Origin of the sequence: Halopseudomonas sp. (genome assembly GCF_038130085.1) — a bacterium.
Lineage (GTDB): Bacteria > Pseudomonadota > Gammaproteobacteria > Pseudomonadales > Pseudomonadaceae > Halopseudomonas.
In genome coordinates, this window is sequence record NZ_JAYPMU010000011.1 from 1 (window position 1) to 57,671 (window position 57,671).

Below are 57,671 nucleotides of genomic sequence, written 5' to 3' on the forward strand. Positions count from 1 at the left end.
TATACTCGGGGCTGGGTACTCAGGCAGATGGCTGATTTGTGCAGCGTTTCCTTAGTGGGCCTCTGGCTAGCGGGCCAGACGAGACGCTGTCTGAGGTCGTTGATATGCCGAAAAGGCATGCGGCTGCACCGAGCGTGGGCAGCAGGCTTACCCAGTCGGGGTAGCGCGTGCCTTCTTCGATCCACAAGGCACTGGCAACGATCAACGTGGTACCAGTTAACAACTGTATCGCTTTGGCACGGGCGCTAATTTCTGAAAGCTGTCCGGCTAGATGCCAAACGAGTGCCCCTGCACCGAACTGCCAAATGCGCGATGGCATCAGGTAGAACGCTTGGGTTGGGTGGCGACTGGCAAGCCACATGCACAAGGCGAAACTGAACAGGGTGATTGCGCTTAGAAAGACAATTCGGTGTTTGCTGGCCAAGCTGCAAGCAAAAACGATCAATAGAGGCCAGATCAGATAAAACTGTTCTTCCACGCCGAGCGACCACGTGTGTAAAAACGCATTTACGAGAGACGTGCTCTCAAAATAGTTTTGCTCGGCAAAAATGAAGTAAAAATTGCTGACCCACGCTGCTGCGCTTGCTGCTGCTGACGCTTGAGCCGGGTGTTCGGTCGTCGGGGCGAAAATATAAATCGCTGCAGCAGTGGCGCCGAGCATGACCAGCAGGGCTGGGAGTAATCGCTTTAGCCTACGTGCATAAAATCGGGAGAAGTTCAGTTTCCCAGTGTTGTTTATCTCCGTGACGAGAAGGCCCGTAATTAAATAGCCTGATATCACAAAAAAGACGTCAACACCGATAAACCCTCCGTGCAGGAAGGGCAGGTTTGCATGGGCTGCTAGTACCAGCAATATCGCGATAGCCCTGAGGCCTTGGATGCTCGGGTTGTATGCGAGCTTTCCTGACGGGTATGTCACGGTGCAGTCCTTGCGCGGCATTGAGCTGCTATTTGGGAAATTGTAGGATTACGCGCTGACGACGTTTTTGCCATGCATTCGCCCCCGGGTATCCACAAGCAACTTCGCATGGGTTGTCAGCGCTTGGTAATCAAACGCATCGTGGTCGGTGGCGATGATCAGGCAATCGTAGCTCGAGATGTTATCTGGCGTCAGTTCGACCGAGTGTAGGTCGAAGTGGTAGTCGCGTTTACGAGGGAACGTCGGGACGTGCGGATCGGCGTAGGCCACGATGGCACCCTTGTCTTGCAGCAGAGACATGATCTCGACTGCAGGTGACTCGCGGGTGTCGTCGATGTTCTTTTTGTACGCGAGGCCCAGCACCAGAATTCTGCTGCCTTTGACGGCCTTGGCGCGCTCGTTGAGTGCGTCCGCGACCTTCTGGACTACCCAGTGCGGCATGTAGTGGTTGATCTCACCTGCCAGTTCGATAAAGCGGGTGTTGATACCGTATTCCTTGGCCTTCCAGGTCAGATAGAACGGGTCGATGGGAATGCAGTGGCCGCCGAGGCCTGGGCCCGGGGTGTAGGGCACGAAGCCAAAGGGTTTGGTGGCCGCGGCGCGTATGACTTCGTGAATGTCGATGTCCATGCGGTCGGCGACAATTTTCATTTCGTTTACCAGGCCGATATTGACCGCGCGGTGGATGTTCTCGAGCAGCTTGGTCATTTCCGCTGCGCGGGTATTGCTTACCGGTACCATCCGTTCGATGGCTTTCTCGTACAGTGCTGTACCAAGCTGTAGGCAGGTTTCGGTGACTCCACCAATCACTTTGGGGATCTGCGCGGTGGTGAAGTGGGCATTACCCGGGTCTTCTCGTTCGGGGGAGTAGACCAGCGCGCAGTTGGTGCCGGGAGTAAAACCACATTGTTTGAGTCGCGGGGCCAGCAGCTCGTCGGTGGTGCCGGGCCAGGTAGTACTTTCCAGGCTCATCAGTTGCCCGGCGCGAAAGTGCGGCAGGATGCTGTCTACCGTGTCGGTAACGTAGCTGAGGTCGGGCTGGTGGTGTTCATCAAGCGGAGTCGGGACGCAGATGATCTGGGCGTCGACTTCTGTTGTGCGAGAAAAGTCAGTCGTTGCACTAAAGCCAGCGGCGCGCGCTCGTTCGATGTCAGATGACGTGATGCGTTCGATGTAACTGCCGCCGCGGTTCAGGGTTTCAACCTTGAGCGGGTCAATGTCGAACCCTAATACGCGTATGCCGACTTCGGCGAAGCGCAGTGCGAGTGGCAGTCCTACGTAGCCCAGTCCGTATATGCCGATGACACACTGGCCCGAGGTGATGCGTTCGGACAGATCAGCCAGTGAGTTGGTGCTCGTTGACGGGGCGGGCATGAGGAGCTGTCCTTAAAGTCCTGTATTCAGAGCGCGATCATTGCAAATGCCGGGGGCAGGGGCAAGGTGGGTTTGCGCGGCTGTGCGCTGCATCACCCGGATTAGCTGAGCTGCCCGTGCAGCACGGTTTCACCCTTGCACCACAGCCGCCACTCTCCCTGCTGGTACGCCGCCCACTCTTCATTGCTGGTTAGCGGCTCTGTGGCTATCACTGTCACCACGTCATTGGCTGTCGTGTGTTGTTGAAAGTCCACCTCCAGTTCCAGGTCACTGAGCTGGGCCGGTCCGAACGGCGCGCGGCGGGTGATCCAATGCAGTTTGCTGGTACAGAGCGTAAACAGCCATTCGCCGTTGCTGATCATCAGGTTGCATACACCCAACTTGCTCAGTGGAGCGCAGCACTCGCTGAGGTTCTGAGCGAGTTCATTGAGGCTTGGTGGGGCGTCGTAGTGGCTAGCCAGTGTGTTGAGCAGGTGGCAGAAGATGCGTTCGCTGTCGGTGTCGCCTACGGCGGTGTAAGGGCCTGTAGAAGGGGTGAAGCCGGCCAGTTGACCGTTATGGGCAAATGCCCAGTATTGGCCCCAGAGTTCGCGGGTGAACGGATGGGTATTGGCCAAACTCACGCCACCTACATTGGCCTGGCGAATGTGGCAGATGACGTTTTCGGATTTGATCGGGTATTGCTCGATCAGTCTGGCGATGGCTGAGCTGTGGCAGGGGCTGGAGTCGTGGAAGCAGCGCAGGCCCTTGCCTTCGTAGAATGCGACGCCCCAGCCGTCTTTGTGTGGGCCGATCTCGCCGCCGCGGCGCATCAGGCCGGCGAAGCTGAAGCAGATATCAGTGGGGACGTTGGCGCTCATGCCAAGCAACTCGCACATGCTGGGTTCCTGAATTTCTCGGTATGCGGTGATGATAGCGTGCAGTGGGGGTGAAACGAAAACGACCAGCGCGAGGGCTGGTCGTTGTCAAAACGGCTTTGCCGTCAGCTGCAGGTACCGGTGGTGGTGCGGGTAACCGATGGTCTGCCGGTAGCGCTGATCGAAACCAGGCGCTCTTGCGAACCGACGCTGGGAGTAGCGCGGCAGATGACAAAGCTGGCTGCTGTTGAGCCTACACCGCTCGGTTCAAAGGTCAGGGTGGTGCTGGCGGTATTGACCTTGTAGCCGTCAGGCACGGAGCCCTCGGCGTGAACGACGGTGTTGTCGCTGCTGATGACAATCCAGCCATCCTCCCAAGCGCCGCTACAGCTGGTGCCATTGTCTGAGGCGCACAGGCGTGTTGCCGAGTTGCGTTTGATTGCCTCGGAGCGAGCAAGCATGGCTGCGGCCGAGAGATTGTTGGCTGTCGCGCGCAGTTTGCTGTTGAGGGTGGTGTTGACGAACGAGGGCAGGGCAATGGTGAGCAATACCGCCGCCACTGTGATCGTGACCATCAGCTCGATCAACGTGAACCCCCGGCTGCGGTTAGCAGCCGGGTTTGGGTGTGGGGAAGTGAGTACGCTCATTCTTCCAGGTTCCAGTAGATCCGGCTCTTAGGTACGGAGGTCGTGCCGGGTGTTACCGGTTCTCGGCCCGCCAACGGTGAGTCGGGGTCGCCACCGATGATGAACGGGACGGTGGTGCCGTCGTCCAGTACCACCATGCCTGCTACCGGTGAGGGCGGCAGGCCGCCGCCGGGGATTTCTTCGCCACGGGTATCGTTGGCTGCTTCTGCGTTCTCGTAGGCAACGTTGTACACCCGCGCTGTGCCCAGATTGTTGGAACATTCACCTGGTTCCGGCGGTGTTGGCTGGTTGGTACTGAAAGTGGTGATACCAAACACAGTGATTGCCGAGGTGACGACCTGCTCTCCCTCGTTCAGGGCCAGATACCAGCCTTTCTTGCTGGCCAGCGCCTCTGCGCTGGGGTCGGCGTCGGTATCGATGGTGGTCAGTGAGCTAAGGCAGAGCATGTTGGCACCGCAGGTTGCTGCTTCAGCGGTCAGCCAGTTCGCGTCGCTCGGGCGGTCTTGCAGCATGAAGAAGTAGTTGCTGACTTCCGAGGCATCGCCCAGTGGCTTCTCGCGGTCGCCAGAGCCGAGCAGCAGATAGTAGGTGTTGTTGTCGAACACCACGTCCGGGGCATAGAGGAACTTACGGTTCTTGCCGTCGCATGTACTGGTTGCTGTGTCGCAGCCCAGCGATGCGATCTTGGTGAGCGCCCAGTCGTCCGGGCTGGTGATGCCGATAGCGGCGCCACTGGGACCAGAGAGGCGATAGACGTTGCCGCCCATGTCGGCGGTGTAGGCGTACATCAGCATGCCATTGCTGTTGTTGACTGGGGTGATGTCCGCCACGATGCCGCGGGTCGTTTCGAAGGAGGTGATCACGGCGCCCGTGTCTGCGTCCATGACGTACAGCGCGTTGCCCTTATCTGCGGAGGTGCAGGTATGGGGGAAGCTGTCTTCGCAAGCGTCGTAGCCACCGCTGACCAGCAGCATTGGGCTGTCTCCGCCGTCATAGCCTGATGCCTTGACAACGGTGGGTGCCGCCCAAGTTTGGCCGAGATCTTCCAGGCCGCTGTCGCAACTGCCGTTCAGGCAGCCCTTGCGCCATTTCAGTATCGGATCTTCGGGGTCGATCACGTCAAAGGCGTAGATGGACTCGCCGCCACGACGCATCGAGGCGAAAATCCAGGCTTCGCTGAGCTGCGTGTCCGCAGGGTCATCCTTTGCCTGGTAGGCAACGATCGGGCCATCAAAGCCGTAGTTCTTGCGATTGCCTTCCTCTTCGATCTCCAGGCCGGGATAGTAGATCTGCTGCGTGTTGTCGCGCAGACGCTTGATGTGAGGGTAGAACTCTTGAGGCAAGAAGGCCCAGCGCTCGTCGCCGCCGTCCCGGTCACCGTTGACTGCGCGTAGCAGGCCATCGTTGGCGCCGTAGAACACGGTGACATCCGGGCTGGCGTCGGTGCCGAAGTTGATAGCAACCGGGCGCGAGTGAACGACGTCGGCGTGAACCGAAGGACGCATCGCCGTGAGGCTGGTGATGAAATTGTCCAGCTCGTTTTCATCATCGGCGTTGTTATTGAACCCCCTGATCCAATCAAGGAGCAGGCTGCGTTCGGCGTCGCTGCTTGCCTCAAGGTCGTCCGTGCTGACCGACGTGTTGGTCAGCGCAAGCATGTTGTTGTCGGTATCGGTCGCAGTTGTATTTTCAATGTAAAGTGTGCGGTCGGCTGGGTTGGTAGCGCGGGTCTTGTAGCCCTGGCCACCCTTTTCGACCATGTTACCGTCCGGAGTGTTGGATGAGCCGGTAACCCCGTTGGCGGCGGCGGTCAGGCACTGCTGATCGCTGATGTCTGCCCAGTAGGTGTCTGCTGTTGTTGGTGTCCAGTAGCTGCGGGCACACTCGGCAATGAAACCAGTAGAGCTGTTGATCGCGGATGCGCCTGCAGCGTCGAGGGTTTCAAGCACGTCACTGCCAGCCGGATAACCAAGACGGTACTGCTTCAGGTTACCGTCCCAGCGCGGCAGAGCATTTTGAGCAGGGCGGAACATACCGACAAATACCTGGTTGAGGTAGGTGCCCTGGGTGTTGACGCTGACGGGCAAACTCACTGACGCATATACGCTGTTGACCGATTGAATCTCGGACAAAATGGTATTCAATGCATCTGCGATCTCGCCGCCGCCGTCTGCGCTGCTGACGGCAAAGTACTTGCCGCCACCGACATTGGCCATGCTTTGCAGTACTGCGGTCCAGTTGGGGCCCTGGCCGTTGGTATCCGGGTTGATGTCGATGGTGTAGGTGTTGATGCCGAGCACGCTGTCTTTCATGAAGCGTGTCCACTCATCAATCGGGTTGTCCTGTAGGCCGGCCGGGGAAAGCGGGATGGTGGTGGTGTTGCCGCCGGCAGTCGCTAGTTGGCTGCGTGCTTCGGTCTTGACGCTATTATTGTCGGTTGACGGGCCGTTGCTCAGGTAGATGATAAAGTTGCGAGCGCAGGAGCCATCCACTAGAGGGCTGTTGTACTCGTCATCGCTGCTGAAGCTGTCGAGCGCGTTGTTTGGCAATGCCCACACCGCGCGTGACGGCCCAAACAGCCCAGGGCTTTTCTTCGGGTCAGCGAGATTGTTGCCGGTGTAATCAGTCTTTTCTTTGTGGTCGCCGGCGTAGGGCTCGTTACCCATGTAGTAGTGCCAGGCTTCGGCCATCACCAGACTGCCGATGGCACCGTTGCCCTTGTCTGCGCCCTCGTCCAGACCGTTGATCAGATCTGCGTAGAGTGGCTGGGTGGTGCTGTTCATCGTGCGGATAGCTGCCCGTACATATCCGCCGGTCACGTTGTTGTTCGGGTTGCCGGTTTCATTGAAGAGCATGATGCCGACCCGGAACTTGTTTTCCGGCATGCCGTTGAACGTGTTTGCCAGCGCCGCCTTCAGGTTGACGAAGGAGGTATTCCAGTTCGCGGTGTTGTCGACGACGAACAACACATTTGGCAAGTCGTCAGCCGAGTCTGGTGGGACACCCACGAACAAGTCGATGTCTTCTGCCTGAGTAGGTAGGCTGAGGCAGAGCAGGGCACTGACGAGCCACCCTTTAATTGCGCGCGTTTTCATGGCGATCTCCAGGCTCTTACTCAGGAGCAAAGGTTGATTTTTTGTGCGTCACTAAGGCGTACAAGAACCCCTTGGCGCATTGTCACGTTGGTACCGGTCGCTGCGTCGTTCACGGTTGCCTGAATATCCCAGAGCGTATCCCAGGTTTTGTCGGACATGACGCCGAGAGTGACGCTGCTGGCGGACGCCGATTCGGCCAAGGTGTAGCTGACGCATTGCGGTTCGGCGACATTCACTGTGTAGTCGGCCGTGCCGTTGTTATTCATGTCTACGTCGATTTCCTGAGCCGTTGGGCTAGTGGCGAAAGCGGAGCTGATGACCAGCTCGATGGCGCTGTTGGCAGCTGCCGTCGCTTCCTCACGCATCTGCATGTTGTTGACGGCCTTTAAGTTGGTTGTGCTGAGGGTGAACGCACTGCTGACCATGAGTGTCAGCAAAACGAGCATGACCAATGCCACAAGAAGGGTTGCGCCACGCTGGGATTCTGAACCAATGCGTTTCATGCGGAAGCTCCTCAAGGTGTGGTTTCGTCGACGGGAGTTTCAGGGTCTGTTTCGTCGCCGCCGCCGGAGCCGCTGCCCGGAGGGACTTCTCGGCGACCGGAAATGTTGTGGAAGCGCACGTTAGAGCTGAATACGTGACGCTTGAAGTTGTCGTTAGCGGCAGCTATCGAGAATGGCCCAAGCTGGTAGGCCTTGGTGTCGGTGTAGCCTGGGCTGCTTTGTGTGCTGCGAACCAGAACGTAAATGTTGGCATTTACGACGTTAACCAGATTGTCGATGTCGCAACCGCTGGCGCAGTCGTCGGTTGTATTCAGATAGTCGTCAGGTACACCGTCCCCGCGTTCGCCAGTGAGATAGTTGACGGTCTTGTCATTGAGCGCGTTATAGGTATCGATGCCGAGTTCGGCACGCATTGACTCAACGCCTGCGATGAGCGCTTGTGGGGTGGTGAACTGCACGGTACCGCCGCTGCTCTCCAGCGTGGAACGCATCAACGTCGGGACACCGCCCTCATTCTTTATGTAGTAGATATGCGATACAAAGCGGCGCTTGTTGGCCAGTACGCTGGCGTCGCAGTCCCGCTGGCGCAGGTTGAATGTATCAGTGCCTGTGCGGCCGAGGATATAGCGGTTGGCGTCTGAGCTGCAGCGCGATACCTGCAGATACAGCTCTCCGGCGGTATCGGCTTCGCAGCCTGTGCTGCCAGCCACGCATGTGTCTGCGTGCCGGGTAACAATGAGGTCGGTGTTAGCGACTTTGTCTGTGATCACGGTCTCGCAACCCGCAGGCACCCCCGAGTAGATTTGTACCGGAGTCGCAAACAGTGAGTCGATGTAGGCAGCATTCCAGGTGCCGTAGCTCTGGCACGGTGCGGGTGCGGCTGCGGGAGTGGCGCCGCCGGTTGCTGATGGGTCGTCGTAATCGGGTATGTAGCCATCCCAGAAGCCCGCGTGCATCAAATCAAGCTGCAGCAGTTGAATTGAAAATCGGCCGTTCTCAATCTGTTCGTTGGTTTTGGCGAGTTCGTCGTTAGTGCGGCCAATATCGAGAAACAGACGCAGCACCGCGGCAAAAATCAGCAGACTGATGGTGATCGCCACCATCAGCTCGATAAGGCTGAAACCCTGTTGTCTGGTCAGTTTTTTCATAATCAGGCTCATGGTTCCAGATTTCCGATTCGCACCACTGTTGTTACGGTGCGGCGACACAGGTCTCCGGCACAGGCTGCGGTGTCGTTGTAGGCGTTCAATCCGCAGCTAACGCTGGCTGGAGGTGCTTGCAGAGGAATGAGGCCCTGCCAGGCGACAGTCACCATATAAGTGTCCGATCCCAGATCTTCGACGCAGCCGCGGCCGCCGATCATGGCGCCGACTTCGCTGGTGCCGATGGTTTCTGCAGCCCCTCTCAGCGCCTGGCACCAGGCGTTAAGATCGATGCTGCTGCGGGTGGTGCTGGCAGCCGGACAGGCTGCACCAACACCTATGGCTGCGGTGACGTAGTCCGCTGCAGCATTGCGGTTGGCCATGATCCGGTTGGACATGTCATTCAGCAGGATCAGCGCTTGGGCGCGCTGGTAGGATTCGACTTCTGATTGCTGTAGGCGAGATTGCAGGCCGGCCAGACCGAGGAGGCCAACCAGCAGGATGACCACGGTGACCAGCAGCTCGATCATGGTCAGTCCGTTTTGACTCTGTCGATATTTACCGTCAGTCATGGGGCTCACCATTTGTCTGCTGGGGTTTTTACGCCCTGGTGATTCAGCGTCAGTGTCACGTCGCTGGCTTGTGAGCCCTTGGGCGTGAACGTAATGGTAAAGCTGGGGACCGTGCCTGTGCCGACGGTAATGTCCCAGTTGTATTTGTTGGCGAGGTCGCTATCGAGTGAGAAGCCGGAGGCTGTGACCGTGGCCTTGTTGGCGTAAGCCCGGTTGGCCATGAGAAATTGCTGTTCACGATTGGCGATATCCAACATCACCGACTGCGCTGCCGCGCGGTCTGAGCGAATGATGTACTGGCGATAGCTTGGATAAGCAATCGCAGCGAGGATCGCGACGATGACGACGGTAATCATCACCTCAATCAGTGTGAAGCCTTTTACTGCTTTCATGAGCCTGCATGCTCCAAACACGGGTACTGTTTGATTCCCGTCCTACATCCTTGCAGGAATGGTTACCACGCATTATTAACTTCGGGCTCATCCTGAGCCTCGATGCTGTGTCCTTCCATTGGCCCAAATTATGGTGTGCAGGGCTCATATATGCTAGCGAAGGGGTGCACATTTTCGCTCAAACGGATAATAAATGCAGCTGAGCGGCATGCTACTTGCTATGCGTTCTCATTATCATTCCCGTTTCTGGCTTGATTAGCCCGTTCAGGGTATCGAGGTAAGTTTGCAGCATCGCTTCGGTACCTTCTATGGTCTTGATCTCAATCCAGCTATTGACCGATTTGGCTAGTGGCGCCCACAGGTTAGCAAATCGCCCCATCAACTCTGCTGTTCCCAGCTCCTTATTGCGCTTGGCCCAGTAGCCGGGCGCGAAGAACACCTCCGGCTTGGCGCCGGGCAGGTTTTTTTCGCCTTTACGTTGGTCCCAGTGCGCTGCTCCTACCAGGGAGCTGTACTTCAGGTTCTTGTCCAGCTGCTGATGGAGTGCAGCAAGCACCGTGCCATTGCCCGCGAAGTCGATCAATACGCTTGGTACGTCCGAGTCGAGCTGATCCAACTGGTCATAGGCAATGGTATGATCGTAATAGCCGAGTCCGCTGACAAACTCGGCGTTGCCTTCGGAGGTCAGTGCGACGATGCGTTGCGGTGTGCTGTTTCGACTTTGGCGCTGATGGCTGAGCATGAAGGCGAGTCCCAAAGCCGTTTTGCTTGAGGCGCTGGTGAGAATGATTTGCTCGGCGTCAAAGTAATTATTGTCGTAGAGAAAATCGTCGAGCAGAAACGAGGTCAGCAGCAGGGGACGCAGCAGCATCTGCAGCGCTTCCAGCTCGGGCTTGTATGCGGGGTCGGCGGCGGTGAACTGATACTGGTTGTAGGCCAGCGCCAAGTGGCTGCGGTGTGGAGCCAAATCGGTGAAGCTGCTGGCGGTGATGTCGCCCGGTTGCACGCGCAGTTGTTCAGTCATCGGGAGATAGCCGTAGACGCGCGTGCCTTCCTTTATATCCGGGTGGCGACTGGCGCTCACATCAGCAAAGCCCCAGACCGGCACTTGGCCCCATGGCTCTTGCGCGGGGAAAAAGTCCCAATAGCCAAGCCGTTCTCCCAGCGTTGCGTAGGTGATGTTGTTGGCGGTGAAGGCGAAATGGTCGATCTCGAGCAATACCTCGCCGTCTTGCAGGTCTACGGCGGTTAGACGGGGTACGGGGCGCGCTGCGCATTTGTGGATATCGTTTTTGTTCACCATCAGGCTAATGCATTGGGCTGTCATGTCGTGCTCCTGGAGTTTCGCTGATGGAGCCTAGCTTGCCGTGAGTGGCGAGCAAGTTCGCCATTCAGTTATCCGATAAATGTTGCCTTATAACAGGGCACGAGATGGCGTCGGCGCTCATCGTGCTTTTGTGTGGTGCATTTTTCAGCTATGCCTCGTTTTCGTGTCCTTTGTTTTCTGCTTTTCTAGAAGGTGTCTGCCTTAAGGCTTTATTTATCGGTGGTCTGGTTTGTTTCGACTTGTTGGTTTCTCTGTGACCTATTGGTCACAAATTTGCATTATCATGTTGTGGATCAAATAAAACCTTTTTTTATTTGTATATAAAAACGGGGCGATTTTATTTTTTGATTCGCTTGTTGGTGCTCCGGTTCAAGACCTGACTTGTGCAGTACGTGGCGCATACACCCAATCGGTATGAGGACCTCTACCATGAAACAGCTGACCCCGATGGACTCCCACTTCTTTTACTTTGAGGCGCCAAACCAGCCAATGATGATTGGCAGCCTCTGGCTCTGTGATCAGAGCACTGCACCCGGTGGGTTGGTGCGGCACAAGGACATCCTGCAGTACGTATCGGACCGGTTGAACACGACGTCCTATTTCCGTCGTCGCCTGGAGAAGGCGCCCTTTCAGCTCGACGATCCGTACTGGTTGGACGACGAGAACTTCGACCTGGAGTACCACGTTCGCCATGTTGGCCTGCCGCAGCCTGGCGACTGGCGACAGCTGTGCATTTTCACTGCGCGCACCATGTCGCGCAGCGTCGATATGGAGCGGGCGCCCTGGGAGATCTACATCATCGAAGGGGTCAACAACGTCGAGGGCATTCCGCCGAACAGCTTTGCGGTATTGATTCGCTTCCACCATGCCTATGTTGACGGCAAGGCCAGTCTGGAATTGACAACAGCGATGATGGAAGAAACCGCTGACCACGAATATGGCCGGCGTGATCGGGTGGAAGTGGCCGAGCGAGCGCCGACGCGGTTGGAGATGTGGTCGCGTACCACGCCGCGGATGATGGGCCAGGCTTGGCGCAGCATGCGTGCGGGGCTGACTGCGGGGCGCAAGAGCATCGAATTGGTCAAGCGCCTGCGCGATGATGCCAAGCCGGAGCAGCGACGGGTTCCGCGGACCATCTTCAATGTGCATGTTTCTCCACACCGGGCCTATGGTGCGGTGACCTGGAATATTCCCGAACTGAAGCGCATGCGTCAGCTCTGCCCCGGCTCGACCCTCAATGATGTGGTGATCTCGATCATTGCCGGTGGCATGCGCCGTTATCTGTCGCACCATAACCAGCTGCCTAACGAGTCCCTGGTTTCGATGTGCCCGGTGTCGGTCCGACCAACCGAGGCAATGAAGGATTGCGGCAATCTGATTTCGGCCATGTTTATCGGCATCGGTACCGATATTGGTGACGCCCGCGATCGCCTTGCAGCGGTACGCCGTCGTACCGCTCGGGGTGTGCCGCTGGCCCGTGATGTTCTTTGTGATCTCAATAATGCGGTCGGCGACATGGTGCCGCCTTATGTTCGCGCGCTGGGTGCGTGGCTGCAGAATAAATCGAGGATGGCGGGCGCGGTGCCGCTGGTGAATACGCTAATCACCAATGTGCCGGGCATTCCTGGTCTGGTACCCCGTTATTTTGCTGGCGCTCGCATTGTCAACGTCTTTCCGCTGGCGCCGGTCAGCGATGGGATGGGCATCAGCCATTGCCTCACCGGCATCTACGACGACCTGAACGTGGGCGTGCTGGCAGATCGCAATATCGTCTCTGATATGGACTTCTATATCAGCTGCATTCAGGAATCCACCGAGGAGTACCGCACGCTGCTGGCCGAGCTGGAAAAGAGCACGGCAGCATCGACCCCTGCACGCATTGAGGCGCCGCAGCCGGCAACCAATGATGAGGCCACCGCGGAGAAAGCGTCACCGGCGCCCGCTGGAGCGCGCAAGAAGGCTGCAGCCAAGACCGCTGAGCCTGCCGAGGCCGAGGGCAAGCAGGCGAGATCGGTCGGGGCTGCCTGAGGTACTGGATCAACCATTTGTTAAGGCGCCTGCGGGCGCCATGGGAGCTGAATATGATGGTCAATCTCTTTCAGCGCGGCAGGGGCAAGGCGCTGCTGCAGTCGATGGAAAAGGCAGAAAACTACGAAGAGTGGAGTGAACTCGCTGCCGCTTGGGATCACGAGGAGGGGATGGACGAGTGGAAACAGGACGACGCCTGCGAAAGCTATGACTACCGTTCTATCCGTCAGCGCCTCGACGTGCTGCGAGATCTGCGTTTCCGTGAGGATTATCAGCAACTGCTGTTTGTACTCAACGAGGGGGTGCATGGCAATCTCGGCGGCATAGGCAAGCCATCGCTGTACAACAAGGCCCGGCTGGGGACCAAGAACCTTATCACCCGCTACATCGATGAGCTGTGCGGGGCGCTCAATGATCTGAACGAGGTCGACGACAAGATCATCCCGTTGGCAGAAAAGCAGGATTTCTTTCTGCGGGCCAGCCACTGCAATGGGCGTACGGCATTGATGCTCAGTGGCGGCGCGGTGCTCGGCTTCTTTCATACCGGCGTGCTCAAGGCGCTGTTCGACCAGGGTTTGCTGCCGGAAATCATCTCGGGCAGTAGTGCCGGTTCCATCTTGGCCGCGACCGCCTGTACCCATGTGGACGAGGAGCTGCGTGAGGGTCTCAGCCTCGACAACCTGCATCACGAGGTCGAAGAGACCTCGGCCATTCGACCGTCGCTTAATCTGTTTGGCGGCAGCCGGGCGATGGATGCAGACAATCTGCGCGACTACCTCGCCAAGATCATTCCCGACCTGACCTTTCAGGAAGCCTTTGAACTCACCGGGCGCAAGCTGAATATCACCGTCACCGGGCTGTCCACCCAGCAGGCGCCCCGGCTGCTCAATGCCATTACCTCGCCCAATGTGCTTATTCGCACTGCGGTCATGGCCTCTTGCGCCATCTATGGCATCTATCCGCCGGTAACACTGATGTGTCGCAACGCGGCAGGCGAGACTGTGCCCTATCTGCCTGGCATGAAGTGGATCGACGGCTCATTTGCTGATGACCTGCCAGCCAAGCGACTGGCGCGGTTGTATGGCGTCAACCATTTTATTTCCAGCATGACCAACCCGGCGGCGCTGGCGATTACCCCTGACCCTGACGCGCCGCGTAGCCGTTTGCGTAATCTGGCGAACTTTCAGGCGCGCTTCTTAAAGCTGGGTGCCGCCGAGGCGATGCGCTTCAGTCGTGACAACGTCCGCATCAAGTCGCCGGTGATTAGTTTGATGCAGCACCTGACCTATGGGGTTCTCGCGCAGGAATACACCGCGGACATCAATATCTTCCTGCGTAACCGCTGGGATCACCCGCTGCGTTTGCTGGCGCCGCCGAGCCGCGAGGCCATGCATCGACTGATTCACGAGGGTGAACGCTCGACCTGGGAAAAGATCGAGATGGTGCGTAACTGCACGGCGGTAAGCCGCACGCTGGACCATATCCTGCACACCCGTGGTTGGGAGAAGTAACGGAACGGCTTTCAGGTGCGTGGCCGGCGAGGCGGCGGGGGCGAGTCGTTCGCCGTTGCCCCGCGCAGGAGGCATGACTGGCCTTTGCGCTGTCTTTTCATTCGCGCGGACTATGCGCACAATGCCCGCATCACTCAGCTACGAATCTGAATCCCCATGACGACTGAAGACATGCCGCTGTCCGGCCGCCGTATTGCCCTGCCCGAAAGTCGAGAACTCGACCTGTTCGCCGACATGCTGATAAAGCGCGGCGCCGATGTCCTGCGTTGCCCGCTGGTTTCCATTCACGATGCGCCAGACCCGCAGCCGGTGCTGGCCTGGATGCGTGAACTGATTGCAACGCCTTTTGATCAGGTGATTCTGCTTACCGGTGAAGGCTTGCGGCGCATGCTGGCGCTAGCCGAGCGGCAGGGCGGCAGCCTGCATGACGAGTTTGTAACTGCGCTGGGTGCGACTCCCAAGCTGACTCGGGGGCCGAAGCCCGGCGCCGCGCTGCGCAAGGCCGGGCTGCGACCTGACCGGGTGGCGGTCGCACCCACAACGGAAGGTGTGATTGAAACGCTGAAAGGTGAGAACTTGCAGGGTCAGCGCATCGGTGTCCAGCTGTATGGCACAGATCCCAACCGCCGGCTCGTCGACTATCTCACCGAAGCGGGGGCCAGCGTCAGCACGGTAGCGCCCTATATCTACGCCGATGACGTTGAGGATGCGCAGGTCGATCAACTGATCGATGCGCTGCTGGCCATTGAGGTCGACGCCATCGCCTTCACCAGTGCCACTCAGGTGCGACGACTGCTGCAGATCGCCAAACGCCGCGAGCAGGGTGAGAGTGCGCTGCTGGCGGCTTTGACGCGCATCAAGGTAGCGGCGGTCGGCCCGGTTGTGGCTGATGAGCTGCGTGAGCGCGGCATTGCGGTCGACCTGATGCCGGAAAGCAGCTTCTTTATGAAGCCGCTGGTGCGAGAGCTGGTGAAGGTGCTGGGCTGAGGGCACCTGCTATTGCTGGCCAGCGGTCTTTCCAGGGCTGGGCCGCCTCCAGCTGAGTTGCCAGTTGCAGCAGCAGCGCTTCGTTGCCGCTTGGCGCACAGAACTGCACGCCAAGCGGCAAGCCGTCCTTGGTCCAGTGCAGCGGTACGCTCATCGCCGGTGTGCCGGTCAGGTTCGCCAGTTGTGTGAACGGCACGTAGGTCAGGTTTTCCAGCGCCATGTCTTCCACCATGGAGTCCAGCCAGCCGCGCCTGGCCATGAACGACAGCAGACCACTTTCCAGCAGCAGGCGGAGTATCTGCTGCTGCCCGCCGGGCAGCTCGGCCTGTTCGTGGCGAATCGGTGGATGGGCAAGGGTGGGTGTCAGATACAGGTCGTATTGTTGGTAGAAGCTGCCAAGTGCCTGACTGAACTGGTTCCAGTTGCGGTGCCGGCTGACGTATTCGCCGCTGCTCTGGGCGCGGCCCAGCGCGGCAAGTACGCGGGTCAGCAGCTCGAAGTCGCCTTCGCTGGCACCCAGGTCCTTGGCTTCCTGAAGGCTGGCGGCGACCTGTCCGAAGTAGAGGCTTATATAACAGCGGGCCAGCGCATGGCCGTCATAGTCAGGCGCAGCCTCTTCGACGTCATGGCCTAGCGAGCGCAGCAGGTTGGCGGTGCGCTCAACGGCTTCAATCGCTTCTGGGTGCACGGGGCGGTCGACTGGCGAGCGGGTGCTGAAGCCGATGCGCAGCTTGCCCGGGTCTCTGCTGGCAAGGGTACGGAAGTCCTGCGTTGGTGCCGCGATGATAAACGGATCGCCTGGATTACCGCCGGCCAACAAGTCCAGTGACAGCGCCGCGTCACGCACGCTGCGTGAGAGCACCAGATCGCTGGAGGCCCCTTCCCAGATTTCGGCATAGGCAGGCCCCGGAGAGACGCGTCCGCGGCTCGGGCGCAGGCCAAATAAGCCGCAGCACGCCGCGGGAATGCGGATCGAGCCGCCACCGTCGTTGCCGCCAGCCAGCGGCACCATGCCGGCTGCCACGGCCGCAGCAGAGCCGCCGCTGGAGCCACCGGGGGTGTGACCGGGATTCCATGGGTTGCGGGTCAGGCCGAAGGCTTTGGGGTCGGTCACGCCCTTGAGCGCGAGTTCGGGCGTGTTGGTCTTGCCGATGATCACCGCACCGGCGTCGAGCAGCCGACGAACAATATGAGAGTGCTGTGTGGCCGGCAGGCGGTTGAACGCCTGATTGCCGTTGCTGGTGGGCAGCCCTGCATAGTCCTGAACTGCGTCCTTGATCAAAATGGGGACGCCAGCCAAGGGGCCGTTGAGGGGCTGTTTGATGCGCTCGCGCGCGATGTCGTACATCGGTCGGCAGATCGCGTTGATCGACGGATTGAGTTGTTCACAGCGCCCGACCGCCATCTCCAGCAGCTCTGCTGCGGTGGTTTCTCCCCGGCTGACCATGTCGGCCAGACCGGTAGCGTCGTTATTGAGGTACTGCTGCAGATCAATCGGCATCGTACGTCCCTGTTCTTGTTGTTTTGAGCTTTTGCTCTATTTAAGCCTGAAGCCGGCGACGGGCGTCAAGTCGGGTTACTCCGGCACTTGTCAGCAGGTGTTGGCGGGGCAACAATGCAGGCTTGTCTGAACCCGCGAGCTCAAGGAAGCTGGATGACCAACGAATCCGCAGCGCTACGTCTTTCCCCGGACCAACTCACCGCCCCCATCGACCTGGCCAGCCTTGGCTTTACCACTACCGACGACCTTGAACCCTTCCGCGGCATTCTCGGCCAGGAGCGCGCTGTAGAGGCGCTGCAGTTCGGCGTCGCCATGCATCGCCCCGGGTACAACGTGTTTGTGATGGGCGACCCCGGAACCGGCCGTTTTTCGTATGTGCAGCGCTATCTGCGTACCGAGGCCAAACGCCAGGTCACGCCGCAGGACTGTGTGTACGTCAACAACTTCGATGAGCCGCGCGAGCCCTGGGTAATCAGTTTGGCGCCGGGCTCGGCTGGCGAGCTGATCGAAACCATCGACCGCTTTATCGACAACCTGCTGGCGACCTTTCCCGCGGTGTTCGAACACCCGGCCTACCAGCAGAAGAAGAGCGCTATCGACCGCGCCTTTAACCAGCGCTATGACCGCGCGCTGGACTCGGTCGAACGCCGGGCGCATGAGAAGAGCATCGCCCTGTACCGCGACTCGCAGAACATTGCCTTTACTCCGATGAAGGAGGGCAAGGCGCTCGACGAAGCTGACTTCGCCCAACTGCCGGAGGAGGAGCGCGAGCGTTTTCACAGTGACATCTCTGAGCTGGAAGAAGTGCTCAATGAGGAGCTGGCGAGCCTGCCGCAATGGAAGCGTGAGTCGAGTAACCAGCTGCGTGAGCTTAATGAAGAAACCATCACCGAGGCACTGCAGCCATTGCTGGAGCCGTTGTTCGAGCAATACAGCGGCAATCAGGCGATCTGTGATTACCTGCAGGCGATGCGCCAGAACCTGCTAAAGACGGTGATCGATCAGTTGGTGGAAGAGCGCCAGCTGGAAGCACGGCCAGACGCGTTCAAGAAGCAGTTGCTGACCGAGCAGTACAGTCCGAGCCTGATCGTAGGGCACCACACCAGCGGCGGCGCGCCGGTAGTGCACGAACCGCACCCGTCCTACGACAACCTGTTCGGCCGGATCGAATACTCGCCCGAGCAGGGCGCGCTGGTGACCAGTTACCGGCACATCCGCTCTGGTGCCTTGCATCGCGCCAACGGCGGTTTCCTGCTGCTCGAAGCTGAAAAATTGCTGGGTGAGCCCTTCGTCTGGGATGCGCTCAAGCGTGCCCTGCACTCACGTCAGCTGAAGATGGAGTCACCCTGGGCCGATATGGGCCGACTCGCGACGGTCAGCCTCACCCCGCAGGTTATTCCGCTGGATGTGAAGGTGGTGATCATTGGCTCGCGTCAGGTCTATTACGCGCTGCAGGATCTGGACCCGGACTTTCAGGAGATGTTTCGCGTGCTGGTCGACTTTGACGAAGACCTGGCGCGCACGCCCGACAGCATTGAAGGGATGGCGCAGTTGCTGAAGACCCGCACCTCGGAAGAGGGGCTGGCGCCATTGACTGCCGCCGCCGTTGCTCGCGTGCTCACCTACAGCACCCGACTGGCCGAGCACCAGAAGCGCTTGTCGGCGCGAATCAGTGACATTTTCCAGTTGGTGGCAGAAGCGGACTTCACTCGCCAGCTGGCCGGTGACCCGGTGACCGACACCGCGCACATCGAGCGCGCGTTGCGGGCCAAGGAAACCCGTACCGGCCGCGTCAGCGCACGTATTCACGAAGACATGCTGTCCGGCGTGATCCTGATCGACACCGACGGCGCTGCCGTGGGCAAGTGTAACGGTCTGACCGTGTTGGAGGTGGGGGACTCGGTATTTGGCTTGCCGGCTCGGATCAGCGCCACCGTCTACCCTGGCGGCAGCGGTATTGTCGACATCGAGCGGGAGGTGAACCTCGGCCAACCCATTCACTCCAAGGGCGTGATGATTCTGACTGGCTTCCTCGGCAGCCGTTATGCGCAAAAGTACCCGCTGGAGATTTCTGCCAGCATCGCGTTGGAGCAGTCGTACGGCTATGTCGATGGCGACAGCGCCTCGCTGGGTGAGGTATGCACTCTGATCTCTGCGCTGTCACGCACACCGCTCAAGCAATGCTTTGCCATTACCGGCTCGATCAACCAGTTCGGCGAGGTGCAGGCGGTTGGTGGCCTGAACGAGAAGATCGAAGGCTTCTTCCGCTTGTGTCAGGCCCGTGGTCTGACCGGCGAGCAGGGCGTTATCATTCCGCGCTCCAATGTGCCTAACCTGATGCTTGATGAAGAAGTACTGCAGGCGGTGCGCAATGGTCAGTTCTCGGTCTACGGTGTTTCCTGTGTCGACGAGGCGCTGGCATTGCTCGCCGGTGAGCCGGCTGGTGTTATGAACGACGAAGGTGACTTTGTTGAAGGCAGTATCAACGCCCGCGTCGTTGCGCGGCTTGCCGAGATCGCCGAGCGGGATCGAGAAGAGGAAGAGGCCGAGACGGAAGCGGAAGACGCTGAAAAATGATGTGCTGCGCCGGCTTGGTTGTCGGCGCCTTGAAACATCCGCGTCAAGGGCATCTGTCTACAGGGTTATCCACAGCTTGTTAGGCGTTTCATCGTTGTAATTGTAGATCGGGTACCTAAATAAGGTCTTGACGATGAGCTGACAATCTGTCCTTTCAGTAATTGCCGGCTCTTCTGAAAGGTGCATGGCGTCTGACTCTCAGGCCATTTTATGGTTGGCATGCCAAGCGCCGGAGAACTGAACAAAAAATGTGCGAGTCGCTCTATCGCCCGCACGGACGGGGTCGCAGTAAGTTATCAGTTCACTGCTCACAGAGTTATCCACAGATACTGTGAACAACCGCTGGGCCCCAAAACTGAACATAGTGAAATTGAGGTATGCGGTTCATGGAACGCTTGTTGGAAAACATGATGTATTCGGCGCGCTGGATTCTGGCGCCCATCTATTTTGGTCTGTCGTTGGCGCTGCTGGCGCTGGCCGTGAAGTTTTTTCAGGAGCTGATTCATCTGGCCCCCCACTTGCTTGAGACCAAGGAGGCCGACCTGATCTTGGTTGTGTTGTCATTGGTAGACATGGCTCTGGTGGGCGGCTTGCTGGTGATGGTGATGATTTCGGGCTACGAGAACTTCGTGTCGCAGCTTGATATTGACGAGGGCAAGGAGAAGCTCAGCTGGCTGGGCAAGATGGACTCCGGCTCTTTGAAGATGAAGGTGGCCGCTTCGATTGTCGCGATCTCCTCTATTCACCTGCTCAAGGTGTTCATGAACGCGACCAACATCGAAAACGACAAGTTGATGTGGTACGTGATCATCCACCTGACGTTTGTTGTGTCGGCCTTCGCCATGGGGTTGCTGGACAAGCTCGCCAAGGACAAAAGCTACGCCGACTAACGGTCTTGTACATTTTGGTCGGGCTTGAGGTTGTGCTGTATAGTCTCTGTACAAGTTTTTGGAGGCGTACGCATGACTCTGGATCAATTACAGCTGGCTGCCGAGCAGGGGCGGCTTGAGCGGTTGGCGCTGCTTTCACACGAAGGCAGCCTCTATCTGGTCGAGGCGCAGATTGATGGTCGGCGTGCGCTACTGCATGACGACGTTCGCCAGGGGCCCTGGCATTTCCGCTCTCTCGAGGACGTGCGCCGCGCGCTGCGGGAGTTGCCCTGGCCGACGATTGAGCTGGTTCATCTGAATGTGGCTGACGAGGCCGGTGCGACGGGGCCGGTGGCCGGGTCGGCCGACGAAGCGGCGATGCGCCTCACTGTGCCATTGCGGCCATGAGCTGTCGCAACCTGGTTCTGCTGCTGGGTGATCAGCTCGACGTCGCCATCAGCAGTCTGGTCGATGCGGATCCCGCCCGCGACCGAATCCTGCTGATCGAAGCGGATGAAGAGGGTCGCTATGTTCCCCATCATCCACAAAAGATTGTCTTCATCCTCTCTGCCATGCGGCACTTCGCCGAGACCCTGCGTGCAGAGGGATTCGCCGTTGATTACATCGCCCTCGATGATCCGAGCAATACGGGTTCGCTCGACGGCGAGCTCGCGCGAGCCCGAGCCCGATTGGCTCCCGAGCGCATCCTGCTGACCGAGCCGGGCGAGTGGCGTTTGCTGAAGCGCTTTCGTCGGTTGCAGGACGACTGGCCCGAGCTGCAGCTTTGCCCGGATACGCGTTTCTTCTGCAGCAATGAACGTTTTGCGCGCTGGGCCGATGGGCGCAAGCAACTGCGTATGGAGTATTTCTATCGGGAAATGCGGCGGGAAAGCGGACTGCTGATGACGGCCGAGGGGCAGCCGGAGGGGGGCAGCTGGAATTATGATGAAGACAACCGCAAGCCACTGCCCGCCGGGCATGCCGTACCGGAACAACCGCATTTCCCTGCTGATGCGATTACCCAGACCGTTTGCGAGTTGGTGGCCGCGCGCTTTGCCGATCATTACGGCGCACTCGACGGGTTTGACTATCCGGTAACTCATGCTGAGGCGGAGCAGCTATGGCGGCGCTTTCGCCGCCAGGCGCTGGCGCAGTTTGGTGACTTTCAGGACGCCATGGCGGTTGATCAGCGCTGGTTGTTCCACGCCCGTATTGCAGCTGCGCTTAACATTGGCCTGCTGGACCCGCGCCGCGTCTGCCTGGATGTGCAGGCAGACTGGCAGGCGGGGTTGATTCCGCTGAATGCCGCCGAGGGGCTTATCCGCCAGATCCTCGGTTGGCGTGAGTACGTTCGCGGCATCTATTGGCTGATGATGCCGGATTACGCCGAGCGCAATGCATTCGGTAACCAACGTTCGCTCCCCGAGTTCTACTGGACTGGCAAGACCCGCATGCGCTGCATGCAACAGGCGATCGGCCAGACCCTTGAGCACGCCTATGCACACCACATCCAGCGACTGATGGTCACTGGCAACTTCGCCCTGTTGGCTGGCATTGAGCCGAAGCAGATCTGCGACTGGTATCTGGCGGTCTACATGGATGCTTTTGACTGGGTCGAGCTGCCTAATACGCTGGGCATGGTGATGCATGCCGATGGCGGTTTTCTTGGCTCCAAGCCCTACTGCGCCAGCGGCCAGTACATCAAGCGGATGTCGAACTATTGCAGCGGTTGCAGCTACAAGGTGAGCGAGCAGACAGGCGCCAGGGCGTGTCCATTTAATGCGCTGTATTGGCACTTCATCATCCGCCATCGCGAGCAGCTCAGTAGCAATCCGCGAATGGGGTTGGTGTACCGCAACTTGCAGCGCATGCCGGAGGCCAAGCAGCAGGCGCTGTGGGAGTGGGGCGAGCATTTGTTGGCGCGGCTGGACGCTGGCGAGGCGTTATGAGGCGCAAGGGCGATCTGCCGCAGAAGGTTTGCGCGGTCTGCGGCCGGCCGTTCAGCTGGCGGCGCAAGTGGGCGGCCTGCTGGGATGAGGTGAGGTACTGTTCAGAGCGCTGTCGCCGCGCTCGTCGAGGCTAACGCTCAGCTAGCGGCCAGCACCACAAACTTGGGGGCGGCAGCGAGCTGCTCGACCTTGCCAAAGTCGCGTTTCAGGGTTTGGTGATAACCCAGATGGCGGTTGCCGACGACCAGCAGCCGGCCACCTGGCGCAAGCGCGTGGCGGCTCTGGCGAAACAATCGCCGGGCGATCTGGTCGCCGACTACCTGCTGCTGGTGGAACGGCGGGTTGCACAGGATCAGGTCGGCGCAGTTTGCCTCAGCTTCACTCAGACCATCGCTGACGACAAAGCGCGCGCTGCGACCGGGGAACGCGGCGCGAAAGTTGTCCTGCGCCGAGGCGACCGCCGCCCATGATTCGTCGACGAAGGTGAGTTGCGCATCCGGATTGCGCAGGGCCGCCATTAAGCCGAGTGCGCCATTGCCGCAGCCCAGATCAACCACACGGGCGTCGCCCAGATTGGTGTTGATGCACGGCAGCAGGACCCGGGTGCCGATATCCAGTTTCTCGCGTGAGAATACACCGGGACGGCTGCTCAGCTGCAGCGCGGTTTCCTCCAGCGGGTAACGGCTGGTCAGATCAGTGACACGTGGCTGCAAAGCCGGATCATGCCGGCATTGCAGCAGGCGTGCTTTCTTCCAGCCAAGTGAGGCCTGGTAGGCGCCGATGTGCTCTGCCAGCAAGTCGCCGGCGCTGGGCGGAAGATGTTTGATCATGCTGCCGGCAAGCACCAAGGCATGGTTGGAGAGCTGCGGACGCAAGCGCTGCAGCTGATCCTGCAGCAGGCTGAGGCTTTTCGGAATGCGCATCAGCACTTGTTGGTAGTGACCGTCAGGGGTTTGCGTGCTGTTGAAAAAATGCACCTTGGCTGGGTCTAGGCGGTTGGCAGCGAGGTTGTCTTGCAAGGCGCGCCAGCTCATCCATGAATCACCCCAGCTGTGCACCTCATTCCCTGCCGATGCCAGCGCTGCGGCGAGGGTGCCGAAACTGTCGTTGACGATCAGTACCGGCCCGTTGCTTGCGGGTTCTTCCTGGAGGCGTTGCAGCAGATAAAGGTCGGCGGTATCGAAGGCCTGCAGAGAGGCGTCGCGCGCAGCAGGGTAGCGCTGTAATTGCAGTGTGCCGTAGGGAGTGTCGCAGGAAAGCATGGTGGACCAGGGCGGTTGAGGATGCCGCGGAGTATAGCATTGCACGGTGCCGCGGCCGGAGCCGGGCACCGTGTGAGCGTTATCCCTGCTTCTGTTCTTTCAGCAGGTCGCGGATTTCACCCAGCAGTACTTCCTCTTTGGACGGGGCAGGTGGTGCCGCCGGCGCCGCCTCTTCCTTTTTCTTCATACTGTTCATGACTTTGACCGCGATAAATACGGCCGCGGCGATGATCACGAAGTCGACCAGACTCTGGATGAACAGACCGTAGCCGATGGCGACTTCGGCTACCTCGCCCTCGGCTTCCTTCAGCACGATCGACAGATCGGTAAAGTTCACGCCACCAATCATAACGCCCAGCGGGGGCATGACTACGTTGTTGACGAAGGAGGACACAACCTTGCCGAATGCGGCGCCAATGATAATACCGACCGCCATGTCGACAACGTTGCCGCGCATGGCAAAAGCCTTGAATTCATCCAGTAGTTTCATTCCGTATTTCCTTGAGTGGCGCCGACGTGGCGTGATTCGATCATAGCCAAGGCTGGACGTTTGACCAACTACTTGAGCTCCTCCTCTAGCGCTTCGCAAAGGATGCGCAGAGCTTGGATGCGAGCGTGGCGCTTATCTTCCGCGGGAATCAGATGCCAGGGAGCGGAGCGGGTCGAGGTGTGCTCTACCATGTCGTTCATCGCCTGAACGTAGTCGGGCCAACGCTTGCGGTTGCGCCAGTCCTCTTCGGTCAGCTTGTAGCGTTTGACTGGCGATTCCTCGCGATCTTTGAAGCGCTTGAGCTGCTCCTGTTCGGTGATGGCCAACCAGAACTTGATCAACAGCGTGCCGCTGTCGGTCAGTTGTTGCTCGAAATCGTTGATCTCTGCGTAGGCGCGCTGCCACTCCGCCTCTGAGGCGAAACCTTCAACACGCTCCACCAGCACTCTGCCGTAGTAGCTGCGGTCAAAGACGACGACGTTGCCCGGGGCGGGAATACGGCGCCAGAAGCGCCATAGGTACGGCATGCGCCGCTCCTCCTCGGTCGGCGCACGAGTACCATGCACGCGCAGGATGCGCGGGTCGAGGCATTGGGTGATACGGCGGATGGTGCCGCCTTTGCCTGCCGCGTCACTGCCCTCGAATACCAGCATCAGGCTGCGGCGGGCGAAGCGTGGGTGCTGGATCAGATCACGCAGACGGTCTTGCCAGAGTTCCAGCTGCTGCTGATAGTCGTCCTTGCTCAGCTCCAGTTTGTAGTCCAACAGGGCCAGATAGTCCCGTTGGGCGGCTTGCCACCCATAGACCGGGCGCGGCGCGGTTGGCGTGTTCAACCGTTGGCGCATCGCGTCCAGGACGATTTGCCCGATCCGTTGATCGCGTTCATGTGGATCGGTTGCCGGTACCCGAATCCACGGAGCTTCGTTGGTCGAGGTCAGCTCGATCATCAAGCGCGCGCTTTCGCGCACTTTCTCGTAGTCGGCGGCGCTGAAGTCGCCCCATTCGCGCATGGCGACGGTCTGCTTGAGCAGGCTGGGGTCGATGCGCTGCCGGCTGCCGCGTTGGTCGTCGGTGAGGTGTAGCCAGATTTTTACCAGGATGATGCCTTCGTCGTTGAGCAGGCGCTCGAAGTGGAGGATTTCCTGCATCTGGGCAGTAAACCGGTTGATGCTGGTCTGACCCCGGCTCAGTTTCATCAGCGGCTGGTGGTACCAGGAGCCGAGATAGAACCCCAGCTCACCGGGTGGCGGTAGGGTACGCCAGTAGCGCCACATGCGTGGCATGCGCTTATCTACGCCCTTGGGCAGGCCGAAGGCGCGTGTGTTCAGGTAGCGGTTGTCGAGCCATTCGTAAAAGCTGTAAATGACCTCGGCCTTGCCGGCAAAGTCGTTGCCGCTGATCAGAACCAATACTGATCCGCGTTCCAGGGTGCGTAATTCGAATTGGGTTTCCAGCAGTTCTTCGCGCAGCGCCTCACGTTCGGCCTTGCGCTTCTTGCTTGCGGCCTTTGAGTCACTCATCGGCGATGACAGTCCAGTTGACCTCGGGTACTTGCTCGAAAGCGGGTCGGGCAAACAGGTAGCCCTGGAACAGATAAATGTTCAGCTCACGCAGAAACGCAAGCTCGGCCTCGGTCTCGATGCCTTCGGCGATCACTTCAATGTTGAGGGCTTCGCAGACGCCCAGAATGCCGCGCACGATCGCCTGCTTGACCGCATCCTTGTCGATGCCGCGGATCAGGGCCATGTCCAGCTTGATGATGTCCGGCTGAAACTCGGCCAGCAGGTTCAGGCCTGAGTAGCCCGCGCCGAAATCGTCGATTGCGGTTTTGAAGCCCTGACGCTTGTACTCGGTAATGATGCTTTTGAGATGGTCCTTATCGACCATTTCTTCGTTCTCGGTGATCTCGAAGATCAGTCGCTCAACCGGGAAGTTAAAGCGCTTTGCTGCTTCGAGGGTAGCGCGAATACAGGTTGCTGCCTGGTACACGGCATTGGGTAGAAAATTGATACTGACAAAGCAGGGAATGTTCTGACGGGCAGCGAGCTCGACTGCTTTGACTCGGCAGGATTGGTCAAACTGGTAGCGATTGTCGGTGTTGACCTGTGACAGAATGCCCGCTGCACCGGTACCGTCCGTGCCGCGAACCAGCGCTTCGCAGGCGAAGATCTGGCGAGTACGGATGTCGACGATGGGCTGAAACGCCATGCTGAACTCGAAATCGAGTGCAGGTCGGTCGGTGCAGGCCCGGCAGGGTGGTGGTGTTTGTGGCTCGGTTGTCATTTTCTGGGTCCTTGCGCCTCTAGATCGCCAGTATAGAAGATAATGTTCTCCTGATATCAAGCGGCATTGATGATGCTGCCCCCGAGGTTGATTCAACGCATATGGCCAAACAGAAGCGCGTATACGGCTGCACCGAGTGTGGCGCCACCTTCTCCAAGTGGGCAGGGCAGTGCCCGGAATGCCAAGCCTGGAACAGCATGGTTGAGACTGTGGTGGATACCACGCCAACCGGCGGCAGTCCGTCGCGCACCAGTAACTGGACCGGTCAGCAGGCGGCGGTAAAGACGCTGGCTGAAGTAACAACGGAAGAGATGCCACGTCAGCCCAGTGGCTCCTCCGAACTGGACCGGGTGCTCGGCGGCGGACTGGTGGCCGGATCCGTGGTGTTGATCGGCGGCGATCCCGGTATCGGCAAGTCGACTATTTTGCTGCAGACCCTTTGCCGCCTGGCACAGGCCATGCCGGCGCTGTATGTGACTGGTGAGGAGTCTCAGCAGCAGGTCGCCATGCGTGCCCGCAGGCTCGGTCTGCCGGAAGACCAACTCAAGGTGATGACCGAGACCTGCATCGAGAGCATTGTTGCTACCGCGCGGCAGGAGCAGCCGAGGGTCATGGTGGTTGATTCGATCCAGACCATCTTTACCGAACAGCTGCAGTCGGCGCCGGGCGGCGTGGCCCAGGTCCGAGAAAGTGCTGCGTTGCTGGTGCGTTATGCCAAGCAGAGTGGCACGGCAATCTTTCTGGTCGGGCATGTCACCAAGGAGGGTTCGCTGGCCGGGCCTCGGGTACTCGAGCACATGGTCGACACCGTGCTCTATTTCGAGGGCGAGGCCGACGGTCGTTACCGCATGCTGAGAGCGGTCAAGAATCGCTTTGGCGCGGTTAACGAGCTGGGTGTTTTCGCCATGACCGACAAAGGCCTGAAAGAAGTAGCCAACCCGTCGGCGATTTTCCTTTCCCGCTACGACGCACCGATTCCTGGCAGTGTGGTGATGGCGACCTGGGAGGGCTCTCGACCGATGCTGGTTGAGGTGCAGGCGCTGGTCGATACCAGTCATTTGGGCAACCCGCGTCGGGTCACCTTGGGGCTGGATCAGAACCGACTGGCGATGTTGCTGGCGGTTCTGCATCGCCACGGCGGGGTTGCCACCTATGATCAGGATGTCTTCGTCAACGTAGTCGGCGGGGTCAAGGTGCTGGAGACCGCAGCGGATTTGGCGCTGCTGGCGGCGGTGATGTCGAGCCTGCGTAACCGGCCATTACCGATGGATCTGATGGTGTTTGGCGAGCTTGGGCTGTCGGGTGAGATTCGCCCAGTGCCGAGCGGGCAAGAGCGCTTGAAGGAGGCCGCCAAGCATGGCTTTACCCGCGCCATCGTGCCCAAGGCCAACGCCCCGAAAGAGGCGCCGAAGGGCATGCAGGTGATAGCGGTGACGCGATTGGATCAGGCGTTGTCGGCGATTTTTGAGTAGTGCAAAGGCGCGCTTACAGCAGTGCGCCCAGCTCCCGTTCCAGCAGGGCCTCGTCGCCGAGGTTGAGGGCGATCAGCCGACGCAGATGGCTGATGGAATCGAGGTCGATGTGCTCGCATTGAAACCCCAGCAGACCTTCCTCAGCATGGGCAAGCGTCACTTCCATGCGAATCTGACTGCCTTCGGACAGCTCTACGATGGCAATGAAAGGGGCGCTAGCACGGGTTGCGTCCCAGTTGTCGGGCTGCATGACCAGCAGGCCACGCAGCGATATGTCTATCAGTTGCGCTGCAACGCACCAGCCATCTTGTTGCAGCATGGTGTGGGCATCGAACGGAATGCGGCTGAATTGCCGTCTGTCATCGTGCATCCGATGGCTCCCGCGTAATCGTGATCTTCGATGCCCTCACTATAGCTGCTTTTGGCGCTCACACCACGCCTTGGGCAAGCATCGCGTCGGCGACTTTGACGAAGCCGGCGATGTTGGCGCCCTTGACGTAGTTGATGAAGCCGTCGCCCTCGTCACCGTGCTGCTCACAGGCCTGATGGATCGACTGCATGATGTCCTTCAGCTTGCTGTCGACTTCTTCGGCAGACCAGTGCAGGCGCATTGCGTTCTGGCTCATCTCCAGGCCGCTAACCGCTACGCCGCCGGCGTTGGCAGCCTTACCAGGTGCGAACAGCAGGCGGTTCTCCAGGAACAGGTCCACCGCTTCCAGCGTGGAGGGCATGTTGGCGCCCTCGGCTACACAGTGGCAGCCATTGGCGATCAGTGCGCTGGCGTCGTCTGCATCCAGCTCGTTCTGGGTCGCGCAGGGCAGGGCAACATCGCAGGTCAGCTGCCAGGGGCGCTGCCCGGCAAGAAACTCGGTGTGTTCAGTATGCAGTTCCTGCAGGCGGCCACGCTGTTCGTTCTTCAGGGTGGTTAACGCCTGCCATTGCTCCTCGGTCATGCCTTGCGGGTAATAGAGGGTGCCGCCGGAATCGGAAACCGAGATGACCCGACCGCCAAGCTCCATGACCTTGCGTGCGGCATACTGGGCCACGTTGCCTGAACCGGATATCGCAACCCGTTTGCCGGCGATGCCGCTGTGCTCGCGGCGCAGCATGTGCTCGGCAAAGTAGACGCAGCCGTAACCCGTGGCCTCCGGACGTATGAGGCTGCCACCGTAGCTGATGCCCTTGCCGGTCAGAACCGAGGTGAACTCGTTGCGCAGGCGTTTGTATTGGCCATACATGAAGCCGATTTCGCGCGCACCGACGCCGATGTCGCCTGCCGGAATATCCAGGTCGGGACCGATGTGACGCGACAGCTCGGTCATGAACGACTGACAGAAGCGCATGATCTCACCGTCGCTCTTGCCCTTGGGGTCAAAGTCGGCACCGCCCTTGCCGCCGCCCATCGGCAGCGAGGTCAGGGCGTTCTTGAACACCTGCTCGAACGCCAGGAACTTGAGAACGCCGAGGTTGACCGACGGATGAAAGCGCAGGCCGCCCTTGTAGGGGCCGATGGCGCTGTTCATCTGCACCCGGTAACCGCGGTTGACCCGAACCTGCCCAAAGTCGTCGACCCACGGCACGCGGAACATGATGACGCGCTCAGGTTCGATCAGCCGCTCGATGATGCCGCTATTGAGGTATTTGGGGTTGGCTTCGAGGAACGGCCAGAGACTGCTCAGCACCTCCTTCGCGGCCTGGTGGAATTCCGGCTGGTCCGGATCGCGCCGCATGAGGTGGGCGAGGCAACTAGCGAGGTTATCGGTCATGGATGCGTGCTGTCCTTGAAATCGAGCGAAAGGCGTCGAATCTAGCAAAGCCGGCGATGCACATAAATGATGCGTTGCGTCATTTTGGTGCAATGTGTAACAGGTAGTAAAAGGATGGATAAAAAAAAGCGGCCCGCAGGCCGCTTTTTTCATTGCTGACGTCAGGCCAGCTTTTTGTAGCGCACGCGGTGCGGCTGCGCTGCGGCGTCGCCCAGGCGCTTCTTTCGATCGGCTTCGTACTCGGTGTAGTTGCCTTCGAAGAAGGTCACCTGAGAGTCGTCTTCGTACGCCAGAATGTGGGTGGCGATGCGGTCGAGGAACCAGCGGTCGTGGGAGATGACGATTGCCGAGCCCGGGAAGTCCAGCAGCGCCTCTTCCAGCGCACGCAGGGTTTCCACGTCGAGGTCGTTGGAGGGTTCGTCGAGCAGCAGCACGTTGGCGCCTTTCTTCAGTGTCAGGGCCAGGTGCAGGCGACCACGCTCACCACCGGACAGATCCTTGACGAACTTCTGCTGGTCAGAACCTTTGAAGTTGAAGCGGCCAACATAGCCGCGCGACGGCATTTCGTAGTTGCCGACCTTGATCAGGTCAAAGCCGTCAGACACCTGCTCCCAAACAGTCTTGTTGCCGTCCAGGTCGTCGCGGCTCTGATCAACGCTGGCGATCTGCACGGTGTCGCCGATGTCGATGCTGCCACTGTCTGGCTGTTCTTTGCCGGTGATCATGCGGAACAGGGTCGACTTACCGGCACCGTTACCACCGATCACGCCGACAATGGCGCCCTTGGGCACTGCAAACGACAGATTGTCGATCAGCACACGGTCACCAAAGCCCTTGGTGACACCGTTGAATTCGATGACCTTGTCGCCTAGACGTGGGCCGGCCGGGATATAGATCTCGTTAGTCTCGCTGCGCTTCTGGAATTCCTGCGATTGCAGCTCTTCAAAGCGTTGCAGACGCGCCTTGGACTTGGCCTGGCGGCCCTTGGCGCCTTGGCGCACCCATTCCAGTTCGGCCTTCATGGCCTTGGCGTGGGAGGCTTCCTGCTTGGCTTCGGTCGCCAGACGGGCAGCTTTGGATTCCAGCCACTGGGAGTAGTTGCCTTCGAACGGGATGCCCTGACCACGGTCCAGTTCGAGAATCCAGCCAGCAACGTTGTCGAGGAAGTAGCGGTCGTGGGTAATCGCTACCACGGTGCCCGGGAAGTTGTGCAGGAATTGCTCCAACCAGGCGACTGAGTCGGCATCCAGGTGGTTGGTCGGCTCATCGAGCAGCAGCATGTCGGGGGCGGACAGCAGCAGGCGGCACAGCGCTACGCGGCGCTTCTCACCACCGGACAGATGTTCGATCTTGGCATCCCACGCCGGCAGGCGCAGGGCGTCAGCGGCTACTTCCAGCTGGCGCTCCAGGTTATGGCCGTCGGCTGCCTGCAGGATCGCTTCCAGCTTGCCTTGCTCGGCAGCCAGCGCGTCAAAGTCGGCGTCGGGTTCAGCGTACGCAGCGTAGACTTCTTCCAGGCGGGCTTGGGCGTTCTTGATCTCGCTGACGGCTTCTTCGACGATCTCGCGTACGGTCTTGCTGTTATCAAGTTCCGGCTCTTGCGGCAGATAACCTACCTTGATACCCGGCATCGGACGGGCTTCACCTTCGATCTCGGTGTCAACGCCGGCCATGATGCGCAGCAGAGTGGATTTACCTGCACCGTTGAGACCCAGTACGCCAATCTTGGCGCCGGGGAAGAAGGACAGGGAGATATCCTTGAGGATTTGACGCTTCGGGGGGACGACTTTACCGACCCGATGCATGCTATAAACATATTGAGCCATGGTGGCAGAACCTGTTGAATGGGAGTGTACGAAAAGGTCTTCGCCAGCACGGCGAAATGTGGTGGCAAGGCTAGCCCAACTGGCCTGCAAGGGCAAACCGTTTGAGTGCTGCTCCGAGGGGCCCGGTTTGGGCCGCCAGACTGTTTTTTTTGCTGACTGCGAACGAATAAGCGATACGCCTTGAACAAGAATAAAAACAACATTATCCCGTCGCAGCAATCGCCCTCCGCAGGCTCACTCTCTGTGCAGCCTGCGCTTAATCGTTTGGGGATTGCGATGTTTGCCGTGGCCAGCGGGCTGCTGATGGCGCTGCTTGGCTGGCAATCCTACCTCGATTTTCAGTTGCTCAAGCGCCAGCACCAGGCGCTGGTAGAGGAGGCCGTCTGGCGGACTGCCGACCAGATGGAACTTAACCTGGCGACAACCTCTCAGGCGCTCACTGCGCTGCTGGATAGTCTGGACACCAAACCCGCCGCTGAAGCTGCCATGGCGGCTCAGGTTCTGCTACCCGGCGTTTACCAGCTGCACCGTGTCGATCCGGGGCAAGTCCCTGCCAGCAGTCACGAGCCGTGGGCACAGTCTGTGCGTCGGCTGCAGCTCAGTGGTGAACCTTTTGCGTTGGCCTCGGACGCTGAACGCAACCTGCTGTTCTGGACGCTTGGCAGTCAGCTGACAGATCGTTACTGGGTTCTGCGTCTGGATGAGCGTGCATTGTCGGCGGTGGTTTCTGCGCGCAGCGGGCGCGGCTATCAGTGGTTGCTCGAAGACACGGGGCAGGGGCAGGTGCTGGCTCGTCAACAACAAGACCGGTTGGCCTTTCTTGGTGGCAGTGCGATGACTGGCGAGGAGCGCGAGCGGGTGGTGGTGAGCGCGCCGGTATCAGGAACGCTCTGGCAGGTGCGGGGTCTGGTTGATCCACATTATTACGCGAGCCAGCTGGCGCCGTTGTTGGTGCGCAAGGCCGGTCTGTTCGGTGGTTGTCTACTGGTGCTGGTAGCGGCACTGTGGTTTATGGGCCGGCAAGCCAGAGTGCACAGGATGATGCAGGTCGATCAGGATCGCTCAGCCCGCAGCTTGCTGGATACCGAGCGGCGTTACCGCGATATTTTTCAGGGCGTGGATATCGCGTTGTTTTTGGTGGATCTCGTCGATATCAAGCAGCTCCTGATGCGTGAAGGGATCTTCAACGCCGAGCAACTGGACCGCTGGTTGCTGGAACATCCCGAGCGTCAGGAAGAGCTGTTGCAGGCCCTGCGGATCCTGGAGGCTAATCAGGTCGCGCTGGATTTATTCGGTGTGTCGGACGCATCAGCGCTGGTGAACATCTTTCAGGGCGAGCGTCATTTACGGCCCGGGGGAGGGCGATACCGTTTGCTGCTGGCGCTGATGAATGGCGATGAACGCTTCGAACTGGAGACGCCGCTGCGCCGCGCGGATGGCAGCACCATTTATGTATGGGTAGTGATGCGTCTGCCGGATAGTACGGATGCGCTGCACGCAGTCACCGTGAGTGTGACTGACCTCAGTCAGCGCCGGGCGGCTGAGCTGACCCTGCGCCAAAGCCGTGAGTTCTGGGCGGAGGTCGTCAGGTCAGTCCCGGATCTTATCTATATCCGCGATACCAAGTGGATGGGTGCCGGCGACTTTCTGTTCAGCAACCGCACGCTGGCAGAACTGCTCGGTTACAGCGCCGAGGAAGAGTCGAGCATGGGGGCCGATTACCGGACCCGACTGCTGCACCCGGATGACCTCGAGTACATGCAGACCAACCGCCGGTTGCAGCTCACGCTGGGGGATGATCAGGTACTTGATTGGCGGGTTCGCTGGCGCCACAGAGCCGATGGCTGGCGCTGGTTCAGCGTGCGTTCAAAGGTCTTCAAGCGCGCGGCTGACGGGCGGGTAGTACAGGTCATTGGTTTCGTTCGCGATATTCATGAGCAGACCCTGGCCAATGAGCAGATCCAGCGCTCCGAGGCGCGTTACCGGCAGTTGACCGAAAGCATCAGCGATATCGTCTGGTCCACTGACAGTGACTTTCGCACCGATTACATCAGCCCGTCGGTACAGCGATTGCTGGGCTACAGCCCGGAGTTCATGCTCAGCAAAGCCTACGTCGAAAGTCTTGCGGATGAGCGTTTTGTCGAATTCATGGGGCGGATTCGTGAGGAGCTGCGCGAGCTGGTGCATGTACCTGAGCGCGCGGCGGTGCTGCGCGAGCAGGGATACCAGCGGCAGATCACCTTCGACGGCATCAAGGCCGATGGCCGCAAGTGCCCGCTGGAGGTGCGGATTACCCTGATGTGGTCAGCGCAGGGTCGGTTCCTTGGTCTGCTCGGGTTGGCTCGTGATGTCAGTGAGCAGCGCCGGACTGAAAACCGCCTGCGCATGGCTGCGACCGTCTTCGAGAACACTACCGGCGGCATTTTGGTTACCGATCCGGCGGGTTATATCGTTCAGGTTAACGAGAACTTCTCGCGTATTACCGGATACTCCACGGAACAGGTTGTTGACCAGACACCTTCGATGCTGGTGTCGCAGAGCGGCGATCGGCAGTTTTACGCAGATATCCTGGCGGCGCTGCAGGACCAGGGGCACTGGGAGGGCGAGGTGTGGCAGCGTCGCGCGTCAGGAGAGGTGTTCCCGAGTTGGGCGGGGATTACGGCGGTGCACGATAACGACGGCGATCTGGTCAGTTACGTTTGCTTCTTTGTTGATATCAGTGAGCGTAAAGCCTCTGAAGAGCGGATTCAGAGTCTGGCCTACTACGATGTGCTGACCGGGCTTGCCAACAGGACGCTGTTTCAGGACCGGCTGCAGGCTGCATTGCAGTTGGCGGCGCGCAAAGATGAATGGGTGGCGGTGCTGTTTCTCGATCTGGATCGCTTCAAGCCGATTAATGACAGCCTTGGGCATGCTGCTGGCGATCAGGTGCTTAAAGAAGTGGCGCAGCGTCTGCGTAGCTGTGTGCGTGAAAGCGATACCGTCGCGCGTATGGGCGGCGACGAGTTCACCATGTTGCTGAGCGGGCTGGTCAATCGTGAAGTCGCGCTGTCGACCGCGATGCACGTCGCCGAGAAGGTGCTGAACGCGCTCGCTGAGGCATTTGTGCTGCAGGGGCGGGATTTCTTCGTCACCGCAAGTATCGGTGTGGCGTTGTATCCGCAGGATGGTGCCGAGAGCAGTATCCTGATGAAGAACGCCGACACTGCGATGTATCACGCCAAGGAGGCGGGCAAGGCCACTTTCCAGTTCTATCAGGCTGATATGAATGCCAAGGCACTGGAGCGCCTGGCACTGGAGAATGACTTGCGGCGGGCCTTGCAGGAGCAGGCGTTCGAGCTCGCCTACCAGCCGCAGTTCAGTTGCCTTGATGGTCAGCTTACCGGTGCCGAAGCGTTGCTGCGCTGGCGCGATCCGGAGCGCGGGTCGGTGTCGCCGGCGGAATTTATTCCCATCGCTGAGGAGCTGGGCCTGATTCGTGGGCTTGGCGAATGGGTAATGGAAGAGGCCTGTCGTCAGGTATCCTGCTGGCGAGGCGCTGGTTTGAACATGCCGCGGCTGGCGGTCAACCTGTCGGCAATGCAATTCGACGACGGCGCACTGGTGGGTCAGATTGTCTCGGCACTGGAGCGCCACCAGTTAACCCCCGATGTGCTGGAATTGGAGCTGACCGAGAGCACTCTGTTGCGGAATATCGACGCCACGATGCGCACGCTGGAAGAGTTGAAAGAGCGCGGCATGCAGATTGCGATAGATGACTTCGGCACCGGTTACTCGGCACTGAACTATTTGCGCGACCTCCCGATTGACACCCTGAAGATCGACCGCGGCTTTATTCAGAGCATGCGGCCGGGCAGTCGTGACGCGCTGTTGGCACAGGCGATCGTCGCTATGGGGCGCAGTTTGCAATTGCGGGTGATTGCCGAGGGGATCGAGACTCAGGAACAGTACCAACTGGTCAGCAGTTTCGGCTGCGACGAGGTTCAGGGCTATCACCTCGGAAGGCCGGTGACCGCTGAGGAGTTTGAGCAGCGCTGGCTGCGCAGTGCTGAATGAATGCATTTTGTCGCCACCTGAGCGCTTTTCAAGTGCCAGCGTCTGGCGCTTGCGTTAAAATGCCGCCTCTTTTTCATCCGAACGACCTAGCAGGGGGCCGTTACATGTTTAGCCGTTCCAACGATATTGCCAAATTCGATGCTGATCTCTGGGCAGCCATGGAGCAGGAAGCGGTGCGTCAGGAAGAGCACATTGAGCTGATTGCCTCTGAGAACTACACCAGCCCGGCAGTGATGCAGGCGCAGGGCTCCGTACTGACCAACAAGTACGCTGAAGGCTATCCGGGCAAGCGCTACTACGGTGGCTGCGAGCACGTTGATGTTGTTGAACAGCTGGCCATTGATCGCGCCAAGGAACTGTTCGGTGCAGACTACGCCAACGTCCAGCCGCACGCCGGCTCCCAGGCTAACGCGGCTGTCTATCTGGCGCTGCTGCAGGCTGGCGACACCATTCTGGGTATGAGCCTGGCACATGGTGGCCACCTGACTCATGGTGCCTCTGTTTCGTCTTCGGGCAAGCTGTACAACGCCGTTCAGTACGGTATCAACGACCAGGGCCTGATCGACTACGACGAAGTCGAGCGTCTGGCCGTTGAGCACAAGCCGAAGATGATCGTTGCCGGCTTCAGTGCCTACTCACAGGTACTGGACTTCGCCCGCTTCCGCGCTATCGCTGACAAGGTCGGCGCCTACCTGTTCGTTGACATGGCGCACGTTGCCGGTCTGGTTGCTGCAGGCGTTTACCCCAACCCGGTTCCGTTCGCGGATGTGGTTACCACGACTACCCACAAGACCCTGCGTGGTCCGCGTGGTGGTCTGATTCTGGCTCGCGCCAACGAAGAGATCGAGAAGAAGCTGAACTCTGCGGTATTCCCGGGCGCCCAAGGTGGTCCGTTGGAGCACGTGATTGCAGCCAAGGCGATCTGCTTCAAGGAAGCATTGCAGCCCGAGTTCAAGACGTACCAGCAGCAGGTCGTGAAAAACGCTCAGGCAATGGCCAAGGTGTTCATCGAGCGCGGCTTTGACGTGGTTTCCGGCGGCACTCAGAACCACCTGTTCCTGTTGTCGCTGATCAAGCAGGACATCACCGGCAAGGACGCGGATGCGGCCCTGGGCCGTGCCTACATCACCGTCAACAAGAACAGCGTACCGAATGACCCGCGCTCTCCGTTTGTGACCTCTGGTCTGCGTATTGGTACGCCGGCTGTGACCACACGTGGCTTTGTTGAAAGCGACTGTGAAGCGCTGGCTGGCTGGATCTGTGACATTCTCGACAACATGGGTGACGAGTCCGTTATCGACCGCGTCCGTGAGCAGGTCAAGGCCGTCTGCGCCCGCCTGCCGGTGTACGGTGCCTGATCCGCGTCGCTGACCGAAGAAAGAAAACCCACGACCTGCGTCGTGGGTTTTTTTTTGCCCTGCGGGCGTGGCATTCTGTGGCTACCCTGAGTTGGAGTCGGTGCCCGTGTGTTTTGCCGGGCAGCAGAGGTCAGAGTGAGAACGATAACAATAAAAAGCAGAATTGGTACGTGCGCCCGCAACTGCCTGCTAGCGACAGCGCTGTTGTTGAGCGGCAACGCAGCAGCGAATGACGCGGTACTCAAGGTGGTCTTGCTGCCGTATCCCGGCTATTCCGAGTACGACGAGCAGGGGCGAGTAGTGGGGCACGCTGTAGATGTGCTCACACGCCTTTTTGAACGGGCCGGAAGGGACTTTGATATCACCCTTTTGCCGATCGCCAGGGTTCGACGTGGTCTGGTCTCGGGTGAACTGGATGTCTGGCTGGGGCTAAACAATCAGGTTGGGCTTGAAGCCTACACGGTGCAGGGGCGATCCAGTTTCGGTCGTTTACCCGTGCACCTCTACTATCGTCAAGGTGAGCCGGTGCCAGTCTGGCCAGATAGCTTGCACAAGCGCTCACTAATCCTGATCACCAATTACAACTACAGTCTGCCGATCTCGCGGGTTCTGCAGGATGATCGCCTTGATGTCGAGAAGCGCTCCAGCAGTTCTCACGTGGGGGCCATACGTATGTTGCTGCGCGGGCGCGGTGATTATCTGCTGGACTACCGCGGTCAGGCTGTCGCCGCGATGGCAGAGTTGGGGTTGGAGTATCTCCCGCATATCGTCGTCGAGGAGCCGCCCATGCGTCTGTTTATCTCGCGTCGCAGGGCGGACGCCGCAGCACTCATGGATGAATTGGATTTGGCGTTCGAGTCTTTGGTTCGCGAAGGCGTCGATATGGATGTAACTCGACAGTGAAGTACCTGCCTGTTCTGCGCTTGCGCTGACCGGTTGCAGTTGGTTGAATGGCGAGCGAGGCGCGGGGAAGGGCATTACTGCGTGGGTATAAGGGAATGATGACGGCAGGGATGGTTACGATATGGGTGAATTGTTCAAGGTAGTGTGCAGTGGCCAGCGGGTTGACGGCGTTGAGCTGGACCAGCTGAAGCAGAATCTGCTGCAGCTTGGTTTTGGTAGTCAGCAGGTTGAGAGGTTGCTGGCAGGTCGTGCGGTCACCATCAAGTCCGGGCTGACGGCGGCTCTGGCCGAGCGCTACCGGCAACGGCTGCATGCCGCGGGTCTGATAACAGAGATTGTGCCGGATGGTGTGGCTGCTGTATCCGCGGCATCTTCCAGCGCCGTACCTGAGGTTGGCAGGGCGCGCCGTGAGCCGGCGATTGGGGATATGGATGGGGCCAAGCCCGAGGCCGGTGTCGCTGCCCCTGCGCGCCGACGGTCGCAGATCCAGTTTACCGGGAACGGCGGCGAGTACTTCGGTATCTGGATCGTCAACATTCTGCTGCTTGTGGTGACGCTGGGGTTTTATGCGCCCTGGGCTAAGGTTCGCAATCTGCAGTACTTCTATGGACACACCGTACTGGAAGGCGACAGCTTTCAGTATCTGGCTGACCCGTGGGTGATTTTTCGTGGTCGCCTGGTGGCGCTGGTGGCGGTGATCATCTGGTCCGTGGCTTCAAGCTTCTTTCCGATGGTGGCGCTGGGCTTACTGTTGTTGTTTCTGCCGCTGATTCCCTGGATTATTACGCGCTCGTTGAAGTTTCACGCGATCAACAGCGCTTACCGCAATATCCGTTTCGACTTTGCCGGCTCGTATTGGCATGCCTTTCAGGTGATCTACCTGTGGCCCCTGGCGGGGATCTTGACGCTGGGTTTGCTGTTGCCGTTCTCGGCCCAGCGTTGGTATCGCTTTCTCGTCGATAACACGCGGTTTGGCAGCAGTCCCTTCCAGTTGGCGCTGACCGTCGGTCAGACCTATATGTTCTTTTTGCGCATGATCCTGGTGTTTGTTGGTTTCGCGCTGCTGGGCGGTGTGGCATCGACGGTGCATTCGGCGCTGGGCGTTGTCGGCATCTTTCTCGCGTATCTCGCGCTCTTCGGCTACATGATGGCTGGCGTCACCAATCTGGTAACCAATGCCACTCAGCTGGATGAGCATGCCTTTGTTTCCACGCTGAGCAAGCGTCGGATGGTCTGGATTTTTGTCACGAACTCGCTGTTGATTGCGCTGACCATGGGGTTCTACACCGCTTGGGCGAAAGTGCGCATGGCGCGCTATCGGGCCAGTTGTACCCAAATGGAAATCGCCGGTGACCTCGATGGCTTTGTAGCGGGTGAAGCGCAACGCGCGGGTGCGGTTGGTATGGAGCTGGGGGACGCATTCGATGTCGGCTTCTCCTTCGGTTGATCGGCAGATCAGCGGGCGCTTCTTTGACGGAGAGTCGAGCGGCGCCCGTGCAGCCACAGCATGCTTGCAGGGAGAGCAGCTGCGGCTCGACCTCGAGGATGGCAGCGTTGCCTATTTTTCTGCAGCGGATGTGCGTCTGGGAATTCAGGTAGGTAGCGCCAACAGCTATCTGCACCTGGGCGAGCGGGCGGCGCTGGAATCGGCCGATGTGGTCGGGCTACAGGCATTGGCCGCCGGTCTCAAGGCTACAGATGGCGGAACGGTCTGGTTGCGCCGGCTGGAATTGAATATCTCGCTGGTGCTGGTGTCACTGGTCGCGGTTTTGGCCATGTTGCTGGGTGGGGTGATCTGGGGCGTGCCCTGGCTTTCAAAGCAGGTTGCGTACCGGGTTCCGGTGGCGCTTGAGCAGCGCGCTGGCGAGGAGGGGTTGGATACCTTGGATCGGTTCTGGACTTCGCCCAGTACGCTGAGCGAGGGCCGCCAGCAAGCGTTGTTGCAGGCGATGCAGCCCTACCTTGCGGCGTTGGAGCTGCGTTATCCGGAGCACCGTTTGAAGGTCCATTTTCGTGCCAGCGAGGCGTTGGGCGCCAATGCCTTCGCCTTGCCCGGTGGCAATCTGGTGTTTACCGACGAGATGGTTGCGTTGGCAGAGCACGACGAGGAGCTGGTCGCGGTACTGGCTCACGAAGTAGGGCATGCGGTTCACCGTCACAGTATGCGTAACTTGGTGCAGGGTTCGTTGCTGGTGTTCGTAATGGTGTCGCTGACGGGGGATGTGTCGGCCGCATCGGATCTGGTTACGGGCGTACCGGCTTTGTTGGCGACATTGAGTTATCAGCGGGGGATGGAAGAGGAAGCGGATGATTTTGCGTTGGCCTTTCTGCAGGAGCAGAACATTTCGCCGCAGCGCTTTGCCGATGTGATGCTCCGGATGGACCCGCCCTCTGGTGAAGAGGGCGAGCTGGATGAGTTGAGTGGCTTCCTCTCAACCCACCCACCAACACCGGAGCGTATCGAGCGCTTTCAGACTGGCTATTAGGTCAGTTTGAGGGTGCTCAGGGTGCGCTGACGGACTTGCTTGAGCAGCTCTGCATCCTTGACCAAGGACTGCCCATAGGACGGAACCAGCGTCTTCATGCGCTCCTGCCATTCTGGGCTGGCAATGCTGTCCTTGAAGCAGCGCTCGATCACGTCGATCATCGCCTGCACTGCAGTTGAAGCGCCGGGCGAGGCACCCAGCAGGGCGGCCAATGAACCGTCTTTGGCTGCGACGATTTCAGTACCGAACTCGAGCTTGCCGTGCCCCTTGGCGTCCTTCTTGATGATCTGCACGCGCATGCCGGCGTTCTGCAGCCTCCAGTTCTTTTCCTGGGCGTCCGGGAAGAAGTTGCGCAGCGACGCAACGCGATCCTTGTGCGACTGGAATGACTCGGCGATCAGGTACTTGGTCAGGTCCATGTTATCCCGGCCAACCGCCATCATGGGGGCGACGTTATATGGTTTGACCGAGGAGAACAGGTCGAAAATCGAGCCCTTTTTCAGGAACTTGGTGGTGAAGCCGGCGAACGGCCCGAACAGCAGTGCCGGCTTGCCGTTGATGATGCGGGTGTCCAGGTGTGGAACCGACATCGGCGGCGCGCCGACCGGTGCCTTACCGTAAACCTTGGAGCTGTGGCGCTTGACCACGTTTTCGTCCTGGCACACCAGCCATTGACCGCTAACTGGGAAGCCGCCGTAGCCCTGGCTTTCGTCGATGTTCGACTTCTGCAGCAGCGGCAGTGAGCCACCGCCGGCGCCAAGGAAGACAAATTTGGCATTGAACTCAATTTCCTTGCCGGTCTTCTCGTCCTCAACGACCACCCGCCAGTAGCCACGCTTGCTCTTGCGCAGGCTTTTTACCGAGTGACTCAGGCGCAGCTCAAAGCCGTCCTGCTGCTCGAGGTGAGCAATCATGCGGCGGGTCAGAGAACCGAAGTCCACATCCGAGCCATGATCTACGCGGGTAGCAGCGATCGGCTGGCTGGTGTCGCGGCTCGACATGATCAGCGGCATCCATTCGCGCAGTTGCTCTGGTGCCTCGCTGTACTGCATTTCGGCAAACAGGTGGTGCTGGCTGAGCAGCTCATGACGCTTGCGCAGGAAGGCTACATCCTTCTCACCCCAGACAAAGCTCTGATGTGCGGTCGCGTTGATGAAGTCTGACGGGTTCTGGATGATGCCCTGTTCTACCAGGTAGCTCCAGAATTGCAGGGTTACTTCGAAGGATGCATTGATGGCCAAGGCGCGTTCAATTGCGACATTGCCATTCTGGTCTTCGGGAGTGTAGTTCAGCTCACAGTAGCCAGCGTGACCGGTGCCGGCGTTGTTCCAGCCGTCGGTGCTTTCGTGAGCCACGTGGTCCAGACGCTCGACCAGGGTAATGGTCATGGCTGGATCCAACTGTTTGAGCAACATTCCCAGCGTAGCGCTCATGACACCACCACCGACCAGCAATACATCTACGTTCGTTGCTGTCATTTACATGTCGCCTCTTTGGTAAAAATCAAGGAGCCTCTTGAGCTCTCCAGTGATCATACTGGCCAATGTCGGGGCGGCTAGCAAACGGGCTTGTTCCCGACTGTCGCTTTTGGCTGCGTCGAGACCACGGCAAGCAATGTGTGCTGTCTGCTCCGAACGCCCCGGTACGTGGGTATCAGTTGTTGGCTGATGGGCATAGCGATTGGCGGTTCGTGTAGAACTGCCGGCCAGGGCTCAATGGTCTGACGGTGATCGGCCATTGGAGTAGTTCAGAGAACGCGTATCATACCGGTTTCTCGAGAGCGGTGACAGGATCAAGATTGGGGCAATGCTGCCATTGTGGTGCCCTTTTTGCCCGACTTTGGTCTAAATGGGGCGGATTCTGCGTTAGTCTTGCGCGCGGCAGGGGGCAGCTCCTGCGCGATAATTTACTACAGCGGCCTGACGGCGGGTCGTGCTGGGGGCGAGTGGATGCGTGATGTAGTGCTGGTGGGTGGTGGGGTGATGGGCTGTTTGAGCGCGCTGGAGCTGCTGCAGGCCGGCTGCAGAGTGACGCTGCTGGAGCGTGGCGAGCTGGGGCGCGAAGCGTCCTGGGCCGGCGGTGGCATCGTTTCACCTCTTTATCCATGGCGTTATTGCGACGCTGTCAGTGCGCTGTCTGATTGGTCTCAGGGCTATTATCCTGCGCTGGCAGAGGCGCTTCTGGAGCAGACCGGACTGGATCCGGAAGTTCATTCGTGCGGTCTACTGTGGCTGGATCACGACGAGCAGGAACTGGCGCTCAGTTGGGCTGGCGCCCATGCCAAACCATTACGTTCAGTCGATGCCGACTTCATCTATCAGCAGGTGCCGCAACTGGCCGCGGGTTTTCGTGGCGCACTGTGGCAACTAGGGCTGGCGAACGTGCGCAACCCACGGTTGATGCAGTCGCTGCGCGCACGCCTGGTTCAATTCGACGAATTTACGCTGCACGAGCACTGTGCTGTTGAGTCGTTGTTGCGTGACGGTGATGCGGTGCTGGGTGTTGACTGTGCTGTCGGGCGTATCGAGGCAGATGCGGTGGTGCTGTGTGCCGGGGCATGGAGCGGCGACTGGCTGGCTCAGGTCGGGCTGAACCTGCCTGTCGAGCCGGTAAAGGGCCAGATGTTGCTCTACAAGATGGCCCCGGGCTGGCTGCCGTCGATTGTCATGGCACAAGGGCGTTATGCGATCCCTCGGCGCGATGGCCACATTCTGATTGGCAGTACGCTGGAGTACGAAGGATACGACAAGCGTACTACCGAGCAGGCGCTCGCCTCGTTGCAGGCCAGTGCTGAGGCGCTGCTGCCGGCTCTCGCTGCCCAAGCGCCCGTTGCGCAATGGGCGGGATTGCGCCCGGGGTCGCCGGATGGGGTGCCGTATATTGGCCCGCTGTCGGCGATGCCGGGGCTGTGGCTGAACACCGGTCACTTCCGCAACGGTCTGGTGCTGGCGCCGGCATCTTGCCGGCTACTGACTGATCTGATGCTGGGGCGAACACCTGATATTGATCCGGCACCTTACCTGCCGGATACCCGCCTGAACTAATCCGGGCGGGGAGCTCAGTCGTCGAGTCCGAGCTTTTTCAGGCGATAGCGCAAGGAGCGGAAGGTCAGACCGAGTCGTTTGGCCGCAGCGGTCTTGTTCCAGCGGGTTTCCTCGAGCGCCTGGGTAATCGCCTGGCGTTCGATGTTGTCGAGATAATCTTCCAGGTGGTCGATTTGGCTGAAGTCTGGCCCGTCATCCTGGGTGGCGCTTGGGCAGGCGCTGAGCCACAGGTCGTTGGCGTCGATCTGCTGGTCTTCGCACAGGGTAAAGGCCCGTTCCAGCGCGTTTTCCAGCTCCCGCACGTTGCCGGGGAAGCGGTAGTTGAGCAGCCGCTCCATGCCGGCTTCCGTCACGCTGGGCGCACTCACGCCGGCGCGTTCGGCTAGTCGCTCAAGAATGCTCTGAACCAGCAGTGGCAGGTCTTCGCGGCGTGAGCGCAGTGGCGGAACCTGCAATTCGATGACGTTGATGCGGTAGAACAGATCCTGGCGGAAGCGGCCCTGCGCGACTTCGTTCGCGAGGTCTTTATGGGTGGCGCATAGCAGCCGCACGTCTACCGACTCTTCGTGCTGGCTGCCGACGGCGCGCACAGCCTTTTCCTGAATGGCGCGCAGCAGCTTCACCTGCATGGCCATTGGCAGGTCGGCGACTTCGTCAAGAAACAGGGTGCCGTGGTTGGCGGCCTGAAACAGGCCGGGTTTGTCGGCCACCGCACCGGAGAAGCTGCCCTTGCGGTGGCCAAAAAATTCACTCTCCATCAGCTCCGAGGGAATGGCGCCGCAGTTAACTGGAACAAAGGCCTGGTCGGCGCGCGGGCTGAGCGCATGAATACGTTGGGCAACCAACTCCTTGCCACTCCCTGATTCGCCGCTGATATACAACGGGGCCTGGCTGCGCGCGAGCTTGCTGATTTGCTTGCGTAGGCGCTCTATGGGCGGCGATATGCCGAGGATGGGATCCCGATCCTGCGGGTTGTCGCTGGCTCGCGGCTGGTTGAGACGCAGTGCGGTTGAGACCAGCTCGCGCAGGCGTGTGAGGTCGACAGGCTTGGTCAGAAAATCGAATGCACCCGCCTTGAGCGCGTTGATCGCGGTATCCAGGCTGCCGTAGGCGGTAATCATCGCGACCGGGGTGCTGGTGTAGTGCTGCTGAATATGGCGCACGATGGTCATGCCATCACCGTCCGGCAGTCGCATGTCTGTCAGGCACAGATCAAAGTGCTGGGATTGCAGCAGCGTCATCGCCTCGCTCATCGTGCTGGCGCTGCGGGTCTGCAGCGACATGCGCCCGAGCGTCAGCTCGAGTAGCTCGAGGATGTCTGGCTCGTCATCGATGATCAGCACGGTCGGTTGCGTCATGGCTTGCTGCTTGACTCCTGTCCTTCAATTTCGAGGCATCATACCAGTCGTTTCGGGTGCGCGAAGGTGATGCGCATACAGCAGCCGTGTGGCTGCACGCGATCACATTCCAGCCTGGCCTGGTTGCTTTCGCAGAGTTCGCGCGAAATATACAGGCCCAGTCCGGTGCCGGTCGCTTCCGTGGTGTAGAAAGGCTCGAAAATGTGACCCAGGTGCTCTTCGGCGACCCCCGGCCCGTGATCAATTACCTCCAGTATAGGAAGCTCGGTATCGGGGCGGATGAAGAGCTTGAGTTCGATTGAGCGGGCGCTGCCGGGTTCGCCGCTGTAGCGCAGGGCGTTGTTGCATAGGTTATTGAGCACCTGCGTCATCTGGTTCGGATCGATGCGAGTGAGGATGCCTTCCTTCTCTATCTCGCAGTCGATGTTGTCGGTTGCCGGATGTGAGGCCCGAAAATCAGCCAGAAAGTTTGAGACCCAGAGGGCCAGATCAACCAGCTGCGGTTCGCTCGGGCGTCGGCGAGAGAGCTCCAGCACCGTTTCGATGACGCGGTTCATGCGCTGGGAGTGTTGCTGGATGATTTCGGTCAGGCGGATATCCTGACGCGACAGTTGCTCAGACTCGTTCAGCAACTGCGCGGCGTGGCTGATGGCGCCGAGCGGATTGCGAATCTCATGGGCAATGCTCGCGGTCAGCCGGCCCAGCGATGCCAGTTTGAGCTGTTGCGCCTGCTGCGCGACTTGGGTGTTGTCATCCAGAAACACCAGAATGTTGTCCTGCGCCTGAACGCCGAGCGGTTTGAAGTTGGCCATCAGCTCGGCACTGCCGCTGAAACTGTGGAAAGACGTGGCGCGCACCGACGGGTTGCGTTGCCATTGGCGCAGACGCTGATCCAGCTCTGGCGCGATACGGTCCAGCAATTCGCCCGCTGGCACGTCGCGGTTGAGCATCTGTGAACAGGCCTCGTTGCTGGTGAGAATCCGGTTGTCAGCGCTGACCACCATGATGCCGGTGCGCATACGCTGGATGATCAACTGGTTCAGCTGTTCCAGGCTGGCGAGGTTGGCAGCCTGTTCTTTGGCGAGGATTTCCGAGAGGTAAAGGCGGCGGCTGACGCGTTGAACGAATAAAGCGACGGCGAAATAAATAGCCCCCAGCACCCCGGCCTGCAGGTAGTTCTGACCAATAAATGGGTGGGTCAGGCTAAGAAAGAAGGTCAGGTAGATCAGTACCAGACTGGACAATGCCGGCAGCACCAAGCCAATACGACCGTGCAGCATGACATTGCCGACCGCCACCGGAATGATCAGCAGGTTGCCAAAGCCGCTACCGATACCACCGGCAGCATAGAAAATGACGCCCAGCAGGGTGATATCCAGCACCGCCAGTACAAACAGGTGAACGTCGCGCCGGCCCTTGTGCAGCGACAGTGCGATCAGCACGTTGATGAACAGGTAGATCCAGCAGGCTTGGGCGTAGACCTCAGGATCGCTTGGCGCGAGTATGCCCTGGCGCAGGTCGGAGCTGGTGAGCAGGGTCAGGCCGAAGCCGAGAATGACCCGGTAGAGGTTGTACAGCCGCAGGATGCGCGGACGTTGCGAGTCGATCCGTTCAGCTGTCGCTGTGTTCATCTCGATGTTCCGCGCAGCAGTACCATTGGTCGCCAGCGCGCAGGGCACGTGACTGTGGCAGGTGAACCTGGCATTGCGCACAACGCACCATCACGGGGGCGTCCGGCGGGGCCTGGTCGGGTGTCTGTTGCGAGGTGCGTTGGTGTTGCAAGGCGCGCCAGAAACGCAGGCCAACCCATACCAGCGCGGCCAGAATTATCAGTTTGATCAGTCCCATGGTGTCGCGAGTTCCATACTAGGTGCCCCAGTGTAGCCCAAGGCCGGGATGCGCCAAAGCCATGTTGCGATTGCGAGGTCTCGGCGCTTGCCGGACAATAGGCCGCATCTTGAGTCAGGAGAAACGACATGACGGCAACCTTGCGCATCGTGATGGCCCAGCTGAACATGCGGGTGGGCGACATCCCGGGCAATCTGGAGCGAATCATCGAGGCATCCAGGCACGCCCGCGACGAGTTGGGTGCCCGGGTGATCGTGTTTCCGGAGCTGTCGCTGTGCGGTTATCCGCCAGAGGATTTGCTGCTGCGCTCCAGCATGCAGGCGCGCATCAGTCGTGCGCTGGATAAACTCTGCGCCGACGTGCACGGTATTTACGTTGTCGTCGGCTACCCGTGGCAGGACGACGAGAAGTGCTACAACATGGCTGCGGTCATTGCCGATGGCCGCATTCTCGCCTCCTATGCCAAGCAGCAATTGCCCAATTACCGGGTATTTGACGAGAAGCGCTATTTCACCGAGGGCTTTGAGGCATGCTGTCTGGAGATCGACGGTTTGCCGGTCGCCCTCAGTGTTTGTGAGGACATTTGGCATCCGCAGCCGATGGCGCAGGCGCGTGACGCCGGGGCGCGGTTGATGCTCAACCTTAATGCGTCGCCGTTCCACATGGACAAGCAGCGCGAACGCGAAGCCATGTTGGCTGAACGGGCTGCCGAAGGTGCCATGCCGATTATTTATGTCAATCAGGTCGGCGGGCAGGATGAGCTGGTATTCGACGGCGGCTCCGTTGCGGTTGATGCCGATGGCCAGATTGCCTGCCGGGTTGCGCCGTTCTGCGAAGGCTTGTATCCGGTCGATGTGCAATTCGATGAGCAGCAGGTACGCCTGCGTCAAGGCGCTCTGGCGGCGATGCCCGAGGTAGAAGCCAGTGTCTATCAGGCGCTGGTGACCGGGGTGCGCGATTACGTCAACAAGAACGGCTTTAAGGGCGTAGTGCTCGGCCTGTCGGGTGGTATCGACTCGGCGCTGACCCTGGCCGTTGCCGTCGATGCGCTAGGTGCCGAGCGGGTTGAAGCTGTGATGATGCCTTACCACTACACCTCCGGCATGAGCCTGGAAGATGCCGAGGCTCAGGCGCGCAGCATGCACGTAACCTATCGGGTACTGCCGATTGCCCCGATGGTCGAGGCCTTTATGCAAACGCTGGAGCCGGTGTTTGCCGGAATGCCGCGTGATACCACGGAAGAAAACCTGCAGGCCCGTTGCCGTGGCACCATGCTGATGGCGCTGTCGAACAAGACTGGCTCGCTGGTACTGACCACCGGCAACAAGAGCGAGATGGCGGTAGGTTACGCCACCTTGTACGGTGATATGGCCGGCGGTTTTGATGTGCTCAAAGATGTGCCAAAGACGCTGGTGTTTCGTCTGGCCGAGTACCGTAACACCCTGGGTGCGGTGATCCCCCAGCGGGTAATCGACCGTCCGCCGTCAGCCGAGCTGGCACCGGATCAGAAAGACGAAGACTCGCTGCCGCCGTACCCGGTGCTGGACGAGATTCTGCGCCTCTACATCGAACATGACCTGTCGGCCAGTGCGATCATCGCGGCCGGTTTTGATGAGGATCAGGTCAAGCGGGTGGTGCGTCTGGTCGATCTGAATGAGTACAAGCGTCGTCAGGCTGCGGTGGGTGCGCGGGTGACCCAGCGAGGTTTTGGCCGCGACCGCCGTTATCCGATCACCTCCGGCTGGGCGATGGACGACTGAACCGGAAGACGTTCACGGGCGAGGCTTGGGCGCAGCATGCTGTGCCCAGGCTGCGGCTGTTACGAGACAGGGTATCGAGTTTTTCCAAAGCATAAAAAAGCCCCGCATTGCGGGGCTTTTTGTTTCAGCCTGTTCAGTCGAGCAGGCCGAAGGTGATGCGGTTCCAGAAGCTGCGATGCGGCTCGTCACCTGCCTGGACACGAATCTCGCGCGGCAGGGCAGCGACGGCGTCCTGATACTGACGATCCATCTCGCGTTCCATCTGGGTCTTGGCCATACGCGGCGGCGGCGCGGTTACCGCGTCGATAACGCCGACAGACGTGGCTTCGAGCCAATCCATTTCAGCTTCGGCTGGTTCAACGTGATGCTTGAACTTGCCGTCAACCAGCGCCGGGTGCTCGGGGTAGTTGAGTTTCAGGGTTTCCAGCGCGCTGTCGGCCAGATCATACATGGCCAGGCGGTCGTAACCGGCAACCATCAGCGCCAGACCGTCACCAACGGAGGGCGTCTGCTGGAAGTTCTCAACGACATAACGGCCTCGGTTGGCAGCGGCCAAAAAGGCGCCGCGCTTGAGGTAGTAGTGGCCAACGTGTACGTCGTAGGCGGCCAGCAGATTACGCAGGTAAATCATGCGTGCGCGGGCGTCAGGAGCGTACTGGCTGTTCGGGTAGCGGTTGATCAGCTGGGCGAAATCATTGAACGAGTCGCGGGCGGCGCCCGGATCGCGGCGGGTCATGTCCAGCGGCAGGAAGCGCTCGAGGATGCCCTGATCGCGGGTGAACGAGGCCAGACCGCGGATGTAGTAGGCGTAGTCAACACTCGGGTGGGTCGGGTGCAGACGGATGAAGCGATCAGCCGATGCGGTAGCCGCTTCCGGCTCAAAATTCTGGTAGTAGGCGTAGATCAGTTCAAGCTGGGCCTGCTCGGCGTAGCGACCGAACGGGTAGCGGGCCTCAAGGGCGCGCAGGGTCTCAACTGCGGAGCCAAAGTTCTTTGCATCCAGATCGGTCTGGGCCTTGCGATACAGCTCCGACTCGCTGAGCGACTCGTCAATCACCGGTGCGTTGGAAGAGCACGCGGCCAGCAGTGCCAGTACTCCGACCAGCAGCAGATGTTTCATCGACATATCATGACATCCGAATGGTTGGCGTGCGCTGTTTCCAGTGCGGCCGTCCTGTTATAGTTTGGGCCTTTGCAGCCTTGTCCGGACATCCCGGACCAGCCGTATTTAACCACAGCGTCCGGTCGATTCCAAAAGGGATTGCGGCCGGTTCCGGCGCACGACGCCTTCCAGTGAGTTCTCCATGTCAGATCGTATTCGTTTGTCCGCACAGGTCAGCCCGGAGTCGGGTGGTCAACGCCTAGACCAAGTAGCTGCGCAATTGTTCCCCGACTACTCCCGCTCCCGCCTGCAGGGCTGGATCAAGGATGGCAGCCTGCTGGTCGATGGTGAGCGCAAACGTACCCGTGACATCCTGCTGGGCGGTGAGCAGCTGGAGCTGGATGCCGAGCGCGAAGTGCAGGGCGAGTGGCAGGCTGAAGCCATCGACCTGGATATCATCTACGAAGACGACGCGCTGCTGGTGATCAACAAGCCTGCCGGTTTGGTCGTGCACCCGGCCGCCGGGCATCAGGACGGCACCTTGCTCAATGCTCTGCTGCACCACGCGCCTGAGCTGGCCAAGGTCCCGCGTGCCGGCATTGTTCACCGCCTCGACAAGGACACCACGGGCCTGATGGTGGTTGCCAAGACCATCGAGGCTCAGACCGATCTGGTGGCCCAACTGCAGGCGCGTACCGTCAGTCGCGAGTACGATTGTGTGGTGGTGGGCGTTATGACCTCTGGGGGCAAGGTTGATCAGCCGATTGCCCGGCACGGTACCCAGCGTCAGAAGATGGCTGTGGTCGCTGGCGGCAAGACGGCCATCAGTCACTATCGGGTGATTAATCGCTTCCGTGCCCATACCCACGTCAAGGTCAAGCTGGAGACCGGGCGTACCCACCAGATTCGCGTGCATATGAGCTATATCCATTTCCCGCTGGTCGGTGACCCAGTCTACGGCGGCCGTCTGCGTATTCCGCCGGGCGCCAGCCCTGAGCTGATCAAGGAGCTGCGCGAGTTTCCGCGCCAGGCGCTGCACGCGCGCCGTCTTGAACTCGAGCACCCGACTGACGGTCGTCACATGAGCTGGCAGGTGCCGCTGCCGGAAGATATGCAGCACCTGCTGGCGCTGCTGCGAGAGGATGGTGAGATCGGCGAATGAATACCCACTGGTTGAGCGCTGACTGGCCCGCTCCGAAAAATGTGCGCACCTGCGTGACTACACGCCTGGGCGGGCACAGTGAGGGAGTCTGGCGCGGGTTCAATCTGGGTGATCACGTTGGTGATGATCCCGCGCACGTGGCAGCCAATCGCGCCGAGCTGGAGCAGGCATTGGGTTGCCGTCCGGCGTGGCTCAAGCAGGTGCACGGGGTAGATGTTTGCCGAGCAGACCCGTCCCGGGTTTGCGAGGCTGATGCCAGCTGGACCGATGAAGCGGGCGTTGCCTGCACCATCATGACGGCTGACTGTTTGCCTGCGCTGTTCTGCACCCGCGACGGTAAGCGTGTCGCGGCCGCTCATGCGGGCTGGCGCGGGCTGCTTGACGGCGTGCTTGAGCAGACGGTCGACACGCTTGGCGGTTCATCAGACGACATTCTGGTCTGGCTGGGCCCGGCGATTGGCCCGACAGCCTTTGAAGTGGGCGCAGAAGTGCGTGATGCGTTTATCGACGCTGATCCACAAGCCGCTTCCGCGTTTGTTCCATCCGAACGCGACGGACACTGGCTGGCGGATATCTATCAGCTCGCGCGCCAGCGTCTTGCAGCGGTTGGTGTGCAGCAGATCTATGGTGGTGGTGAATGCACCTTCACGGATGCCGAACGCTTTTATTCCTACCGTCGTGACGGACAAACAGGGCGCCTTGCGTCCCTGATTTGGTTTGCTGAGTGACAAAAAATTGACCCCAGTCATCATGGGGTCACTTGAAAGCGCAATAATCGTCCCTATAACTGTGTCATCACAGATGAAAGGCCCGCTACGAACTGTTCGGTCGGGCTCAGACTAGAGGACTTTTATTCATGCGTATTGATCGTATGACCAGCAAGCTCCAGGTCGCCCTGTCCGACGCACAATCCATGGCCGTCGGCCGCGACCACTCCCAGATTGACCCGCTGCACCTGGTGCTGGCGCTGATTGAGCAGCAGCACGGCTCGATCAAGCCGCTGCTGATGCAGGTCGGCTTCGATATTGCAGCCCTGCGCGCGGCCCTGAACGAGGCCATCGACAAACTGGCGACGGTCAGCAATCCGACCGGTGATGTCAGCCTGTCGCAGGAACTGGCGCGTCTGCTCAATCAAGCCGACCGTCTGGCGCAGAAACAGGGCGACCAGTTTATTTCCAGCGAGCTGGTGCTGCTCGCCGCGATGGACGACAGCACGACCGCAGGCAAGGTGTTGCTCGGTCAGGGCGTGTCGAAGAAGGCGCTGGAGAACGCGATCAACAACCTGCGCGGCGGCGAGTCGGTCAACGACCCGAACGCTGAAGAGTCACGCCAGGCGCTGGACAAGTACACCGTCGACCTGACCAAGCGTGCCGAAGAGGGCAAGCTGGACCCTGTGATTGGTCGTGACGATGAAATTCGCCGTACCGTTCAGGTGCTGCAGCGTCGTACCAAGAACAACCCGGTGCTGATCGGTGAGCCCGGTGTTGGTAAGACCGCGATTGTCGAAGGTCTGGCCCAGCGTATCGTCAACGGTGAAGTGCCGGATGGTCTGAAAGACAAGCGTCTGTTGTCGCTCGACATGGGCGCGTTGATCGCTGGTGCCAAGTTCCGCGGCGAGTTTGAAGAGCGCCTAAAGGCGGTGCTCAACGAGCTGTCCAAGCAGGAAGGCCGGGTCATTCTGTTTATCGACGAGCTGCACACCATGGTAGGGGCCGGCAAGGCCGAAGGCTCCATGGATGCGGGCAATATGCTCAAGCCGGCACTGGCCCGTGGCGAACTGCACTGCGTCGGCGCTACCACGCTAGACGAGTACCGTCAGTACATCGAGAAGGATGCCGCGCTCGAGCGTCGCTTCCAGAAGGTGCTGGTCGATGAGCCTTCCGAAGAAGACACCATCGCCATTCTGCGCGGCCTGAAAGAACGCTACGAGCTGCACCACAAGATCACCATCACCGATGGCGCGATCATCGCGGCGGCCAAGCTGTCGCATCGCTACATTACTGACCGGCAGCTGCCGGACAAGGCCATCGATCTGATCGACGAAGCCGCCAGCCGCATTCGCATGGAGATCGACTCCAAACCGGAAGCGCTGGATCGTCTGGAGCGTCGCCTGATTCAGCTCAAGGTAGAACGTGAAGCGCTGAAGAAGGAAGACGACGACGCGGCCCTGAAGCGGCTGGAGAAGCTGAAAGAAGACATTGCCAAGCTCGAGCGCGAGTACGCCGATCTGGAAGAAATCTGGAAGGCGGAAAAGGCCGACGTACAGGGTTCGGCGCAGATTCAGGAGAAGATCGAGCAAGCCAAGGCCGAGCTGGATCAAGCCCGCCGCAAGGGTGATTTGAACCGCATGGCCGAGCTGCAATACGGTGTGATTCCGGATCTGGAGCGCAGCCAGCAGATGGCCGAGCAGCACACCAAACCGGAAAACCAGTTGCTGCGCAACAAGGTGACCGACGAGGAAATTGCCGAGGTCGTCTCCAAGTGGACCGGCATTCCGGTGGCCAAGATGCTTGAAGGCGAGCGCGACAAGCTGCTGCGCATGGAAGAGGGCCTGCACAAGCGGGTGATCGGCCAGCACGAAGCGGTAGTGGCGGTCTCCAACGCGGTGCGCCGTTCACGTGCCGGCTTGGCCGATCCGAACCGCCCGAGCGGCTCGTTCATGTTCCTTGGTCCGACCGGTGTCGGTAAAACCGAGCTGTGCAAGGCGCTGGCCGAGTTCCTGTTCGACACCGAAGACGCCATGGTTCGGATCGATATGTCCGAGTTCATGGAGAAACATTCGGTCGCGCGTTTGATCGGCGCGCCTCCGGGCTACGTCGGCTACGAAGAGGGTGGCTACCTGACCGAAGCAGTGCGTCGCAAGCCGTACTCAGTGATCCTGATGGATGAGGTCGAGAAGGCCCACCCGGACGTGTTCAACGTGCTGCTGCAGGTGCTGGAAGATGGCCGCCTGACCGACAGCCAGGGCCGCACGGTCGACTTCCGCAACACCGTGGTGGTGATGACATCCAACTTGGGCTCAGCCCAGATTCAGGAGCTGGTGGGTGATCGCGAAGCCCAGCATGCGGCGGTGATGGACGCGCTGACCCAGCACTTCCGTCCCGAGTTCATTAACCGGGTCGATGAAGTAGTGGTGTTCGAGCCGCTCGGCAAGGACCAGATCGCCGGTATCGCCGAGATTCAGCTCAGCCGCCTGCGTCAGCGTCTGGCTGAGCGCGAACTGGATCTGCAGTTGACTGACGAGGCGCTGGAGAAACTGATCTCGGTCGGTTACGACCCGGTGTATGGTGCTCGTCCGCTCAAGCGTGCAATCCAGCGCTGGATCGAAAACCCGCTGGCCCAGCGTATTCTGGCTGGCGACTTCGCACCGGGTGCGACCATTCACGCCAAGGTCGAAGGTGACGAGTTCGTGTTTACCGTCTAATTAATGGTATGGCGTTGAGAAGCCCTGCACGGGAAACCGTGCGGGGTTTTTTGTTTGCGCGAACCGAAAGGCTTGTGTGGGAAACGGGGTCTGCTCGGGCACAGCATGCTGTGCCCCTAAGAGTCAGGGGGTAGGTTGCCGGGGGAGAGTAATCTCGCAGGCACAAAAAAGCCCCGGGAAAATCCCGAGGCTTTTTTACACTGCTAGCGAACGCTTACAGCAACATCGTCCGAATATCCCCCAGCAACTCACCCAGACGCTTGGTGAACTGCGCGGCCGCAGCGCCGTTGATGGCGCGGTGGTCGTAGGACAGGGACAGCGGCAGCATCAACTGCGGCTGGAAGCTGGCGCCATCCCAGACCGGCTGCATGGTTGCCTTGGAGACCCCAAGAATAGCCACTTCCGGGCTGTTGACGATCGGCGTGAAGTAGGTGCCGCCGATGTGGCCCAGGCTGGAAATGGTGAAGCAAGCGCCCTGCATGGCGTCGGCGCCGAGCTTCTTGTTGCGCGCCTTGTCGGCCAGCTCGGCCGCTTCGGCTGCCAGTTGCAGCAGGCTCTTCTTGTCGACATCGCGGATGACCGGCACCAGCAGGCCGTCCGGGGTGTCGACGGCAAAGCCGATGTGCACGTACTTCTTCTGAATCAGCTGTTTGCCATTCGCCGCCAGCGAGACGTTGAAGTTCGGCTGCTCGCGCAACAGGTGGGCGCAGGCCTTGAGCAGGAAGGGCAGCACGGTCAGTTTGACGCCGGCCTTGTCTGCCGCGGCTTTCTGATCCTTGCGGAAGGCTTCCAGCGCGCTGATGTCGGCCAAGTCGAACTGGGTGACGTGCGGCACGTTGAGCCAACTGCGGTGCAGGTTGCTGGCGCCGACCTGCTGCAGGCGGGTCATGTCGACGGTTTCGATCTCACCAAAACGGGAGAAGTCGACTTCCGGTACGGGCGGAATGCCGCTGCCACCGGTTGCGCCGGCAGGCGCCGCCTTGCGTTGCTGCATGACCGCTTGTACGTGTTTCTGCACGTCTTCCTTGAGAATGCGGTTGCGCGGGCCGGTCGGTTTGACCTCGGTCAGATCGATGCCAAACTCACGGGCCAGCATGCGCACGGCCGGGCCGGCATGAACCTTGGCACCTTCACGGCTGGGGCCGCCGACGGGCGGCGGGTTAGCCGTCTCTTCGTTGGCCTCGCTGCTTGCAGCGGGGGCTTCGCTTTTGGCTTCTTCGCTCGGGGCGGCCTGCGGCTGAGCCTCCTGCTTGGCCGAGCTGTCGCCGCCCTTGACCTGCATGTGCATGATCACATCGCCGGTCTTGACGTCCTGCTCCAGCTTTACGTCGATCGACTCAATTACGCCGGAGAACGGCGCGGGCAGCTCCATGCTGGCCTTGTCCGACTCCAGCACCAGCAGCGACTGGTCGGCCTCGACCTGATCGCCCTTGCTGACCAAAATCTCGATCACGCGGGCGCTGTCGGTACCCAGATCCTGGACCTTGACGGCTTCGCTGCGGCTGCTGCTGGCGCTGGCGGCAGGCTTGCTGTCTTCGGCTTTCGGTTCTTGCTTCTGCTCAGCCTTGGGCGCTGTTTCTGCAGGCTTGTCATCGCTGTCGGCCTGCTTGGGTTGTTCGCCGCCGTCGACTTCCAGTTCGATCAGCGGATCGCCTTCTTTCAGGCTGTCGCCCAGCTTGAACTTGATCGCCTTGACCTTCCCGGCCTTGGGCGAGGGGATTTCCATGCTCGCTTTGTCAGACTCGACAACGGCCAGCGATTGTTCTGCTTCTACCTGATCGCCTTCCTTGATCAGAATTTCGATGACCTCGCCTTCACCGCCGAGGTCGGGCACCTTGATGAGTTCACTCATGGCGTCGCTCCTCAGCAATCCAGCGGGTTGATCTTGTCAGCGTCAAGGCCAAAGGCCTTGAGCGCGTCGGTCAGTACCTTGGGCTTGAGTTTGCCCTGTTCGACCAGTGCGCTGAGCGCGGTGTAGGCCACCCAGTGGCGATCTACCTCAAAGAAGTGACGCAGCTTGCGGCGGGTATCGCTGCGGCCGAAGCCGTCGGTGCCCAGCACCTTGTACGGCGCAGGCACCCACTGACGGATCTGATCGGCATAAAGCTTCATGTAGTCGGTGGCGGCGATGACCGGTCCTTGCCGCTTGTCCAGACACTGCTCGACAAAGCTGGCCTTGGGCTTGCGGGTCGGGTGCAGCCGGTTGCCGCGCTCGACTGCCAGGCCGTCGCGGCGCAGTTCGTTGAAGCTGGTGACGCTCCAGATGTCGGCGCTGACGCCGAAGTCGTTCTTGAGGATGGCAGCGGCCTCGCGCACTTCACGCAGAATGGTGCCGGAGCCCATCAGCTGGACGTGCAGATCGCCCGGTTTGCCGGAGGAGTCGAGCAGGTACATGCCGCGCATGATGCCGTCTTCCACGCCTTTGCCCTTCGGCATGGCCGGTTGGGTGTAGGCCTCGTTCATGACGGTCAGGTAGTAGTAGACGTTCTCCTGTTCTTCCATCATTCGGCGCGCGCCCTCGCGGATGATCACCGCCAACTCGTAGCCGTAGGTCGGGTCGTAGCTGCGGCAGTTGGGAATGGTCGAGGCCAGCAGGTGGCTGTGACCGTCCTCGTGCTGCAGGCCCTCGCCGTTAAGGGTAGTGCGGCCGGCGGTGCCGCCGATCAAAAAGCCCTTGGCGCGGCTGTCGCCAGCGGCCCAGGCCAGATCGCCGATACGCTGGAAGCCGAACATCGAATAGAAGATGTAGAACGGCAGCATCGGCTGGTTATGGGTGCTGTAGGCCGTACCGGCCGCAATCCAGCTGGACATGGCGCCGGCTTCGTTGATGCCTTCCTCAAGGATCTGACCTTTCTTGTCCTCGCGGTAGAACATCACCTGATCCTTGTCGACCGGCTCATACAGCTGGCCGACCGAGGAATAGATGCCTAGCTGACGGAACATGCCTTCCATGCCGAAGGTGCGGGCTTCGTCCGGGACGATGGGTACGATGCGCGGGCCGAGCTCGTTGTCCTTGACCAGTTGCGACAGGATACGCACGAAGGCCATTGTGGTGGAAATCTCGCGGTCGCCGGTGCCGTCCAGAATTGCCTTCAGGGTGTCCAGCGGCGGAACCGGGACGCGGGTGCTCTCGACGCGGCGCTGGGGCATGTAGCCACCCAGCGCTTCGCGGCGGGCGTGCAGGTACTTGTATTCGGCACTGCCTTCCTCCGGTTTGAAGAACGGCAGTTTTTCCAGTTCGTCGTCGTTGACCGGAATGTCGAAGCGGTCGCGGAATTTCTTCAGGCTCTCGATATCGACTTTCTTGGTGTTGTGCGCAGTGTTCTGACCCTGGCCTGCGCCAGTGCCGTAGCCCTTGATGGTCTTGGCCAGAATGACCGATGGCTGGCCTTCGTGGTTGACCGCCTCATGGTATGCCGCATAGACCTTGTACGGGTCGTGGCCGCCGCGGTTGAGCTTCCAGATTTCCTCGTCGGAGAGGTCTTTGACCATTTCTTTCAGTTCGGGGCGGGTACCGAAGAAGTGCTCGCGCACGAACGCACCGTCCTTGGCCTTGTAGTTCTGGTAGTCGCCGTCGACCGCTTCTTCCATGCGCTGTTGCAGCAGGCCGTTGTCGTCTTTGGCAAACAGCGGGTCCCACATGCGGCCCCAGATCACCTTGATAACGTTCCAGTCAGCGCCGCGGAAGCTGCCTTCCAGCTCCTGAATGATCTTGCCGTTGCCGCGCACCGGGCCGTCCAGGCGCTGCAGGTTGCAGTTGATCACGAAGATCAGGTTGTCCAGTTTTTCGCGACCAGCCAGCGAGATCGCGCCGAGGGTTT

General features: G+C 59.8%; 44 protein-coding genes (1 of these 44 running past the window's edge). 19 read left to right on the plus strand and 25 right to left on the minus strand.

What is annotated here, in order from left to right; genetic code table 11:
• Window positions 1-19 precede the first annotated feature (19 nt).
• From AAFM31_RS10025 to AAFM31_RS10070, 10 genes are all read right to left on the minus strand, one after another.
• Window positions 20-919, minus strand: coding sequence for an acyltransferase (locus AAFM31_RS10025; protein WP_341707780.1), 900 nt, complete (start codon window positions 917-919; stop codon window positions 20-22).
• A 48-nt stretch (window positions 920-967) separates the two neighbouring features.
• Window positions 968-2,293: a nucleotide sugar dehydrogenase gene (locus tag AAFM31_RS10030; RefSeq protein WP_341707781.1), complete on the minus strand. Its 1,326-nt coding sequence runs from the start codon at window positions 2,291-2,293 to the stop codon at window positions 968-970.
• A gap of 101 nt (window positions 2,294-2,394) precedes the next feature.
• Window positions 2,395-3,171, minus strand: coding sequence for a class II glutamine amidotransferase (locus tag AAFM31_RS10035; RefSeq protein ID WP_341707782.1), 777 nt, complete (start codon window positions 3,169-3,171; stop codon window positions 2,395-2,397).
• 104 nt (window positions 3,172-3,275) lie between these two features.
• Window positions 3,276-3,797, minus strand: a complete 522-nt coding sequence (locus AAFM31_RS10040) for a GspH/FimT family pseudopilin (protein ID WP_341707783.1) — start codon at window positions 3,795-3,797, stop codon at window positions 3,276-3,278.
• Window positions 3,794-6,892, minus strand: a complete 3,099-nt coding sequence (locus tag AAFM31_RS10045; protein WP_341707784.1) for a PilC/PilY family type IV pilus protein — start codon at window positions 6,890-6,892, stop codon at window positions 3,794-3,796. Before AAFM31_RS10045 ends, AAFM31_RS10040 begins: the two co-directional genes overlap by 4 nt.
• Before the next feature lie 20 nt (window positions 6,893-6,912).
• Window positions 6,913-7,395 (minus strand): hypothetical protein, encoded by a 483-nt coding sequence (locus tag AAFM31_RS10050; protein ID WP_341707785.1) that lies wholly within the window; start codon window positions 7,393-7,395, stop codon window positions 6,913-6,915.
• Window positions 7,396-7,406: 11 nt separating this feature from the next.
• Window positions 7,407-8,543, minus strand: a complete 1,137-nt coding sequence (locus tag AAFM31_RS10055; RefSeq protein WP_341707786.1) for a PilW family protein — start codon at window positions 8,541-8,543, stop codon at window positions 7,407-7,409.
• A gap of 8 nt (window positions 8,544-8,551) precedes the next feature.
• Window positions 8,552-9,109 (minus strand): prepilin-type N-terminal cleavage/methylation domain-containing protein, encoded by a 558-nt coding sequence (locus AAFM31_RS10060; RefSeq protein ID WP_341707787.1) that lies wholly within the window; start codon window positions 9,107-9,109, stop codon window positions 8,552-8,554.
• A gap of 5 nt (window positions 9,110-9,114) precedes the next feature.
• Window positions 9,115-9,501 (minus strand): type IV pilin protein, encoded by a 387-nt coding sequence (locus AAFM31_RS10065; RefSeq protein WP_341707788.1) that lies wholly within the window; start codon window positions 9,499-9,501, stop codon window positions 9,115-9,117.
• A gap of 211 nt (window positions 9,502-9,712) precedes the next feature.
• Window positions 9,713-10,828 carry a DUF2855 family protein gene (locus AAFM31_RS10070; protein ID WP_341707789.1) on the minus strand — a complete coding sequence of 372 codons (1,116 nt, stop codon included), beginning with the start codon at window positions 10,826-10,828 and terminating at the stop codon, window positions 9,713-9,715.
• Window positions 10,829-11,257: 429 nt separating this feature from the next.
• Between AAFM31_RS10070 and AAFM31_RS10075 the strand changes: the two genes are divergently transcribed.
• The 3 genes from AAFM31_RS10075 to AAFM31_RS10085 all read left to right on the plus strand — a co-directional run bounded on the left by AAFM31_RS10075 (window position 11,258) and on the right by AAFM31_RS10085 (window position 15,354).
• Complete coding sequence (locus AAFM31_RS10075; protein ID WP_341707790.1) at window positions 11,258-12,856, plus strand: wax ester/triacylglycerol synthase family O-acyltransferase; 1,599 nt, start codon at window positions 11,258-11,260, stop codon at window positions 12,854-12,856.
• 53 nt (window positions 12,857-12,909) lie between these two features.
• Window positions 12,910-14,367: a DUF3336 domain-containing protein gene (locus AAFM31_RS10080; protein ID WP_341707791.1), complete on the plus strand. Its 1,458-nt coding sequence runs from the start codon at window positions 12,910-12,912 to the stop codon at window positions 14,365-14,367.
• A 156-nt stretch (window positions 14,368-14,523) separates the two neighbouring features.
• Window positions 14,524-15,354: a uroporphyrinogen-III synthase gene (locus tag AAFM31_RS10085; protein ID WP_341707792.1), complete on the plus strand. Its 831-nt coding sequence runs from the start codon at window positions 14,524-14,526 to the stop codon at window positions 15,352-15,354.
• Here AAFM31_RS10085 and AAFM31_RS10090 read toward each other — a convergent pair.
• Entirely contained in the window at window positions 15,311-16,855 is a 1,545-nt protein-coding gene (locus AAFM31_RS10090; RefSeq protein ID WP_341707793.1) for an amidase, read from the minus strand. The two genes, AAFM31_RS10085 and AAFM31_RS10090, sit on opposite strands and share 44 nt — an antisense overlap.
• Window positions 16,856-17,008: 153 nt before the next feature.
• Between AAFM31_RS10090 and AAFM31_RS10095 the strand changes: the two genes are divergently transcribed.
• The 5 genes from AAFM31_RS10095 (at window position 17,009) to AAFM31_RS10115 (ending at window position 22,384) form a co-directional block, all read left to right on the plus strand.
• Window positions 17,009-19,432, plus strand: a complete 2,424-nt coding sequence (locus AAFM31_RS10095) for an AAA family ATPase (protein WP_341707794.1) — start codon at window positions 17,009-17,011, stop codon at window positions 19,430-19,432.
• Window positions 19,433-19,818: 386 nt separating this feature from the next.
• Entirely contained in the window at window positions 19,819-20,322 is a 504-nt protein-coding gene (locus AAFM31_RS10100) for a TIGR00645 family protein (RefSeq protein ID WP_341707795.1), read from the plus strand.
• A 72-nt stretch (window positions 20,323-20,394) separates the two neighbouring features.
• A complete protein-coding gene (locus AAFM31_RS10105) occupies window positions 20,395-20,709 on the plus strand; it encodes a DUF6482 family protein (protein WP_341707796.1) in 315 nt (104 codons plus the stop codon).
• A complete protein-coding gene (locus AAFM31_RS10110) occupies window positions 20,706-22,250 on the plus strand; it encodes a cryptochrome/photolyase family protein (RefSeq protein ID WP_341707797.1) in 1,545 nt (514 codons plus the stop codon). The genes AAFM31_RS10105 and AAFM31_RS10110 overlap by 4 nt, the downstream gene beginning before the upstream one ends.
• Window positions 22,247-22,384 (plus strand): DUF2256 domain-containing protein, encoded by a 138-nt coding sequence (locus AAFM31_RS10115; RefSeq protein ID WP_341707798.1) that lies wholly within the window; start codon window positions 22,247-22,249, stop codon window positions 22,382-22,384. Before AAFM31_RS10110 ends, AAFM31_RS10115 begins: the two co-directional genes overlap by 4 nt.
• Window positions 22,385-22,387: 3 nt before the next feature.
• Here the strand turns inward: AAFM31_RS10115 and AAFM31_RS10120 are convergent, their stop codons facing one another.
• The 4 genes from AAFM31_RS10120 to AAFM31_RS10135 form a co-directional block, all read right to left on the minus strand.
• Window positions 22,388-23,512: a methyltransferase gene (locus AAFM31_RS10120; protein ID WP_341707799.1), complete on the minus strand. Its 1,125-nt coding sequence runs from the start codon at window positions 23,510-23,512 to the stop codon at window positions 22,388-22,390.
• A gap of 79 nt (window positions 23,513-23,591) precedes the next feature.
• Window positions 23,592-24,002, minus strand: a complete 411-nt coding sequence (gene mscL, locus AAFM31_RS10125) for a large-conductance mechanosensitive channel protein MscL (protein ID WP_341707800.1) — start codon at window positions 24,000-24,002, stop codon at window positions 23,592-23,594.
• Between the two features lie 68 nt (window positions 24,003-24,070).
• Window positions 24,071-25,522 carry a polyphosphate:AMP phosphotransferase gene (gene pap / locus AAFM31_RS10130; protein ID WP_341707801.1) on the minus strand — a complete coding sequence of 484 codons (1,452 nt, stop codon included), beginning with the start codon at window positions 25,520-25,522 and terminating at the stop codon, window positions 24,071-24,073.
• A complete protein-coding gene (locus AAFM31_RS10135) occupies window positions 25,515-26,285 on the minus strand; it encodes an EAL domain-containing protein (protein ID WP_341707802.1) in 771 nt (256 codons plus the stop codon). Before AAFM31_RS10135 ends, pap begins: the two co-directional genes overlap by 8 nt.
• A 101-nt stretch (window positions 26,286-26,386) precedes the next feature.
• Here AAFM31_RS10135 and radA point away from each other — a divergent pair, with 101 nt between their 5' ends.
• Window positions 26,387-27,757 carry a DNA repair protein RadA gene (gene radA, locus AAFM31_RS10140; RefSeq protein ID WP_341707803.1) on the plus strand — a complete coding sequence of 457 codons (1,371 nt, stop codon included), beginning with the start codon at window positions 26,387-26,389 and terminating at the stop codon, window positions 27,755-27,757.
• Between the two features lie 13 nt (window positions 27,758-27,770).
• Here radA and AAFM31_RS10145 read toward each other — a convergent pair whose 3' ends face one another.
• From AAFM31_RS10145 to ettA, 3 genes are all read right to left on the minus strand, one after another.
• The gene (locus AAFM31_RS10145) at window positions 27,771-28,127 is read right to left on the minus strand and encodes a PilZ domain-containing protein (protein ID WP_341707804.1); all 357 of its coding nucleotides are present in this window, start codon (window positions 28,125-28,127) and stop codon (window positions 27,771-27,773) included.
• A gap of 58 nt (window positions 28,128-28,185) precedes the next feature.
• Window positions 28,186-29,523 carry an NADP-specific glutamate dehydrogenase gene (gene gdhA / locus AAFM31_RS10150; protein ID WP_341707805.1) on the minus strand — a complete coding sequence of 446 codons (1,338 nt, stop codon included), beginning with the start codon at window positions 29,521-29,523 and terminating at the stop codon, window positions 28,186-28,188.
• A 161-nt stretch (window positions 29,524-29,684) separates the two neighbouring features.
• The gene (gene ettA / locus AAFM31_RS10155) at window positions 29,685-31,349 is read right to left on the minus strand and encodes an energy-dependent translational throttle protein EttA (protein ID WP_341707806.1); all 1,665 of its coding nucleotides are present in this window, start codon (window positions 31,347-31,349) and stop codon (window positions 29,685-29,687) included.
• Window positions 31,350-31,529: 180 nt separating this feature from the next.
• Between ettA and AAFM31_RS10160 the strand changes: the two genes are divergently transcribed.
• From AAFM31_RS10160 to AAFM31_RS10180, 5 genes are all read left to right on the plus strand, one after another.
• On the plus strand, window positions 31,530-35,405 hold the full coding sequence (locus tag AAFM31_RS10160) for an EAL domain-containing protein (protein WP_341707807.1): 3,876 nt from the start codon (window positions 31,530-31,532) through the stop codon (window positions 35,403-35,405).
• 104 nt (window positions 35,406-35,509) lie between these two features.
• Window positions 35,510-36,763 carry a serine hydroxymethyltransferase gene (gene glyA, locus AAFM31_RS10165; protein WP_341707808.1) on the plus strand — a complete coding sequence of 418 codons (1,254 nt, stop codon included), beginning with the start codon at window positions 35,510-35,512 and terminating at the stop codon, window positions 36,761-36,763.
• A gap of 204 nt (window positions 36,764-36,967) precedes the next feature.
• Window positions 36,968-37,666 (plus strand): hypothetical protein, encoded by a 699-nt coding sequence (locus AAFM31_RS10170; protein ID WP_341707809.1) that lies wholly within the window; start codon window positions 36,968-36,970, stop codon window positions 37,664-37,666.
• A gap of 121 nt (window positions 37,667-37,787) precedes the next feature.
• Window positions 37,788-39,113 carry a YjgN family protein gene (locus AAFM31_RS10175; protein WP_341707810.1) on the plus strand — a complete coding sequence of 442 codons (1,326 nt, stop codon included), beginning with the start codon at window positions 37,788-37,790 and terminating at the stop codon, window positions 39,111-39,113.
• Entirely contained in the window at window positions 39,091-40,152 is a 1,062-nt protein-coding gene (locus tag AAFM31_RS10180; protein ID WP_341707811.1) for a M48 family metallopeptidase, read from the plus strand. Before AAFM31_RS10175 ends, AAFM31_RS10180 begins: the two co-directional genes overlap by 23 nt.
• Here the strand turns inward: AAFM31_RS10180 and mqo are convergent.
• Window positions 40,149-41,630 (minus strand): malate dehydrogenase (quinone), encoded by a 1,482-nt coding sequence (gene mqo / locus AAFM31_RS10185; protein ID WP_341707812.1) that lies wholly within the window; start codon window positions 41,628-41,630, stop codon window positions 40,149-40,151. The genes AAFM31_RS10180 and mqo overlap by 4 nt on opposite strands.
• A 471-nt stretch (window positions 41,631-42,101) precedes the next feature.
• Between mqo and thiO the strand changes: the two genes are divergently transcribed.
• Complete coding sequence (gene thiO, locus AAFM31_RS10190) at window positions 42,102-43,196, plus strand: glycine oxidase ThiO (protein ID WP_341707813.1); 1,095 nt, start codon at window positions 42,102-42,104, stop codon at window positions 43,194-43,196.
• Between the two features lie 14 nt (window positions 43,197-43,210).
• Here thiO and AAFM31_RS10195 read toward each other — a convergent pair whose 3' ends face one another.
• From AAFM31_RS10195 to AAFM31_RS10205, 3 genes are read right to left on the minus strand one after another with little or no spacing between them, the layout of a single operon-like run.
• A complete protein-coding gene (locus AAFM31_RS10195; protein WP_341707814.1) occupies window positions 43,211-44,554 on the minus strand; it encodes a sigma-54 dependent transcriptional regulator in 1,344 nt (447 codons plus the stop codon).
• A gap of 38 nt (window positions 44,555-44,592) precedes the next feature.
• Window positions 44,593-46,185 (minus strand): ATP-binding protein, encoded by a 1,593-nt coding sequence (locus tag AAFM31_RS10200; protein ID WP_341707815.1) that lies wholly within the window; start codon window positions 46,183-46,185, stop codon window positions 44,593-44,595.
• Window positions 46,166-46,402, minus strand: coding sequence for a PP0621 family protein (locus tag AAFM31_RS10205; protein ID WP_341707816.1), 237 nt, complete (start codon window positions 46,400-46,402; stop codon window positions 46,166-46,168). Before AAFM31_RS10205 ends, AAFM31_RS10200 begins: the two co-directional genes overlap by 20 nt.
• Before the next feature lie 128 nt (window positions 46,403-46,530).
• On the opposite strand from AAFM31_RS10205, the gene AAFM31_RS10210 reads away from it, so the two are divergent.
• Window positions 46,531-48,162 (plus strand): NAD+ synthase, encoded by a 1,632-nt coding sequence (locus AAFM31_RS10210; protein WP_341707817.1) that lies wholly within the window; start codon window positions 46,531-46,533, stop codon window positions 48,160-48,162.
• A 133-nt stretch (window positions 48,163-48,295) separates the two neighbouring features.
• On the opposite strand, the gene AAFM31_RS10215 is transcribed toward AAFM31_RS10210, so the two are convergent.
• On the minus strand, window positions 48,296-49,288 hold the full coding sequence (locus AAFM31_RS10215; RefSeq protein ID WP_341707818.1) for an outer membrane protein assembly factor BamD: 993 nt from the start codon (window positions 49,286-49,288) through the stop codon (window positions 48,296-48,298).
• A 178-nt stretch (window positions 49,289-49,466) separates the two neighbouring features.
• Here AAFM31_RS10215 and rluD point away from each other — a divergent pair, with 178 nt between their 5' ends.
• From rluD to clpB, 3 genes are all read left to right on the plus strand, one after another.
• Window positions 49,467-50,426 carry a 23S rRNA pseudouridine(1911/1915/1917) synthase RluD gene (gene rluD, locus AAFM31_RS10220; protein ID WP_341707819.1) on the plus strand — a complete coding sequence of 320 codons (960 nt, stop codon included), beginning with the start codon at window positions 49,467-49,469 and terminating at the stop codon, window positions 50,424-50,426.
• On the plus strand, window positions 50,423-51,154 hold the full coding sequence (gene pgeF / locus AAFM31_RS10225) for a peptidoglycan editing factor PgeF (RefSeq protein ID WP_341707820.1): 732 nt from the start codon (window positions 50,423-50,425) through the stop codon (window positions 51,152-51,154). Before rluD ends, pgeF begins: the two co-directional genes overlap by 4 nt.
• 128 nt (window positions 51,155-51,282) lie before the next feature.
• Window positions 51,283-53,850 carry an ATP-dependent chaperone ClpB gene (clpB, locus tag AAFM31_RS10230; RefSeq protein WP_341707821.1) on the plus strand — a complete coding sequence of 856 codons (2,568 nt, stop codon included), beginning with the start codon at window positions 51,283-51,285 and terminating at the stop codon, window positions 53,848-53,850.
• Window positions 53,851-54,064: 214 nt separating this feature from the next.
• Here the strand turns inward: clpB and aceF are convergent, their stop codons facing one another.
• Both aceF and aceE read right to left on the minus strand, forming a co-directional pair.
• The gene (gene aceF, locus AAFM31_RS10235) at window positions 54,065-55,702 is read right to left on the minus strand and encodes a dihydrolipoyllysine-residue acetyltransferase (protein WP_341707822.1); all 1,638 of its coding nucleotides are present in this window, start codon (window positions 55,700-55,702) and stop codon (window positions 54,065-54,067) included.
• Window positions 55,703-55,713: 11 nt separating this feature from the next.
• Window positions 55,714-57,671, minus strand: partial view of a pyruvate dehydrogenase (acetyl-transferring), homodimeric type gene (gene aceE, locus AAFM31_RS10240; RefSeq protein ID WP_341707823.1) — the 3' portion only. It continues 700 nt past the right edge of the window; 1,958 of the gene's 2,658 nt are visible here — the last part of the coding sequence; its start codon lies beyond the right edge, outside the window; its stop codon occupies window positions 55,714-55,716.

What these genes read in the sequence shown, in the direction of transcription:
- AAFM31_RS10030 (WP_341707781.1), bottom strand. Translation starts at nt 2,293, where the DNA reads ATGCCCGCCCCGTCAACGAGCACCAACTCACTGGCTGATCTGTCCGAA.
- AAFM31_RS10035 (WP_341707782.1), bottom strand. Translation starts at nt 3,171, where the DNA reads ATGTGCGAGTTGCTTGGCATGAGCGCCAACGTCCCCACTGATATCTGC.
- AAFM31_RS10040 (WP_341707783.1), bottom strand. Translation starts at nt 3,797, where the DNA reads ATGAGCGTACTCACTTCCCCACACCCAAACCCGGCTGCTAACCGCAGC.
- AAFM31_RS10045 (WP_341707784.1), bottom strand. Translation starts at nt 6,892, where the DNA reads ATGAAAACGCGCGCAATTAAAGGGTGGCTCGTCAGTGCCCTGCTCTGC.
- AAFM31_RS10050 (WP_341707785.1), bottom strand. Translation starts at nt 7,395, where the DNA reads ATGAAACGCATTGGTTCAGAATCCCAGCGTGGCGCAACCCTTCTTGTG.
- AAFM31_RS10055 (WP_341707786.1), bottom strand. Translation starts at nt 8,543, where the DNA reads ATGAAAAAACTGACCAGACAACAGGGTTTCAGCCTTATCGAGCTGATG.
- AAFM31_RS10060 (WP_341707787.1), bottom strand. Translation starts at nt 9,109, where the DNA reads ATGACTGACGGTAAATATCGACAGAGTCAAAACGGACTGACCATGATC.
- AAFM31_RS10065 (WP_341707788.1), bottom strand. Translation starts at nt 9,501, where the DNA reads ATGAAAGCAGTAAAAGGCTTCACACTGATTGAGGTGATGATTACCGTC.
- AAFM31_RS10070 (WP_341707789.1), bottom strand. Translation starts at nt 10,828, where the DNA reads ATGACAGCCCAATGCATTAGCCTGATGGTGAACAAAAACGATATCCAC.
- AAFM31_RS10075 (WP_341707790.1), top strand. Translation starts at nt 11,258, where the DNA reads ATGAAACAGCTGACCCCGATGGACTCCCACTTCTTTTACTTTGAGGCG.
- AAFM31_RS10080 (WP_341707791.1), top strand. Translation starts at nt 12,910, where the DNA reads ATGATGGTCAATCTCTTTCAGCGCGGCAGGGGCAAGGCGCTGCTGCAG.
- AAFM31_RS10085 (WP_341707792.1), top strand. Translation starts at nt 14,524, where the DNA reads ATGACGACTGAAGACATGCCGCTGTCCGGCCGCCGTATTGCCCTGCCC.
- AAFM31_RS10090 (WP_341707793.1), bottom strand. Translation starts at nt 16,855, where the DNA reads ATGCCGATTGATCTGCAGCAGTACCTCAATAACGACGCTACCGGTCTG.
- AAFM31_RS10095 (WP_341707794.1), top strand. Translation starts at nt 17,009, where the DNA reads ATGACCAACGAATCCGCAGCGCTACGTCTTTCCCCGGACCAACTCACC.
- AAFM31_RS10100 (WP_341707795.1), top strand. Translation starts at nt 19,819, where the DNA reads ATGGAACGCTTGTTGGAAAACATGATGTATTCGGCGCGCTGGATTCTG.
- AAFM31_RS10105 (WP_341707796.1), top strand. Translation starts at nt 20,395, where the DNA reads ATGACTCTGGATCAATTACAGCTGGCTGCCGAGCAGGGGCGGCTTGAG.
- AAFM31_RS10110 (WP_341707797.1), top strand. Translation starts at nt 20,706, where the DNA reads ATGAGCTGTCGCAACCTGGTTCTGCTGCTGGGTGATCAGCTCGACGTC.
- AAFM31_RS10115 (WP_341707798.1), top strand. Translation starts at nt 22,247, where the DNA reads ATGAGGCGCAAGGGCGATCTGCCGCAGAAGGTTTGCGCGGTCTGCGGC.
- AAFM31_RS10120 (WP_341707799.1), bottom strand. Translation starts at nt 23,512, where the DNA reads ATGCTTTCCTGCGACACTCCCTACGGCACACTGCAATTACAGCGCTAC.
- mscL (WP_341707800.1), bottom strand. Translation starts at nt 24,002, where the DNA reads ATGAAACTACTGGATGAATTCAAGGCTTTTGCCATGCGCGGCAACGTT.
- pap (WP_341707801.1), bottom strand. Translation starts at nt 25,522, where the DNA reads ATGAGTGACTCAAAGGCCGCAAGCAAGAAGCGCAAGGCCGAACGTGAG.
- AAFM31_RS10135 (WP_341707802.1), bottom strand. Translation starts at nt 26,285, where the DNA reads ATGACAACCGAGCCACAAACACCACCACCCTGCCGGGCCTGCACCGAC.
- radA (WP_341707803.1), top strand. Translation starts at nt 26,387, where the DNA reads ATGGCCAAACAGAAGCGCGTATACGGCTGCACCGAGTGTGGCGCCACC.
- AAFM31_RS10145 (WP_341707804.1), bottom strand. Translation starts at nt 28,127, where the DNA reads ATGCACGATGACAGACGGCAATTCAGCCGCATTCCGTTCGATGCCCAC.
- gdhA (WP_341707805.1), bottom strand. Translation starts at nt 29,523, where the DNA reads ATGACCGATAACCTCGCTAGTTGCCTCGCCCACCTCATGCGGCGCGAT.
- ettA (WP_341707806.1), bottom strand. Translation starts at nt 31,349, where the DNA reads ATGGCTCAATATGTTTATAGCATGCATCGGGTCGGTAAAGTCGTCCCC.
- glyA (WP_341707808.1), top strand. Translation starts at nt 35,510, where the DNA reads ATGTTTAGCCGTTCCAACGATATTGCCAAATTCGATGCTGATCTCTGG.
- AAFM31_RS10175 (WP_341707810.1), top strand. Translation starts at nt 37,788, where the DNA reads ATGGGTGAATTGTTCAAGGTAGTGTGCAGTGGCCAGCGGGTTGACGGC.
- AAFM31_RS10180 (WP_341707811.1), top strand. Translation starts at nt 39,091, where the DNA reads ATGTCGGCTTCTCCTTCGGTTGATCGGCAGATCAGCGGGCGCTTCTTT.
- mqo (WP_341707812.1), bottom strand. Translation starts at nt 41,630, where the DNA reads ATGACAGCAACGAACGTAGATGTATTGCTGGTCGGTGGTGGTGTCATG.
- thiO (WP_341707813.1), top strand. Translation starts at nt 42,102, where the DNA reads ATGCGTGATGTAGTGCTGGTGGGTGGTGGGGTGATGGGCTGTTTGAGC.
- AAFM31_RS10195 (WP_341707814.1), bottom strand. Translation starts at nt 44,554, where the DNA reads ATGACGCAACCGACCGTGCTGATCATCGATGACGAGCCAGACATCCTC.
- AAFM31_RS10200 (WP_341707815.1), bottom strand. Translation starts at nt 46,185, where the DNA reads ATGAACACAGCGACAGCTGAACGGATCGACTCGCAACGTCCGCGCATC.
- AAFM31_RS10205 (WP_341707816.1), bottom strand. Translation starts at nt 46,402, where the DNA reads ATGGGACTGATCAAACTGATAATTCTGGCCGCGCTGGTATGGGTTGGC.
- AAFM31_RS10210 (WP_341707817.1), top strand. Translation starts at nt 46,531, where the DNA reads ATGACGGCAACCTTGCGCATCGTGATGGCCCAGCTGAACATGCGGGTG.
- AAFM31_RS10215 (WP_341707818.1), bottom strand. Translation starts at nt 49,288, where the DNA reads ATGTCGATGAAACATCTGCTGCTGGTCGGAGTACTGGCACTGCTGGCC.
- rluD (WP_341707819.1), top strand. Translation starts at nt 49,467, where the DNA reads ATGTCAGATCGTATTCGTTTGTCCGCACAGGTCAGCCCGGAGTCGGGT.
- pgeF (WP_341707820.1), top strand. Translation starts at nt 50,423, where the DNA reads ATGAATACCCACTGGTTGAGCGCTGACTGGCCCGCTCCGAAAAATGTG.
- clpB (WP_341707821.1), top strand. Translation starts at nt 51,283, where the DNA reads ATGCGTATTGATCGTATGACCAGCAAGCTCCAGGTCGCCCTGTCCGAC.
- aceF (WP_341707822.1), bottom strand. Translation starts at nt 55,702, where the DNA reads ATGAGTGAACTCATCAAGGTGCCCGACCTCGGCGGTGAAGGCGAGGTC.